The 57,671-nt window shown below is 38.0% G+C and carries 62 protein-coding genes, 1 tRNA gene, 1 pseudogene and 1 riboswitch; of the genes and pseudogenes, 48 read left to right on the top strand and 16 right to left on the bottom strand.

Annotation, left to right across the window (positions count from 1 at the left end; all coding sequences use genetic code 11):
- Nucleotides 1-15: 15 nt before the first annotated feature.
- The 4 genes from arsA (at nucleotide 16) to K0R93_RS13535 (ending at nucleotide 4,052) form a co-directional block, all read left to right on the top strand.
- The gene (gene arsA / locus K0R93_RS13550; protein WP_300302286.1) at nucleotides 16-1,764 is read left to right on the top strand and encodes an arsenical pump-driving ATPase; all 1,749 of its coding nucleotides are present in this window, start codon (nucleotides 16-18) and stop codon (nucleotides 1,762-1,764) included.
- A 27-nt stretch (nucleotides 1,765-1,791) separates the two neighbouring features.
- Nucleotides 1,792-2,130: a hypothetical protein gene (locus K0R93_RS13545; protein WP_300302284.1), complete on the top strand. Its 339-nt coding sequence runs from the start codon at nucleotides 1,792-1,794 to the stop codon at nucleotides 2,128-2,130.
- A gap of 301 nt (nucleotides 2,131-2,431) precedes the next feature.
- A complete protein-coding gene (locus K0R93_RS13540) occupies nucleotides 2,432-2,794 on the top strand; it encodes an ArsR/SmtB family transcription factor (protein WP_300302282.1) in 363 nt (120 codons plus the stop codon).
- Nucleotides 2,795-3,035: 241 nt separating this feature from the next.
- Nucleotides 3,036-4,052, top strand: a complete 1,017-nt coding sequence (locus K0R93_RS13535; RefSeq protein ID WP_300302280.1) for a permease — start codon at nucleotides 3,036-3,038, stop codon at nucleotides 4,050-4,052.
- Nucleotides 4,053-4,113: 61 nt separating this feature from the next.
- Here K0R93_RS13535 and K0R93_RS19310 read toward each other — a convergent pair whose 3' ends face one another.
- The 5 genes from K0R93_RS19310 to K0R93_RS13515 form a co-directional block, all read right to left on the bottom strand.
- Nucleotides 4,114-4,296: a thioredoxin family protein gene (locus K0R93_RS19310; protein WP_442870184.1), complete on the bottom strand. Its 183-nt coding sequence runs from the start codon at nucleotides 4,294-4,296 to the stop codon at nucleotides 4,114-4,116.
- Nucleotides 4,297-4,361: 65 nt separating this feature from the next.
- Complete coding sequence (locus K0R93_RS13530; protein WP_300302277.1) at nucleotides 4,362-4,595, bottom strand: thioredoxin family protein; 234 nt, start codon at nucleotides 4,593-4,595, stop codon at nucleotides 4,362-4,364.
- Between the two features lie 149 nt (nucleotides 4,596-4,744).
- Nucleotides 4,745-5,248 carry an arsinothricin resistance N-acetyltransferase ArsN1 family A gene (locus K0R93_RS13525; RefSeq protein WP_300302274.1) on the bottom strand — a complete coding sequence of 168 codons (504 nt, stop codon included), beginning with the start codon at nucleotides 5,246-5,248 and terminating at the stop codon, nucleotides 4,745-4,747.
- 11 nt (nucleotides 5,249-5,259) lie between these two features.
- Complete coding sequence (arsM, locus tag K0R93_RS13520) at nucleotides 5,260-6,081, bottom strand: arsenite methyltransferase (protein WP_300302271.1); 822 nt, start codon at nucleotides 6,079-6,081, stop codon at nucleotides 5,260-5,262.
- Nucleotides 6,082-6,098: 17 nt separating this feature from the next.
- Nucleotides 6,099-6,542, bottom strand: a complete 444-nt coding sequence (locus K0R93_RS13515; RefSeq protein ID WP_300302269.1) for a MarR family winged helix-turn-helix transcriptional regulator — start codon at nucleotides 6,540-6,542, stop codon at nucleotides 6,099-6,101.
- Nucleotides 6,543-6,763: 221 nt separating this feature from the next.
- Between K0R93_RS13515 and K0R93_RS13510 the strand changes: the two genes are divergently transcribed.
- The 5 genes from K0R93_RS13510 to K0R93_RS13490 all read left to right on the top strand — a co-directional run bounded on the left by K0R93_RS13510 (nucleotide 6,764) and on the right by K0R93_RS13490 (nucleotide 9,600).
- Nucleotides 6,764-7,087 carry an ArsR/SmtB family transcription factor gene (locus K0R93_RS13510; protein ID WP_300302265.1) on the top strand — a complete coding sequence of 108 codons (324 nt, stop codon included), beginning with the start codon at nucleotides 6,764-6,766 and terminating at the stop codon, nucleotides 7,085-7,087.
- 75 nt (nucleotides 7,088-7,162) lie between these two features.
- Nucleotides 7,163-7,318, top strand: a complete 156-nt coding sequence (locus K0R93_RS13505) for a hypothetical protein (protein WP_300302263.1) — start codon at nucleotides 7,163-7,165, stop codon at nucleotides 7,316-7,318.
- Nucleotides 7,319-7,390: 72 nt separating this feature from the next.
- On the top strand, nucleotides 7,391-8,365 hold the full coding sequence (locus tag K0R93_RS13500) for a permease (RefSeq protein WP_300302261.1): 975 nt from the start codon (nucleotides 7,391-7,393) through the stop codon (nucleotides 8,363-8,365).
- Between the two features lie 223 nt (nucleotides 8,366-8,588).
- Complete coding sequence (locus K0R93_RS13495; RefSeq protein ID WP_300302259.1) at nucleotides 8,589-9,068, top strand: permease; 480 nt, start codon at nucleotides 8,589-8,591, stop codon at nucleotides 9,066-9,068.
- A gap of 1 nt (nucleotide 9,069) precedes the next feature.
- On the top strand, nucleotides 9,070-9,600 hold the full coding sequence (locus tag K0R93_RS13490) for a permease (RefSeq protein WP_300302257.1): 531 nt from the start codon (nucleotides 9,070-9,072) through the stop codon (nucleotides 9,598-9,600).
- Between the two features lie 61 nt (nucleotides 9,601-9,661).
- On the opposite strand, the gene larE is transcribed toward K0R93_RS13490, so the two are convergent.
- Nucleotides 9,662-10,501, bottom strand: coding sequence for an ATP-dependent sacrificial sulfur transferase LarE (gene larE / locus K0R93_RS13485; protein ID WP_300302254.1), 840 nt, complete (start codon nucleotides 10,499-10,501; stop codon nucleotides 9,662-9,664).
- 219 nt (nucleotides 10,502-10,720) lie between these two features.
- Here larE and K0R93_RS13480 point away from each other — a divergent pair.
- From K0R93_RS13480 to K0R93_RS13420, 13 genes and pseudogenes are all read left to right on the top strand, one after another.
- A pseudogene (locus K0R93_RS13480) lies at nucleotides 10,721-10,939 on the top strand (hypothetical protein); the annotation flags it as partial.
- A 265-nt stretch (nucleotides 10,940-11,204) separates the two neighbouring features.
- Entirely contained in the window at nucleotides 11,205-11,423 is a 219-nt protein-coding gene (locus K0R93_RS13475; RefSeq protein WP_300302252.1) for a hypothetical protein, read from the top strand.
- A gap of 1 nt (nucleotide 11,424) precedes the next feature.
- Nucleotides 11,425-11,742, top strand: a complete 318-nt coding sequence (locus K0R93_RS13470; RefSeq protein ID WP_300302250.1) for a spore coat protein — start codon at nucleotides 11,425-11,427, stop codon at nucleotides 11,740-11,742.
- A gap of 206 nt (nucleotides 11,743-11,948) precedes the next feature.
- Nucleotides 11,949-13,649: a glycosyl hydrolase family 18 protein gene (locus tag K0R93_RS13465; protein WP_300302248.1), complete on the top strand. Its 1,701-nt coding sequence runs from the start codon at nucleotides 11,949-11,951 to the stop codon at nucleotides 13,647-13,649.
- A 180-nt stretch (nucleotides 13,650-13,829) separates the two neighbouring features.
- A complete protein-coding gene (locus K0R93_RS13460; protein ID WP_300302245.1) occupies nucleotides 13,830-14,684 on the top strand; it encodes a cyanophycinase in 855 nt (284 codons plus the stop codon).
- Complete coding sequence (gene cphA / locus K0R93_RS13455; RefSeq protein ID WP_300302243.1) at nucleotides 14,681-17,317, top strand: cyanophycin synthetase; 2,637 nt, start codon at nucleotides 14,681-14,683, stop codon at nucleotides 17,315-17,317. The genes K0R93_RS13460 and cphA overlap by 4 nt, the downstream gene beginning before the upstream one ends.
- A gap of 142 nt (nucleotides 17,318-17,459) precedes the next feature.
- Complete coding sequence (locus K0R93_RS13450) at nucleotides 17,460-17,903, top strand: metal-dependent transcriptional regulator (protein ID WP_300302241.1); 444 nt, start codon at nucleotides 17,460-17,462, stop codon at nucleotides 17,901-17,903.
- A 172-nt stretch (nucleotides 17,904-18,075) separates the two neighbouring features.
- Nucleotides 18,076-19,800: a phospho-sugar mutase gene (locus K0R93_RS13445; RefSeq protein ID WP_300302240.1), complete on the top strand. Its 1,725-nt coding sequence runs from the start codon at nucleotides 18,076-18,078 to the stop codon at nucleotides 19,798-19,800.
- 38 nt (nucleotides 19,801-19,838) lie between these two features.
- The gene (locus tag K0R93_RS13440) at nucleotides 19,839-20,198 is read left to right on the top strand and encodes a LytR/AlgR family response regulator transcription factor (protein WP_300302238.1); all 360 of its coding nucleotides are present in this window, start codon (nucleotides 19,839-19,841) and stop codon (nucleotides 20,196-20,198) included.
- A gap of 125 nt (nucleotides 20,199-20,323) precedes the next feature.
- Nucleotides 20,324-20,502, top strand: a riboswitch (cobalamin riboswitch).
- Nucleotides 20,503-20,627: 125 nt separating this feature from the next.
- Nucleotides 20,628-21,377, top strand: coding sequence for an energy-coupling factor ABC transporter permease (locus K0R93_RS13435; protein WP_330685165.1), 750 nt, complete (start codon nucleotides 20,628-20,630; stop codon nucleotides 21,375-21,377).
- Complete coding sequence (locus tag K0R93_RS13430; RefSeq protein WP_300302236.1) at nucleotides 21,374-21,655, top strand: energy-coupling factor ABC transporter substrate-binding protein; 282 nt, start codon at nucleotides 21,374-21,376, stop codon at nucleotides 21,653-21,655. The genes K0R93_RS13435 and K0R93_RS13430 overlap by 4 nt, the downstream gene beginning before the upstream one ends.
- Nucleotides 21,656-21,662: 7 nt before the next feature.
- Nucleotides 21,663-22,430, top strand: a complete 768-nt coding sequence (cbiQ, locus tag K0R93_RS13425) for a cobalt ECF transporter T component CbiQ (RefSeq protein ID WP_300302234.1) — start codon at nucleotides 21,663-21,665, stop codon at nucleotides 22,428-22,430.
- Nucleotides 22,431-22,454: 24 nt separating this feature from the next.
- Entirely contained in the window at nucleotides 22,455-23,285 is an 831-nt protein-coding gene (locus tag K0R93_RS13420) for an energy-coupling factor ABC transporter ATP-binding protein (RefSeq protein ID WP_300302231.1), read from the top strand.
- Between the two features lie 55 nt (nucleotides 23,286-23,340).
- Here K0R93_RS13420 and K0R93_RS13415 read toward each other — a convergent pair whose 3' ends face one another.
- Nucleotides 23,341-24,189: a mechanosensitive ion channel family protein gene (locus tag K0R93_RS13415; RefSeq protein WP_300302229.1), complete on the bottom strand. Its 849-nt coding sequence runs from the start codon at nucleotides 24,187-24,189 to the stop codon at nucleotides 23,341-23,343.
- A gap of 365 nt (nucleotides 24,190-24,554) precedes the next feature.
- On the opposite strand from K0R93_RS13415, the gene K0R93_RS13410 reads away from it, so the two are divergent.
- From K0R93_RS13410 to K0R93_RS13400, 3 genes are all read left to right on the top strand, one after another.
- Complete coding sequence (locus tag K0R93_RS13410; RefSeq protein WP_330685164.1) at nucleotides 24,555-25,739, top strand: ABC transporter substrate-binding protein; 1,185 nt, start codon at nucleotides 24,555-24,557, stop codon at nucleotides 25,737-25,739.
- A gap of 284 nt (nucleotides 25,740-26,023) precedes the next feature.
- Nucleotides 26,024-26,890 (top strand): hypothetical protein, encoded by an 867-nt coding sequence (locus K0R93_RS13405; protein ID WP_300302227.1) that lies wholly within the window; start codon nucleotides 26,024-26,026, stop codon nucleotides 26,888-26,890.
- A gap of 94 nt (nucleotides 26,891-26,984) precedes the next feature.
- Nucleotides 26,985-27,473 carry a hypothetical protein gene (locus K0R93_RS13400; RefSeq protein ID WP_300302225.1) on the top strand — a complete coding sequence of 163 codons (489 nt, stop codon included), beginning with the start codon at nucleotides 26,985-26,987 and terminating at the stop codon, nucleotides 27,471-27,473.
- A gap of 58 nt (nucleotides 27,474-27,531) precedes the next feature.
- Here the strand turns inward: K0R93_RS13400 and K0R93_RS13395 are convergent, their stop codons facing one another.
- Together K0R93_RS13395 and ytvI are read right to left on the bottom strand one after the other, a co-directional pair.
- On the bottom strand, nucleotides 27,532-29,469 hold the full coding sequence (locus K0R93_RS13395) for a glutamine synthetase (RefSeq protein ID WP_300302222.1): 1,938 nt from the start codon (nucleotides 29,467-29,469) through the stop codon (nucleotides 27,532-27,534).
- 255 nt (nucleotides 29,470-29,724) lie between these two features.
- Nucleotides 29,725-30,795, bottom strand: coding sequence for a sporulation integral membrane protein YtvI (ytvI, locus tag K0R93_RS13390; RefSeq protein ID WP_300302220.1), 1,071 nt, complete (start codon nucleotides 30,793-30,795; stop codon nucleotides 29,725-29,727).
- Between the two features lie 222 nt (nucleotides 30,796-31,017).
- On the opposite strand from ytvI, the gene K0R93_RS13385 reads away from it, so the two are divergent.
- The 5 genes from K0R93_RS13385 (at nucleotide 31,018) to K0R93_RS13365 (ending at nucleotide 33,856) form a co-directional block, all read left to right on the top strand.
- On the top strand, nucleotides 31,018-31,443 hold the full coding sequence (locus K0R93_RS13385; protein ID WP_300302217.1) for a universal stress protein: 426 nt from the start codon (nucleotides 31,018-31,020) through the stop codon (nucleotides 31,441-31,443).
- Nucleotides 31,444-31,561: 118 nt separating this feature from the next.
- Nucleotides 31,562-31,987, top strand: a complete 426-nt coding sequence (locus K0R93_RS13380; RefSeq protein WP_300302214.1) for a universal stress protein — start codon at nucleotides 31,562-31,564, stop codon at nucleotides 31,985-31,987.
- Nucleotides 31,988-32,170: 183 nt separating this feature from the next.
- Entirely contained in the window at nucleotides 32,171-33,058 is an 888-nt protein-coding gene (locus K0R93_RS13375) for a YitT family protein (protein WP_300302211.1), read from the top strand.
- A gap of 77 nt (nucleotides 33,059-33,135) precedes the next feature.
- The gene (locus K0R93_RS13370; protein ID WP_300302208.1) at nucleotides 33,136-33,297 is read left to right on the top strand and encodes a hypothetical protein; all 162 of its coding nucleotides are present in this window, start codon (nucleotides 33,136-33,138) and stop codon (nucleotides 33,295-33,297) included.
- A gap of 154 nt (nucleotides 33,298-33,451) precedes the next feature.
- Nucleotides 33,452-33,856 carry a putative ABC transporter permease gene (locus tag K0R93_RS13365; protein ID WP_300302206.1) on the top strand — a complete coding sequence of 135 codons (405 nt, stop codon included), beginning with the start codon at nucleotides 33,452-33,454 and terminating at the stop codon, nucleotides 33,854-33,856.
- 57 nt (nucleotides 33,857-33,913) lie between these two features.
- Here K0R93_RS13365 and murI read toward each other — a convergent pair whose 3' ends face one another.
- The 3 genes from murI to K0R93_RS13350 all read right to left on the bottom strand — a co-directional run bounded on the left by murI (nucleotide 33,914) and on the right by K0R93_RS13350 (nucleotide 36,536).
- Nucleotides 33,914-34,714: a glutamate racemase gene (gene murI / locus K0R93_RS13360; protein WP_300302203.1), complete on the bottom strand. Its 801-nt coding sequence runs from the start codon at nucleotides 34,712-34,714 to the stop codon at nucleotides 33,914-33,916.
- A gap of 167 nt (nucleotides 34,715-34,881) precedes the next feature.
- Nucleotides 34,882-36,183 (bottom strand): [Fe-Fe] hydrogenase large subunit C-terminal domain-containing protein, encoded by a 1,302-nt coding sequence (locus K0R93_RS13355; protein WP_300302200.1) that lies wholly within the window; start codon nucleotides 36,181-36,183, stop codon nucleotides 34,882-34,884.
- 14 nt (nucleotides 36,184-36,197) lie between these two features.
- Nucleotides 36,198-36,536 carry a hypothetical protein gene (locus K0R93_RS13350; protein ID WP_300302197.1) on the bottom strand — a complete coding sequence of 113 codons (339 nt, stop codon included), beginning with the start codon at nucleotides 36,534-36,536 and terminating at the stop codon, nucleotides 36,198-36,200.
- 211 nt (nucleotides 36,537-36,747) lie between these two features.
- On the opposite strand from K0R93_RS13350, the gene pepF reads away from it, so the two are divergent.
- The 6 genes from pepF to fabI all read left to right on the top strand — a co-directional run bounded on the left by pepF (nucleotide 36,748) and on the right by fabI (nucleotide 43,481).
- The gene (pepF, locus tag K0R93_RS13345) at nucleotides 36,748-38,553 is read left to right on the top strand and encodes an oligoendopeptidase F (RefSeq protein ID WP_300302194.1); all 1,806 of its coding nucleotides are present in this window, start codon (nucleotides 36,748-36,750) and stop codon (nucleotides 38,551-38,553) included.
- A 304-nt stretch (nucleotides 38,554-38,857) separates the two neighbouring features.
- Complete coding sequence (locus tag K0R93_RS13340) at nucleotides 38,858-39,442, top strand: DsbA family oxidoreductase (RefSeq protein WP_300302191.1); 585 nt, start codon at nucleotides 38,858-38,860, stop codon at nucleotides 39,440-39,442.
- A gap of 187 nt (nucleotides 39,443-39,629) precedes the next feature.
- Complete coding sequence (locus K0R93_RS13335) at nucleotides 39,630-40,061, top strand: FHA domain-containing protein (protein WP_300302188.1); 432 nt, start codon at nucleotides 39,630-39,632, stop codon at nucleotides 40,059-40,061.
- A gap of 12 nt (nucleotides 40,062-40,073) precedes the next feature.
- On the top strand, nucleotides 40,074-41,315 hold the full coding sequence (locus K0R93_RS13330; protein ID WP_300302184.1) for an FtsW/RodA/SpoVE family cell cycle protein: 1,242 nt from the start codon (nucleotides 40,074-40,076) through the stop codon (nucleotides 41,313-41,315).
- Nucleotides 41,287-42,696 carry a peptidoglycan D,D-transpeptidase FtsI family protein gene (locus K0R93_RS13325; RefSeq protein ID WP_300302181.1) on the top strand — a complete coding sequence of 470 codons (1,410 nt, stop codon included), beginning with the start codon at nucleotides 41,287-41,289 and terminating at the stop codon, nucleotides 42,694-42,696. The genes K0R93_RS13330 and K0R93_RS13325 overlap by 29 nt, the downstream gene beginning before the upstream one ends.
- Before the next feature lie 17 nt (nucleotides 42,697-42,713).
- Nucleotides 42,714-43,481, top strand: coding sequence for an enoyl-ACP reductase FabI (fabI, locus tag K0R93_RS13320; protein WP_330685163.1), 768 nt, complete (start codon nucleotides 42,714-42,716; stop codon nucleotides 43,479-43,481).
- 105 nt (nucleotides 43,482-43,586) lie between these two features.
- Here fabI and K0R93_RS13315 read toward each other — a convergent pair whose 3' ends face one another.
- On the bottom strand, nucleotides 43,587-44,735 hold the full coding sequence (locus K0R93_RS13315; RefSeq protein WP_300302178.1) for an MGDG synthase family glycosyltransferase: 1,149 nt from the start codon (nucleotides 44,733-44,735) through the stop codon (nucleotides 43,587-43,589).
- Between the two features lie 193 nt (nucleotides 44,736-44,928).
- Between K0R93_RS13315 and K0R93_RS13310 the strand changes: the two genes are divergently transcribed.
- Entirely contained in the window at nucleotides 44,929-46,518 is a 1,590-nt protein-coding gene (locus K0R93_RS13310; RefSeq protein ID WP_300302175.1) for an ATP-binding protein, read from the top strand.
- Between the two features lie 15 nt (nucleotides 46,519-46,533).
- Nucleotides 46,534-47,214: a response regulator gene (locus tag K0R93_RS13305; protein ID WP_300302172.1), complete on the top strand. Its 681-nt coding sequence runs from the start codon at nucleotides 46,534-46,536 to the stop codon at nucleotides 47,212-47,214.
- Between the two features lie 49 nt (nucleotides 47,215-47,263).
- Here K0R93_RS13305 and K0R93_RS13300 read toward each other — a convergent pair whose 3' ends face one another.
- Nucleotides 47,264-47,812: a D-glycero-alpha-D-manno-heptose-1,7-bisphosphate 7-phosphatase gene (locus tag K0R93_RS13300; RefSeq protein WP_330685168.1), complete on the bottom strand. Its 549-nt coding sequence runs from the start codon at nucleotides 47,810-47,812 to the stop codon at nucleotides 47,264-47,266.
- Nucleotides 47,813-47,871: 59 nt separating this feature from the next.
- Here K0R93_RS13300 and K0R93_RS13295 point away from each other — a divergent pair, with 59 nt between their 5' ends.
- Together K0R93_RS13295 and K0R93_RS13290 are read left to right on the top strand one after the other, a co-directional pair.
- Nucleotides 47,872-49,083: an O-antigen ligase family protein gene (locus K0R93_RS13295; RefSeq protein ID WP_300302169.1), complete on the top strand. Its 1,212-nt coding sequence runs from the start codon at nucleotides 47,872-47,874 to the stop codon at nucleotides 49,081-49,083.
- Nucleotides 49,073-49,714: a hypothetical protein gene (locus K0R93_RS13290; RefSeq protein WP_300302166.1), complete on the top strand. Its 642-nt coding sequence runs from the start codon at nucleotides 49,073-49,075 to the stop codon at nucleotides 49,712-49,714. Before K0R93_RS13295 ends, K0R93_RS13290 begins: the two co-directional genes overlap by 11 nt.
- A 31-nt stretch (nucleotides 49,715-49,745) precedes the next feature.
- Here the strand turns inward: K0R93_RS13290 and K0R93_RS13285 are convergent, their stop codons facing one another.
- On the bottom strand, nucleotides 49,746-50,036 hold the full coding sequence (locus K0R93_RS13285) for a hypothetical protein (protein WP_300302163.1): 291 nt from the start codon (nucleotides 50,034-50,036) through the stop codon (nucleotides 49,746-49,748).
- A gap of 299 nt (nucleotides 50,037-50,335) precedes the next feature.
- Between K0R93_RS13285 and K0R93_RS13280 the strand changes: the two genes are divergently transcribed.
- The 4 genes from K0R93_RS13280 to K0R93_RS13265 all read left to right on the top strand — a co-directional run bounded on the left by K0R93_RS13280 (nucleotide 50,336) and on the right by K0R93_RS13265 (nucleotide 54,511).
- Complete coding sequence (locus K0R93_RS13280; RefSeq protein ID WP_300302160.1) at nucleotides 50,336-50,896, top strand: hypothetical protein; 561 nt, start codon at nucleotides 50,336-50,338, stop codon at nucleotides 50,894-50,896.
- Between the two features lie 15 nt (nucleotides 50,897-50,911).
- Complete coding sequence (locus K0R93_RS13275) at nucleotides 50,912-52,174, top strand: ATP-binding protein (RefSeq protein ID WP_300302157.1); 1,263 nt, start codon at nucleotides 50,912-50,914, stop codon at nucleotides 52,172-52,174.
- Nucleotides 52,175-52,185: 11 nt separating this feature from the next.
- Nucleotides 52,186-53,094, top strand: a complete 909-nt coding sequence (locus K0R93_RS13270) for a response regulator (protein ID WP_300302154.1) — start codon at nucleotides 52,186-52,188, stop codon at nucleotides 53,092-53,094.
- A 142-nt stretch (nucleotides 53,095-53,236) separates the two neighbouring features.
- Nucleotides 53,237-54,511 (top strand): dicarboxylate/amino acid:cation symporter, encoded by a 1,275-nt coding sequence (locus K0R93_RS13265; protein ID WP_330685162.1) that lies wholly within the window; start codon nucleotides 53,237-53,239, stop codon nucleotides 54,509-54,511.
- Nucleotides 54,512-54,556: 45 nt separating this feature from the next.
- On the opposite strand, the gene K0R93_RS13260 is transcribed toward K0R93_RS13265, so the two are convergent.
- Nucleotides 54,557-55,366 (bottom strand): NAD(+)/NADH kinase, encoded by an 810-nt coding sequence (locus tag K0R93_RS13260; protein ID WP_300302150.1) that lies wholly within the window; start codon nucleotides 55,364-55,366, stop codon nucleotides 54,557-54,559.
- 356 nt (nucleotides 55,367-55,722) lie between these two features.
- Between K0R93_RS13260 and mutT the strand changes: the two genes are divergently transcribed.
- The 4 genes from mutT to K0R93_RS13240 form a co-directional block, all read left to right on the top strand.
- A complete protein-coding gene (mutT, locus tag K0R93_RS13255; RefSeq protein WP_300302148.1) occupies nucleotides 55,723-56,139 on the top strand; it encodes an 8-oxo-dGTP diphosphatase MutT in 417 nt (138 codons plus the stop codon).
- A 52-nt stretch (nucleotides 56,140-56,191) separates the two neighbouring features.
- Nucleotides 56,192-57,094, top strand: a complete 903-nt coding sequence (locus K0R93_RS13250; protein ID WP_300302145.1) for an RluA family pseudouridine synthase — start codon at nucleotides 56,192-56,194, stop codon at nucleotides 57,092-57,094.
- A 54-nt stretch (nucleotides 57,095-57,148) separates the two neighbouring features.
- Nucleotides 57,149-57,224, top strand: a tRNA-Ala gene (locus K0R93_RS13245).
- Between the two features lie 186 nt (nucleotides 57,225-57,410).
- A partial coding sequence (locus tag K0R93_RS13240; protein WP_300295646.1) for a DUF2975 domain-containing protein occupies nucleotides 57,411-57,671 on the top strand: 261 nt, incomplete at its 3' end.

The raw sequence follows: 57,671 nt of genomic DNA, 5'->3' as shown, positions 1-57,671 counted from the left end.
AAAAGAGGGATCTAGATGCTATTTAGGAATTATGATATAACAGAAATGCGCTTAACCAAATACCTATTCTTTACAGGAAAGGGCGGGGTGGGCAAAACTTCAACAGCATGTGCTACAGCGGTAGCCTTGGCCGATGCTGGAAAGAAAATCATGCTTGTTAGCACAGACCCGGCTTCTAATCTCCAAGATGTATTTGAGACAGAGTTAAACAATAAAGGTGTTCCTATAAAAGAAGTGCCTAATTTAGTGGTTGCCAACTTTGATCCAGAAGAAGCAGCTGCGGAGTATCGAGAAAGTGTGGTAGGTCCCTATCGTGGAAAATTACCAGAGGTTGTTTTGAAAAATATGGAAGAACAGCTCTCAGGTTCATGTACTGTTGAAATTGCGGCATTTAATGAATTCTCAACCTTTATAACCGATGAAAAGGCAGCAGCGTTGTATGATCATATCATATTTGATACAGCACCAACTGGGCATACCCTAAGAATGCTTCAGCTGCCTTCTGCATGGACGAATTTCATTAGTGAAAACACTACCGGGGCATCCTGCCTGGGACAGCTTTCAGGCCTTGAAAGTAAAAAAGAGGTATATAAAAATGCGGTAGATAATTTGGCGGATAAACAAAAAACTACCCTTATTCTCGTATCTCGTCCTGAACCCTCACCCCTAAAAGAAGCAGAAAGAGCATCAAAGGAGCTCCGCGACATAGGGGTTAACAATCAAGTGCTAGTGATTAACGGTATTCTTGGGGAGCATGATGACACCCTTTCCAGTGCCATCTATGAAAAACAACAAAAGGCATTAAAGGATATACCTGAAGGGCTTAAACCACTAGAACTCTTTAAAATTCCCCTAAGACCTTATAATGTAACAGGGTTAGAAAATGTGAGGGCATTTCTAAAGGATAACAATATACAATATACCAATGAAACATTGGATATGGATAGGATACAAAGATTAAACGATATCATAGAAGACATAGACAATACGAATAAAAGGGTTATCTTTACCATGGGTAAAGGGGGTGTAGGAAAAACGACCATTGCTGCAGCCATCGCTTTAGGCTTGGCCAATAAGGGAAAGAAAGTCCATTTAACAACCACAGACCCAGCAGCCCATCTAAAGTTTGTATTAGATGAAAGCTATGGCATTACGTTAAGCAATATTGATGAAAAAGAAGAACTAGAAAAATATAAAGAAGAAGTCCTAAGCAAAGCGAGAGAAACAATGGGGGAAGATGATCTTGCCTACATTGAGGAAGACTTAAGATCACCTTGTACCCAAGAAATTGCAGTGTTTAGGGCCTTTGCAGAAATCATTGAGAAGTCAGAAAACGAGGTTGTTGTCATTGATACAGCACCAACAGGTCATACGTTGTTGCTATTAGATTCTACCCAAAGTTACCATAAGGAAATAGAGCGTTCCCATGGTGATATTCCAGAATCTGTAAGGAAACTTTTACCTAAGCTTAGAGATGAAAAAGAAACAGAAGTGATTATTGTAACCCTGGCTGAAACCACGCCTGTTCATGAAGCCATGCGGTTACAAAAGGATTTAAATAGAGCAGGGATTCACAGTAAGTGGTGGGTCATCAATTCAAGCTTCTACGCAGCATATACTACCAATACTATTCTAAAAGTAAAAGCAAGCAATGAGATTCCATGGATTAATAAGGTAAATGAAATAGCTAATGGAAACTTTGCCATCATAGAGTGGATGCCTGAGGAACCAAAAGGTGAAAAGCTTAGAGATTTGATGAATTAATATAAAGTATATTAAAGGGAGGATAAGATGAGCGAGAAAATTAAAATCCAGATGTTTGGAATCAAAGACGAAATGGTTGCAGCGCCATGCTGCTGTGGGCCAAGTGATAACTGTGGTCCTAGCGAAGAAGAAACGACCATGGAAATGTATGAAGCCCTAGATAAGTTTCTTCAAGAAACAGATGTGAAGGAAAAATATGAACTGTCATTTGTGGATATAAAGGAAGCTGATTTAAGTAAGTATGAAAATGAAAAGAAAGTGCTTGATAGGGGGCTTGAGCGCCCAGTCACTTTTATAGCGGGTAGACCTGCTTTTAAAGGTAGGGTGGATCATTTTAGAGCTTATCAGGTTTTGAAAAGATTATAAAATATTCATAAAAAAGATAAGTCATCCACATTGATGGAAGAAATGACTTATCTTTTTCATATAAGGAAAAGAGACTATATTCATAAAAGGGAGGCTTTTATTATTGCGTCATCCATGGCGACTGCCATGACAATGGATTTTAGGTAAGTTGGTGGATGAAATCGGTAGTAATTAAGAATAAGAAGTTGTTAAAAGGCTGAGAAATGAAGAATATTGGGTAAAACTTATATTCGTATAGTAATTTCTCTAGAGATTGGTATATAATTGTATAATAATATTATTATTTTTTGGAGGCATTATGATGAACTATGAGATGATTTTTAAAGCATTGGGTGAATATACACGAATAAAGATTATCAAATTGCTTGCATATAAAGCGATGTATGTGTGTGAATTAGAGTCAGTGCTAAATATGAGCCAGCCGAGAATTTCCCAGCATCTTAAGATATTAAAACATGCAAATCTGGTCAGAGATGAGAAAGAAGGGCAAAGAAGTGTTTATAGTCTAAATAAAGAATTAATACACGATGTTTTCAGTCAGTTTACTGGTTTTTTAGATATGCCCCTTGAAAGTCTTTCGGGTTTTGAGCAGGAATATGAACGAATTCAACGATTGAACAATGACCCAGAGGTAATCTGCTGCAAAAACTCTGGGGATAAATGACAATAGGATGAACATGCTCTTTTCAAATTAGATGCTTGTAAAGATACTATTTTTCATAGACTCAATAATTGAGTTGACAAATACAATGAAAAGGAATACCATGCTTATATAAATGAATAATTATATAAGCATAAATATAGGAAAGTAGATACTCTTAAAATGACAGAACTGGTGGATAGCTGCTGTACATTAAATTAAAGCTGTATTTACTTTTAAAACGAATTCAAGTGGGGGGAGCCGGATGAATATTATTGCACAAACATTTAATTTTCTTAATGACCAATTGTTAAAGATGTCATGGCTTTATAAACTCGTTCAATCCATTGTGGAGAGGGTGTTTGGGCTATCCATTGAGGGAAGGCTAGGAGGGAGTATTCACTTTTTCATCTATGATACCATAAAAATCTTTATACTCTTATCTGTACTAATTTATGGAATTTCTTATATCCAAAGTTATTTTCCCCCTGAAAGAACGAGAAAGATCCTTGGGGGGATCAAAGGAATTAAAGGAAATATTTTAGGGGCGTTACTTGGAACCATTACACCTTTTTGTAGTTGTTCAAGCATACCAATTTTTATAGGCTTTACCTCAGCAGGATTACCCATAGGCATAACTTTTTCATTTTTAATATCTTCACCCCTTGTAGATTTAGCCTCTTTCCTTCTGTTAATGTCTTTCTTTGGGGCCAAAATTGCTACAGCCTATGTAGTTGTGGGGTTGGTATTGGCAGTTATAGGAGGGACTTTGATAGATAAACTGGGCCTTGAAGAACATGTGGAAGGATATGTTCGAGAAATAGAAAGTGTAGATGTTGAAGTTGAAGAAATGACCCATAAACAAAGAATCTCTTATTCGAAAGGGCAGGTTAAGGAAATTATTCATAGGGTATGGCTATACGTTTTAATAGGAGTTGGAATCGGTGCAGCAATTCACAATTGGATTCCCCAATCTGTAATAGAAAGTGTTATTGGGGAAAATAATCCTTTTGCAGTTGTATTGGCTACATTAGTCGGAATACCGATGTATGCAGATATATTTGGTACCCTGCCAATCGCTGAAGCATTATTTGCGAAAGGGGTAGGCGTAGGAACTGTATTATCCTTTATGATGGCTGTAACGGCCCTCTCTTTACCGTCTATGATTATGCTAAGTAAAGTTGTCAAGCCGAAATTGTTAGGCGTGTTTATTGGTATTGTTTCAGTGGGAATTCTCATTATAGGATATCTGTTTAATGCCGTTTCATATTTCTTTATTTAATATTTGAGGGGCCCTGAATTCAGGGCCCCTCAAATATTATGACGTACATATCTCTATGGTGTTAAGCTTGCTGTATAGCATCTATCACTTCTTTTACTGTAGGAACCCTACCAGAAATTTTTACTACACCATTAATCATAAGGGCTGGTGGGTTTAAGATTCCATGTTTTACGATAGAGGGAATATCTCCGATGATCTCAAAATCATCATTGATTCCTAGCTTTGTTAATGCCTCATCGACGATGGGCGCTACCCTGCTGCCTGCTCAGCAAACCTGCTCCAAAATTTTAATCTCCATTTTCCAGCCTCCTATTTGTTTAAGATTTCTTTTATTTCTTCCTTGGAAGGTATCCTGCCAGATACCTTTACGGTACCGTTTACAACCAAACCAGGAGTCTTCATTACCCCCATAGTAACAATTTCTTTAAAATCTGTTACCTTCTCAATTTCTGCTTGAATACCCAACTCAGTGACGACATCACTAACGTATTCATACAGCGTAGTACAGTTTTTACATCCTGGACCTAAAATTTTAATATTCATAAGCATACCTCCTTATTTTTATAGCGTAATCATGTAGGGTGGACTAAGGCAACCTACATATTTTCAACTTCATTTATATTACCATATAATAATATAATCATATACTTATGGATATAAAATTTCAACTGGTTTTGGGATTTTTTCAAAAATTATCTATCTTGAAGAAGTCTCTCCATGATGGTGACATCAATCCATTTGCCATCTAGGATGCCTTGTTGAATATAGGTGCCTACTTTCCTAAATCCTACAGATTTATACAATCGTTGGCCTGCTTCATTAAATTCAAATGTGCTTAAGACCAGTTTGTGAAAACCTTGATTCTTTGCGGTTTGAATAAGGGCCTGTAAAAGTATCTTTCCCAATCCTTTTCCCTGCATGTCTCTTCGAACATAGACTGAAATATCTACAACACCACTGTAGCAGCACCTTGAGTTAAATACGTTTAAGGACGCCCAGCCATGCACGATTTTAGCGTCATCCTGTATGACCAATACTCTATGTTGATCACTTCTATTTATAAGCCATTCTTTCATATCTTCATCCGTCCGCAATCTAGTTTCTAAGGTAGCAACTCGGTCTTCAATTCCTTGGTTATAGATTTCTCGGATAGCAGGAATGTCATTAAGGGTTGCCAACCTAGTCGTGTAGTTCATAAGATAACCCCCTACTTATAAGCCTTGATGTATGCACCTGCAAAAGCACCATCTAGGACTTCAATATCAGCTTGGGCGAGGATATCTGTTAGGTTTGTATCTTTTTGTTTAGCAAGACTTACTATGACACTCTTTGTATAAACATGGACAGGCTCGATTTCTACGTTTGTAAAACCAACCTTTTCTAGAATTCTTTTATATTCATCGACTTTAAGGGTTCCGGCAATACATCCAGCCCAAAGCTCAGCGCTTTTTCTTACATGATCAGGTACATCTTTTAGATTTACGATATCAGCGATGGCTAGGCGCCCGCCAATTTTTAGTACACGATGGGCTTCCGTTAATGCTCTTTCCTTATCATCTGACAGGTTAATCACGCAGTTGGATAGGATACAGTCAACGGCTTCGTTTTTTAGCGGTATTTCTTCGATAAAACCTTTGATAAACTCCACATTGACAGCATCCATTTTTTCCTTATTTTGATTTGCTAGTTCCAGCATCTCATCGGTCATATCAAGACCATAAACTTTCCCGGTGTCTCCAACATATCTTGAGGCCACCAAAACATCTATACCGCCGCCGCTTCCTAGGTCTAAAACAGTTTCACCTTCTCTTAAATCAGCAAACAATACAGGATCGGCACAGCCTAAGGATGCTGCCACAGCTTCTTTAGGCAAGTTCTTTAACTGATCACGGTCATAGATTAGAGAGGTATTACTAACATCTCCGCAGCAAGATGAATTGCAGCCACACCCGCTGGTACTTGTAGATTTCACTTGACTTGCAATGTCCCCGTAGTAGTCCCTTACTTTTTGTTTAACATCAAAATCCATAATATAACCCCTTTCTTTTAGCAGCATTTATTATTATTTATCGCTTTGACTAACAACTGAAGACTTTCAATCACTTGATCTCTCTTATCATTGGCTATGGACTCAAGAACAGTTTCAAAATATTGAGCCATACTATCTTCGATAGAATGAAAAGATTCCTCACCTTCCTTTGTAAGTTTTATTTTCACATACCTCCTATCGCTTGGATCTATTTCCCTTTGGGCGAGGTTTTGATTTACTAGATTATTTACAGTTCTACTCATGGTACTATTGTCTAGATTGAGGACTTCAGCCAAATCATTTAGAGAGATGGTTTTTCTACTGCCAATTTCAACGATCGCATGACATTGACCAAGGGTTATGCCGCAGCAAGAAGCTTCGCTTTTTTCCAGAATACCTAGATTCCTAACAAGGGTTTTAACAAGTTCCCTTAGCTGCTGAATGTTATTTGTATTTGTCATATGTATCACCTCAATATAATTGTAATATAAAATAGTTGCATATTGCAATAGTGTATTATATTATTTTATTATTTATGCAGATAATCCATGAGCGTTAAAAGAATAAAGGAGTAGTCTCCATAAAATAAATCAAAAAAAATTGATTTAATACTTTACATCTGGGAAGATATGGCGTATAATTTGATTAAATCAAAAAAAATTGATTAAAGGTGGTTAGAAGAATGAATACCAACTATGTAGAACAGTCTGTGTATGATACTTTTAGTGCATATGAAATGAAGTTTAAAGCCCTTGGAGATAAGAAAAGATTAGAGATTTTATATCTATTGTGCCAACATGGGAGTGTATGTGTATGTGACTTGTGTGATATGGTTGAAATGCCACAATCAAAATTATCTTATCACTTGAAGATATTGCTAGATGCAAATTTAATTAAAAAAGAAACCAAAGGAACTTGGAGCTACTATGAAATAAACAAAGAAGAGATAAGCAGCCTTTTATCAGAAAAACTGTGTTGTATTCTTAGGCCAGAAGATTGCTGTTAAATTTTTTTTATCAATAAATCAATTTTTCTTGATTAATGTGATTAATAATCCAACAAATAATAAGGAGGCGTAATTATGTGGGAAAGTAACTATCATTTTGAAAAAGTTATTGAATTTAAAAGAAAAGAAATTGAAAAGAGAAGCAGAGAAGCATGGAAATATACGGCAGCAATATCTAAATCACCAAAGTTATTAAGACAAGATAATACCTGCGTGAACTGCTGCTGTTAGCGAATGATAAATATTGTTTTAGAATATATGAATGAATTATGTGGATTATTGAAATATGAAAGGATGGTAAGTATGGAATTTCTCCAAGATATTGCTGGAACGGTCATTGGATATCTGAAAGCTGATTGGCTTATTTTGTTGCTAGGTATTATCATGGCAGTAGGCATTAATGTATATGTGGATGCGGATAATTTAAGGAGATTACTACAGAAGAACTCGAGATTATCCGTACCTGGATCAGTAGCATTTGGCGCATTAACGCCCCTGTGTGCATGTGGAACCATGGCCGTATTGTTATCTATGTTTATTTCTTCATTACCGTGGGGGCCTGTGATGGCTTTCTTGGTATCATCACCATTAACAAGCCCATCGGAATTTATGTTTGAAACAGCTTTTTTAGGTGCTAGATTTGCTACAGCGGTACTCATTTCTTCTATCGTCTTAGGAATTTCGGCAGGGTTCTTGGCCCATTATCTAGAAACAAACACCAGCTTCTTTAAAGGACAGTTTAAGTTAATTGGAACAAAGAAAGAAAGCTGTTGCAGCAAGGATACAGAACAAGAATTAATAGCAACAATATCATGCTGCCCACAAGGAAATGTAGAAATTTATAAGGAAAGTATGATACGGAAATACAGGATTGATCAGTTTGTAAAGGGATTATACGATATTGGTTTAAGGAAAATATTACTTGCATTTGTGGTATTCATTGGGATTGGAAGGATTGTAGAAATGATCCTTCCCCAGGAATGGATTCTGACCTTATTTAGTGGAGATAAAAATTATTCTATACCATTAGGAGCAACAGTAGGCTTGCCATTGTATGTTTCAGGGTCAGCAGCACTACCTTTGATGAAGTCTTTCATGAATGCTGGTGCCAGCGAGGCTGCAGTGTTGGCATTTCTAATTACTGGGAAGGCCACTGGGATTCCTGTTATCGCAGGAATGTCTACAATTCTGAAAAAAAGAGCAATACTGTTTTATGTTGGATTTGTTTACTTAGGAGGTATCATAGCGGGATATTTGTATCAACTTATGGGAATATAGAGATTACTGCATAGTCATTTACGAAAACTATATACTGAAGAAAATAGGGAATAATGTACTCATTGTCAAAGTATTGAAGTACATTATTCCCTATTTGTTATAAAAATACATAAAATATAAATTATAGAAAAAACTTTACACCCCATGGGTAAGGGGGTATAATTGTGTTATAAATATATAATGATAAATTAGTAGTGTCGTATTTAGAGAAAGGTGTGAATTTATGAGCAACGTTTGGATGTATGTATTGACCATTGTTTTATTAATCATTTCTGCTGTTAAAGATAAGAAAAAAACAAAACAAGCTCTTATGAAAGCTTGGAAGACCTTTGAGAACATTTTGCCTGAGCTTTTAGGTATTATTATGCTGGTGGGATTAATGCTTGCCATTGTAAATCCAGAAGTGGTTTCGAAAATTATCGGGTCCGAGTCAGGGTGGTTGGGTGTTATCCTATCTGCAGTAATAGGCGCGATCACACTAATTCCTGGTTTCGTAGCCTTTCCTACAGCGGCTCTGTTGCTTCAAAATGGCGCAGGGTATATGCAAATAGCAGCCTTTGTTTCTACATTGATGATGGTAGGGGTCATTACTGCCCCCGTAGAGATGAAATACTTTGGCAAAAAGCTTACGATATTAAGAAATACAACGGCATTTATTTTCTCATTCATCGTTGCCTATATCATCGGAAGGGTGGTTGGATAAATTGAAAATCATAAAAAAATATAGATTCTTTATGTTTACGATTTTGGTATTGGCAGCGGTAATTCTATTGAATAGACAGCTGGGAATGAAGGCCCTAGACATTGTAGGCTTTAGCTTTAAGGAAATGATGATGGTTATTCCACCTATTTTTATCCTGTTAGGACTTCTAGATATCTGGGTGCCAAAAGAAACAATGGTAAGATATATGGGAGAAAGCTCTGGATGGCTAGGCGTTGTATTGGCGATATTATTGGGGTCTGCAGCGGCAGGGCCTTTATATGGTGCATTTCCCATCGCTGCAGTCTTTATGAAGAAGGGGGTTCGTTTTACCAACGTGTTAATCTTTATTGGTGCATGGTCGACCACCAAAATTCCAATGTTCTTATTTGAAATGGCTTCGCTAGGCACTTCCTTCGCCCTAACAAGATTGGCCATTGATATCCCAGGCATCATACTCATTGCTCATATCCTTAATTTTTTCGCATCAAAGGAAGAACTTGATGAAATCTATAAGAAAGCAGAATCTCTATAGGAAAGATTATTGAGTCATATAAATAAAAATCAGCAGGGCATCATGACCTGCTGATTTTTATTTATTTTATAATGGCTTTATTGATTTTAATATCATCACTGAGCACTTCATTCATGCTGCCTGTGCGATAGCCTAAAATATCTAAGGTCACATATGTAAATCCAATTTCTTTAAACTTAGCACCGATTTGATCCATTATGTTAATATCGAAAAATTTCTCTCTCTCACTGGATGCCACTTCGATTCTGGCAATCTGGTCATGATGTCGTACACGAATTTGGCGGAAGCCAAGGTCTAGTAGATACTGCTCCGCAAGATCCACCATTTTGAGCTTTTCTGGGGTAATCTCTTGACCGTAAGGGAATCTGGAAGAAAGACATGCAAAGGCAGGCTTGTTCCATGTCGGTAAGTCCATATCCTTAGATAAAACCCGTATATCATCCTTTGTAAGACCTATTTCTCTTAAAGGACTGATTACATGTAGTTCTTTGGCTGCATGCATGCCTGGACGAAAATCACCTAAATCATCATAGTTGGAGCCATCTAGGACGTGAAGCATGTGGTGTTCGTTGGCTACGTCTCGAACCTTTGTAAAGAGTTCGTGCTTACAGTAGTAGCATCTGTTGGTAGGATTCTTGGCAAAACCTTCAATCTCTAATTCTTCAGAAACGATGATAATGTGCTTTGCACCCATTGTCTCAGCATATTTTTTCGCTTCGATAAATTCTCTCTCAGGATAGGTGGATGATCTCGCAGTGACAGCAATAACCTGATCACCTAAAACTTCGTGGGCAACCTTCAACAAGAAAGTACTGTCTACACCGCCGGAAAAAGCAATTGCTGCACTTTTTAGGTTTCCTAAAAATTCTTTTAATTTGATTAGTTTCTCCTGTGGGTTCATTTTTGACCTCCTAAGATATATTTAAAAGACAAGCTTTCATCATACTACATACTCAAGCAAATTTTATACTAGGTTGCTATAGATGTCAATAAATACTATACTTATGATTATAGGGCAATCTATATTATTAAGGGATAAAATCGTCCAAAATCGAAGCAAAGGAGAGTCTGTATGAAAAAGATCATAGTTTATGGCAGTCATATGTGACCAGAGTGTCCAGAGGTGAAAGAGTTTCTTTCAGGAGAAGGGGTTAAATTTGGATATTTTGATATTAGTTTGGACTTTGGTGCACTCAAAAGGTTTCTAAAGATAAGAGATACCCATCCCGCTTATGACCAAGTGAAAGCAGGAGGAAGGGTAGGCGTACCTACCATCATCATAGATGATGAGGTTATCTTAAATGTGGATTATGAAGAGCTAAAAAAGAAGATAAAGTAAGATCATTCAATTAGAACACAGGGCATACCTAGACCCTGTGTTTTTTGATAACAAAAAATGATATTCCTAAAAATATGCAAAATGATTAGGATGTTCCCTAATTTGATTTATATAGAAGACGGAGGTTACTGTGCTTCATAAATCCTAAAAAAATTATTGGTAATCATTTTCTGAATTATCTTCTAAAGATTGACAACTATATAAAATGTTTTTTTGAACAAAATATTAATGTATGACCATACTTCAATTATTGGAGGTAAAGAAGATGAGACAATTGGCACCCAGTGAAATGTTATCCATACGAGAGCTTTTACAAATGGAGTCAAATGCCTTAACAAAGGCTAGGGCAACAAGGGCAATTGTACAGGATAGAGATTTACAGAAACAAGTGGATGCAGCAATTCTCGCTGCAGAAGGAAGAGTAAAAGGTATACAACAGTTTATCACTGAAAACAATGTAGTAGATGTTACGGGGGTGCATTAATATGGCATCATTGCTAAACACTTTAATGGGAAACAATGGAAATCAATTGGATGACCAGACCATCGCAAATGATATGCTGATGGGTTCTAAGGCTGCTGCCAGCGCCTATCTTACTGCAACACTAGAATGTGCAACACCGGAATTGAGAGCCATGTATGGAAGCAGCTTAAACCAGATTGTTGGCGGCCATGGCGCTTTGACAGAATTAGCAGTAAATCGGGGATGGTATAAACCCTATGATATGCCAGATCAACAGCTTACGGAGACAGTATATCAGTCTCAAACCGTACTTGATCAAGGGGAAGGAATATCTCAATAATATAAAGTAAGATCAAAGAAATAGCCTGTGGAATTCCACGGGCTATTTTATTGATACTATAGATACTAATGGTAATTATTAAAACTTGAAAATTGTCGATAAGACCTGTAAAATGAAAGTATATTCAATACATGTCCATAGCCTCACTCCTAACGGGTGGGGCTATTTATGTTTATGGATCCTTGGAAGATGAAAGGTGGGAGAAGATGAAAAGGAAAATAGCGTACATCTGTTTATTGGTCATTGGAATTGTATTGGGAAGCATCTATTTTGTGCAAAATTTCTACTTTGTGTCAAAGTCTGCATCTACTGTACCCACCATACCGAAGGTGATTATATATCACGATCAAAGTGTTAAAACTTCTGAAGACTATGGTGATGGGGTAAGAATACGGGGCGAAGCGCATAATCTTTATGTTGCCCTTGACCTGCTGCAGGAAGAATTGGATGTCTATGGAGAATATGACACAATGACAAAGGTAGGAACCATCACTACGAAAGATAAGGTAATTCGTTTCTATGGAGAAGATGGGCAAGTAAAAGTAAATAATAGGACGGACATAGATGCATTACCTGTAATCATTGAAGATGATAGGGTGTATGTACCCATACAAGACATCGAAGAATACATTGGCATAAAAAGTAGATGGATTGAAGAACGAAATTCTGTCGTGCTGATAAATCAAAAAGAAGATCTATCCATGGGAGAAGTGATAAAAGATCAAGTAAGAGTGCGAGAAGACAGCAAGCTTTTATCTTCAGTACTTGAGATTTTAGAACAAGGGGATCAGATTCAATTCGTAGAAGGCCATGACCAATGGGTACAGGTGATGACAGAGAATGGACAGGTTGGATATGTGGACAGTAATGCCATCGGAAATAAGGAGATGGTTGAAGCTATGGAGATAGGCAGTAATGAACCAATTTGGAAACCTGAGAAAGGGAAAATTTTCTTGACTTGGGATCATATTCATAATAAAAATCCCGATACAGAAAAGATAGGACCTATGGAAGGGGTAAATGTGATTTCACCCACATGGATTAGCATTGTGGATGGAAAGGGAACGATTAAACACAACATTGATAGAAGTTATATAGATTGGGCCAAGGCACGGGGGTACAAAGTTTGGGCATTGGCCAATAATTCCTTTGATCCAGATATGACCAATACGATCCTAAACAATTCACTTATACGAGAAAAGATTATCAACGAACTAGTAAAACTGGCAGTGGATTACGATTTAGATGGAATCAATATAGATTTTGAAAATGTCTATATGAAGGACCGAGATAAACTTACGCAATTTGTCAGGGAAGTAACGCCCATGCTCCATGAAAAAGACAGGGTTGTTTCCATCGATGTGACAATAAAGAGTATGACCGAAAACTGGTCTCTATGTTATGACCGAAAGGCCTTGGGTGAGATCGTGGACTACATGGCCGTCATGACCTACGATGAGCATTGGTCATCCAGTCCGGTGAGTGGCTCAGTTGCGTCCATTGGATGGGTTGAGAAAGGTATGGCTGAGATCACGGAAGAGGTGCCTGCTGAAAAGCTATTGTTAGGTGTTCCATTCTATACAAGGATTTGGACGGAATCACCATCGACTGATGATCCGAGTAAAACTATGGTGAAGTCTAAGGCGGTTGGTATGGAAACCATCAATGAAATATTGAAGATTCCAACAATTCAAAAAGAATGGCTGGCGGAAGTAGGCCAGTATTATGTAAGCTATGAGAAAGACGGAAAGCTTCAAAAAATATGGATTGAGGATAGTCGGTCGCTTCAACTAAAAGCAGGGCTGGTGGAAAAACATAATTTTGCAGGTGTTGCAGCCTGGAGACGAGGTTTTGAGACTCCAGAGATTTGGAGCGCCATTGATCAGATCATAAATTTTAATGAATAAGTATAAGGAATAAAAGGAGTCTAAGGTAACTTGGGCTCTTTTTTGTCGTTCATGAAGTATACTTGAAGAAAAAATGAAAATAATAAATAAATGTATGGAGAAAGTATAAAAATGGAAAAAATATTGTATAAATCCAAAATGTAGCAGTGACTTTTGAACAGATATAGGAGGAAGGGCCAAATGATCTATCATCAAGATACCTATCTTGTTGTAATAGGCGGCGCAGAGGATAAGACGGCTGATAAGGTAATTCTAAAAAAGCTTGTTTCTCTGACCAAGAAAAAAGACCCAAAGTTTGTTGTGATGACAACCGCAACAGAGAAGCCAAAGGAAGCAGGACAGCAATACATTAAAGTCTTCAAAACCCTAGGGGTTGAAAGGACGACAGTTTTAAATATAGAGAGCAGAGAGGATGCCAATAAAGATGAGATTTTAAAAGAAATGATGGATGGCGATTGCATCTTTTTCACTGGCGGTGATCAACTAAGAATATCTAGTATTCTGGGAGGAACCAGAGTGCATGACCTTCTCCATAAATGTGTAGGAGAAGGGAAGGTAATTGCAGGAACCAGTGCTGGGGCTTCCATGATGAGCGAAATCATGGTGGTGGAAGGGATGGATGAGAAGGCACCGAGTCGATGCACCATTAAGATGGCGCCAGGCATGGGACTTATGGAAGGCGTCATCATCGACCAACATTTTAATCAAAGAGGAAGAATTGGTAGACTTCTTTCTGCTATTGCCCAGAATCCTCATTCTTTAGGAATTGGAATAGATGAAAATACAGCAATTGTCGTAAGTTATCAGAATCACTTTGATGTGGTAGGATCAGGGGTAGTGACCATCATAGATGGCAGAGATATCGCGTTTACCAATACATGTGAGCAGTATCCAAATGAACCTTTGGCTATTACAAATGTGCGAATGCATGTACTGCCGACCGACTACGGCTTTCATCTCCCATCAAAAACACCAGTCGTCCCAAGCAAGTCCAATAAAAAGGCGCAAGATCAATCACAGGAGGAATCAAAATGAAGGTTGTAAATCTAAGAGCATTAAGAGGTAGGAATGTATACAGTCATAATCCAGTCATTAAACTCACTGTAGACTTGGAAGATCTCTATGATACACCAACATCAGAAATTCCTATGTTTAATGAAAACTTAGTCGCAATGATTCCAGGACTAAAGGAGCATAAGTGCTCGGAAGGTTATCGGGGTGGATTTGTAGCAAGATTAAAAAGAGGTACATATCTGGCCCATGTAATGGAACACACAGCTTTGGAAATACAAAATATGTTGGGATATAATATCCGTTATGGAAAAGCGAGATGGGACAGCGGACTGTCCATTTATAATGTTATTTATGGATATACAAATGAAGTTGCAGCTGTAGAGGCAGGATTGATGGCGTTTGATGTTTTAAATCATTTAATCCGGGGAGAGACCATCGATATTGATGAACGATTGGATATGATTCGAAAGAAGGCAGCAGAGTTAGAATTGGGGCCAAGTACAAAGGCTATTGAGGTAGAAGCAAAAAAAGCTGGGATACCAGTTATTCGTATTGGTAAAGATAGTATTCTACAATTAGGGTATGGCGCAAATCAACGGAGGATTCAGGCAACCTTGACAGATCAAGCAAGCTGTATTGCCGTAGATATTTCCTGTGACAAATGGATGACCAATGAATTGTTAAAGCAAAATGGCATACCTGTACCAGCGGGTAGAATTGCCAGGAATAAGTATGAAGCTGTGGAAATGGCAAATGATATTGGCTACCCAGCAGTGGTGAAACCATTTAATGGCAACCAAGGCAAAGGGGTATCATTAAATTTAAGTTGTGATGAAGAGGTAATTTCTGCCTATGAGGCAGTTGAAAGATATACCACCGATGCCCTAGTAGAAAGCTATATTGAGGGCAAACATTACCGTGTGCTGGTGGTGAAAGATCGCGTGATTGCAGCTTCGGAAAGAATTCCAGCCCATGTGGTGGGGAATGGAAAAAACACGATTAAAGAATTAATTGAGTTAGAAAACAAAAATCCTCTGCGGGGCGAAGGTCATGAGAAGCCATTGACAAAGATAAAAATTGATGAAGTTATGATGCTCCTTTTGAGGAAGAACCATCATGTTCTTGAAGACATACCAGATGAGGGGCAAGTGGTTTATCTAAGAGAAAATGATAATTTAAGCACAGGTGGAATCGCCATCGATGTGACAGATCAGGTCCATGAAGATATCAAGAAAATGTGCATTAAGGCGGCTTCTGTTATTGGTTTAGATGTGGCAGGAATTGATGTGACAACAACGGATATTAGTTCTCCATTGGGTGCTACTGGAGGAGCGATTATTGAGGTGAATGCAGCACCGGGAATTCGAATGCATCATTACCCCTCTTCGGGAACACCGAGAAATGTGGCAAAGGAGATTTTATCCTCCCTATTCCCAAAAGGAAAAGCCCACTCTATTCCCGTTGTGGCAGTAACAGGAACCAACGGAAAGACAACCACTACAAGACTTGTAAGCAAGATACTAAAGGAAGCAGGTCACTATGTGGGCATGACTACAACCAGTGGGATATATTTGGGAGATGAATGCATTATTAAAGGAGATACTACGGGGCCAAATAGTGCAAAGACCATATTGATGAATAAGGATGTTACGGCTGCAGTGCTGGAAACAGCTAGAGGAGGCATTGTTAACAGAGGTCTTGGGTATGACCTGGCAGATGTAGGGATCATTACAAATATCACGGATGATCACTTGGGGTTAGATGGTATCGAAACCCTTGAGGATTTAGCCCATGCGAAGTCATTAGTGGTTGAAGCTGTAAAGGATACTGGATATGCAGTGATCAATGCAGACGATGAATATTGTTTATCCGTGAGAGATCGGGCCTTTGGGAATATCATATTGTTCACTAAAGATCATAAGAACAATTATGTGGTAAAACATATCAAAGACGGGGGCAGAGTCGTCTATATCAAGGATCAGATTATCTATTTGGCCACGGATAAGGAACAGATCCCTGTGGTAAATATTGAAAACATTCCAGCAACCCTTGGTGGGGCTCTCGTCCATAATGTGGAGAATAGCTTGGCTGCGGTGGCTGTCGCTTGGGGGTTAGGAATTGACAAGGATGCAATCAATCGCGCCTTGGTAAGCTTCAAATCTGATGAAAAAGAGAATCCTGGAAGGTTTAATATGTATGATGTGTCAGATTTCAGAGTGATCGTGGATTATGGACATAATTTCGATGGGTACAAAAAAGTCATCGAAGGTCTTCAAAAAATTAAGATAAATCGAATCATTGGTGTCATCGGTGTACCAGGAGATCGATTGGATACAAGTATCCATGAGGTAGGTATACTATCAGGTCAAAGCTTTGATCATGTATTTATTAAGGAAGATAGGGATCTACGGGGCAGAGATGAAGGAGAAGTTGCTAAACGATTGATGGAAGGCTGCTTAAAGGGAGGCCTTGATCCAAATAGAATGGAAATTGAGCTGATAGAAGAAGTGGCTTTAAGAAAAGCCATGGAAATGGCAATGGCTGGAGACATAGTTATCGTATTCTATGAAGACCGGGAAAGAATAATGGAGGTAATCCATGAATTTAGCCATCAGAACCAAAGGGAACGCCACCAACAAAAAGTAATGTTATAAAAATGTAAGCCAATCATAAGCTGTTTCTGCTTAAAAAGCTGTTATTCTATACAGGTATAAAAACTGTAAAGATTGGCAGCTTTCTTCATATAATTGTAATAGGGTGTTTCTAGGGAAGAATCTGAATAAAGGGGGGAATTGGATGTTATCACCGAGTCTTGAGGACTATTTAGAGGAAGTATACCAACTATCCCAACAAAAGAAAGAAATTCGAGTAAGAGATATTGCTGAAAAGTTGAATGTATCGTCGCCTTCTGTGGTGAAGGCATTGAGAAAACTTAACAAAGAAAACTATGTTCAGTATAAGCGATATGAAGGTATCCATATGACAGAAGAGGGAAAGAAGCTTGGAAAGCTTCTTGTAAAAAGAAACAGCATTCTACAGGAGTTTCTATTTGTAATCAACAGCAATTGTGATACGGCAGTGGAGGCAGAAGCTATGGAGCATTACCTAAGCCCTCCAACCATTGCAGCTATTGAAAATTTGGTGGATTTTATGCGCAGTGACAAAGAAGTGATGGAGCGATTTGCAAATTTTAGTGATTCTGAAAAAGACCATCACTGGAGTGAGGAGATCCCTACATAAACAGACAGTTCAGCATTTTGCTGAACTGTCTGTTTATGTAGGATGCTTGAATAATCAGCTGGGAATTGGGTATGTTGAAAGGGTGGGAATCTAACCAAATGGTTGGATATAATAATCTAGAGGAATAGTGAATGATTGCAACAAAAATATAATACACAGGGAGTGCACAAACATGGATTATAAAGATCAATATGAATCATGGGTAACTAATGGGTATTTCGATGAAGAAACACGAGAAGCGTTAATTGCTATAAAAAACGATGAAGAAGAAATAAAAGATCGATTCTATAGAAACTTAGAGTTTGGCACAGCGGGACTTAGGGGAAAAGTTGGCGCTGGAACCAATAGAATGAACAAATATATTATTCGTCAAGCAACCCAAGGGTTAGCAGATTTTATCGTTGAAAAAGGTCAGGACTATATGAATAGGGGCGTTGCCATTGCTTATGATGTGAGACACTACTCCAAGGAATTTGCGAAGGAAGCGGCCTTGGTACTGGCCGGGAATGGCATAAAAGCCTATTTGTTTGAGGATATCCGGCCTACACCTGAGCTGTCCTACGCGGTACGACGTTTAAAGACTGCGGGAGGCATCGTGGTGACCGCCAGCCATAATCCACGGGAATACAATGGATATAAGGTTTATTGGGAGGAAGGTGCCCAAATTCTTTCTGAAATTGCTGCGGTTGTAGAGAAGAACATAGAAAGCATAAAGGATTTTACCAAAATAAAGATATTAGACGAGCAGATGGCATTGGATCAAGGTTTATTAAAGATTTTAGGCAGGGAAATTGATGATGAGTATGTGGAAAAAGTAAAAGGGTTATCTTTAAGGGATGACATCAATAAAGGAATTAAGCTGGTGTATACCCCCTTGAATGGCACTGGCAATATCCCTGTGCGGAGAGTCCTTCATGAAAGAGGATTTCAAAATGTATGGGTAGTGCCAGAGCAGGAAATGCCTGATCCTGACTTTACTACGGTGGGGTATCCAAATCCTGAAGATACAAAGGCTTTTGCCTACGCAGAGAAATTAGGGAAGTCTCTAGGGGCAGAAATGATCTTTGCCACAGATCCAGATTGTGACAGGGTAGCATGCATGATCCAGGGAAAAGAGGGAGAGTACACAGCGCTAAATGGGAACCAAACAGGTGCGGTGTTGATTGAATACATCCTGTCTTCTCTTAAGGAACAAGGGCGGCTCACTGGAAATGACTACATTGTAAAATCCATTGTAACGGGAGATCTTGGAAAAGCTATCGCAGCATCCTATGGCGTTAAGACATTTGAAACGTTAACTGGTTTTAAAAATATATGCGGGAAAGTCAATGAAATGGAAAAAAGGAGTGATCAATCATTTATTTTTGGTTATGAAGAAAGTATAGGATATGTTGCAGGTACTTTTGTGAGAGATAAAGATGGCGTGATTGCGTCTATGCTGCTCTGTGAAGCGGCTGCCTACTATTCATCCTTGGGAAAAAGCCTCTTAGATGTGCTGGAAGGACTTTATGAGAAGCATGGATTTTACATGGAAAAATTGATTTCATTGACCCTTGAGGGAATAGAGGGACAAAAGCGAATTGGGCGTATGATGAAAGAATATAGAAAGAGTTTTCCAAAGAAGATTGGAGATATGGGACTAATACAGTATATCGATTATGCAGAAGGAATCAGTGTGGATGTGATAAATCAGAAGGAGACCACTGGGAATATACCGGTGTCTGATGTGCTGCGGTATTTCTTCAAAGATGGATCATGGTATGCAGTACGCCCATCAGGAACAGAACCTAAAATCAAGATTTATATCTATACCAAAGGAGCAACCAAGCGAGAGGCCCAAGAAAAAATAGTGATCTTTGAAAAGACAATTATGGATTTATTACATGGTGTAGTATAATAAATAGTATATTATAAGGCTATAGGGGTTGAGGGGTATTGGAAGAAAATAAATCTAAAATTTTGATCCATGGAAAAATATGTGTAAAACATGGGCATGAGAGGATATTCATTCCGAAGAAAAGCATCATTATGTTTGTGAAAAATGGTAGAAAAACAGATCTGCATACCATGGATGGTATTTATAGTATTCATGACAGCTTGAATAATGTAGAAAAGAAGCTGGATAATCGTCACTTTTTCCGGTCACATCAATCCTTCATTATCAATCTAATGATGATCAGAAAGATTGTGACCACTGACTTAGAAACCTATGTGAATATGGAGCACACCGAAGAAAAAGCTCAGATTACCAAGCAAAACGAGAAAAAGCTGTATGAATTAATAGAGGTGTTTTAAGCTGATATGCAAAAAAAAATCATAAATATCATGCGAAATAATAGCAATTCACCTTGTAAATGATGAAATATGCAAGTCTATAGCATAATCATGATTCATTTGATATAATTATTAATGTAAAATTGAATCCAAATCAAGATATGGGTGCCTTGTAAGAGGATAATAGGGAAATTCGGTGGAAAACCGATGCAGCCCCCGCTACTGTAAGCGAATACGAAACCTCATGGTGTCACTTGGAAACGGGGAAGACGAGGGAGTAGGAAAAAACGCGAGCCAGGAAACCTGCCTATGTTGACGTCATTGCCTTCGGAGGGAAGGAGTATCGATGTGTCTGTTCTATAAATTGATTTGACATGTGGAGACCTAGCCTTAAGGCTAGGTCGTTTATTTTTGGATGAGAACTACATTAGACGAATAGGAGGAAATGTTGTGAAAAAGAAGTTGTATGTTCTACTTAGTGCGCTATTCTCGTTTCTCATCGTATTGCTTGCACCAAGGGAAGCATATGCCATGCATATTATGGAGGGTTTTTTACCACCCATGTGGGCAGCTATTTGGTTTGTTGTATCAATCCCTGTTTTATTGCATGGGGTTAAATCCATAAAGAAATTAACCGATGAAAATCCAAATATAAAAATGCTGTTGGCCTTATGCGGTGCCTTTGCCTTTGTACTATCAGCTATGAAGCTGCCATCAGTGACTGGCAGTTCCTCTCACCCCACAGGCGTTGGGTTGGGTGCAATCCTTTTTGGACCAAGTGCCACAAGTATTTTAGGATTGATTGTGTTGCTCTTCCAGGCAATTTTATTGGCCCATGGCGGGATCTCAACCCTGGGTGCCAATGTGTTTTCCATGGGGATCGCTGGACCTATTGTGTCTTACCTAGCTTTTAGAACCTTGAATAAATCCGGCGCATCAAAGGGTGTAAGCGTATTTATTGCTGCTGCTTTAGGAAATTTGATTACGTATATCGTTACCTCCATACAACTGGGATTGGCTTTCCCTGGAGAAGTAGGAATCATGGCATCAATTGTAAAGTTTCTAGGTATCTTTGCAGTTACACAGGTACCTTTGGCTATAAGTGAAGGTTTATTGACAGTCGTAATATACAATCTATTAACAAAATACAATGAAAACGAGTTAAATGAATTGTCTCTCATTCGGGAGGTGAAATCATGACAATGACCAAAAAGAATTTGATTTTGATTTTAATGGTTATTATCATTACCATCATTCCTTTAATTGTAGTTAAAAACTCAGAATTTGGTGGTGCAGATGGTGCTGCAGAAGAAATGATTACAGAGATTCAACCTAACTATGAGCCTTGGTTCAACAGCATTTGGGAACCTCCAGGCGGAGAAACCGAAAGTTTATTGTTCGCATTACAAGCTGCCATAGGTACAGGTATCATAGCATATTATTTTGGATATCAAAAAGGAAAGAAGCAAACAAGGTGAAAAACAAATGATTTCTATTGACCAACATGCCTATGTGAATAGGTTAAGAAAAGTACATCCTTTAGAAAAATTCTTACTAGCGGTTATCACGTTAGTCATATGTCTGTTCAGTACATCTTGGTTATTACATGTATGTGTAATAGCCTTTATGTCGTTTTTGGTGGTTGGTGCTGGAAAAATTCCCTGGAGGAGCTATATTGGATACCTCAGCCTGCCATTGTTCTTTTTAATCGTGGGTATCCTTGGGGTCATTTTTACGATTACAAAGGAACCATTGGATTTTATATATCATATAAAGCTAGGATCATGGACGATCGGTATGACAAAATTAGGTTTAAATCAAGGACAACTACTCTTTCTTCGCTCCTATGCGTCGGTGATTTGTTTGTATTTTCTTGCTTTGACTACACCCATGACAGATATCATATGGGTATTTAAAAGATTAAGGGTGCCTGTTATTATAACAGAACTGATGATCATGATTTATAGATTTATTTTTGTCTTACTTGAAACTGGGTCAATGATCTTTATCTCTCAGGAATGCAGGCTAGGATATGGAACACTTAGAAACAGTTACAATTCGTTAGGTCAGTTAGCTGCGAACCTTTTTATCAAAGCTTTCCATCGATCCCAGGAAATCTTTAGGGCTTTAGCAGCAAGGGGGTATACTGGAGATATTAATGTCCTAGAGGAAGAATATCATGGATCAAAAAGAAATATTTTAGCCATTGTAGGGATTGAAATGGTGTTTATTGCCCTGAGCATCGTTGGATAGATATAAAATAAAGGAGATGTTCCTGTGGAGTATATTATAGAGACAAAGGATTTGGAGTTTAGCTACCCCGATGGTACCCAAGCCCTAAAGAAGCTATCGGTAGCTTTGACAAAAGGAAAGAAGATTGCCATCATTGGTCCGAATGGTGCTGGAAAAACCACCTTGTTTTTATGTTTAAACGGTGTCTATATACCTAAAAAAGGGCAAGTCGCCTATGGCGGAAAAATGATGAACTATACGAAAAAAGAAATCCGTGAGATGCGAAAAAATATTGGTATTGTTTTTCAAGATGCTAATGTACAATTATTCTCAGCCAACGTATTTCAGGAGGTTTCTTTTGGGCCTATGAATATGGGATTATCAAAGGATGAAGTAAGAAAGAAGGTAGAGGAAGCACTGGAAAAAACGGATTTATCTCATCTACGAGATAAGCCGATTCATTTCCTGAGCGGCGGTCAGAAAAAAAGGGTATCCATTGCGGATATATTAGCCATGGACCCAGAAGTGATTTTCTTAGATGAACCTACTGCCTTTATTGATCCTAAAACCAGTAGTGAGCTAATGGCCTTTTTTGATCAATTGAATCAGGAAGGTAAAACCATTGTTCTTTCCACCCATGATATGGATAAAGTCTATCCTTGGGCTGACTATATTTTTGTGATGGTGGACGGCATGATCATTGGAGAAGGCGTTCCTCAAGAGCTTTTTAGAGATGAGAAGATTTTAGCAAGAGCCGGGTTGGAGAAACCCTGGATCATTGAGGCTTATGAAGCCCTTATTAAAGACAAACCTCATTTAGCAGGGGAAGAAATCCCAAGGACAAAGGAAGGATTTTTTAAACTAATGTTAAAGTAAGAGAATTTCTTAATCTTGATCTCGATCTTAATCTGCGCACCTAGGTGCGTATTTTTTATTTGTCTTGTTGCCAATACACCCTTGGATATGCCAAACGGATATTCTTCTCTTTCAAAACGGTGAGAATATATTCGTAGGCACGATTACGAACTGCCCATTGATAGGCTGGTTTTACGACACCGGTGATAATGTATTTGGCACCGCCATATTTTCCATCGATGGACATGACACCATAAACGCTGAACTCAGAATAATTGACGGTGCCAAGCTTATAGATTTTGTCATCATGCTGTTGATTGATGTGCTGGCAGATTTCCTCTAGGGTCTCCATGACCAATTGATGGTCCTCTTCAAAGGGAATAATGATTTCTAGTATGACCCGTGCCATGTCTTTATAGTAATTTTTTAGGGTCTTGATCTCGCCATTGGGTATGTAGACCTTTTTCAAAGACCATTCCCGGATTGCTGTAGAGCGTAAGCCGATTTCTTCTACTGTACCAAGGAATTGTTCATTTATGCTTACGAAGTCACCCACCTTCATTTGCCGCTCAAATAAAATAAAGAAGCCATTGATGATGTCCTTGATAAAGCTTTGAGCACCAAGACCTGCAATGAGGGTGATAATCCCGGCACCCGTCATCACGGTAGATCGTTTAATGAGACCAAACTGGCTAAGAATACTTAAAATTGCAACAGTCAAAATAAAATAAGCAGCCACGGAATCTATAAGGCTTTTGATTGTTTTTTCCCGTTGTTCATTGAAATTTGTAAGCTGTATTAGTTTTTCTGTAAAAAGCATGATGAGCTTAATTAACACAAAAGCAGCGACAAGAATGATAAGGGAGGCGACAAAGGATTTAATATTTATCTCAAAGACAATGCTTTTAATAAAATCTGAATCCATTGGCAAACCTCCTTACGATCTATCGAATAAATAGTATTTTTTGCAATTCTTCTAAAAGGTATTCAAAAGGAAATATGAAATACGAGAAGAACTAGTATTTATGCGTTGTTGAGATACACTTGTATTCAATGTAAATACAAAAAATGCAGATTATCCTTAGATTTCTAAGGCTATATAAATGAATTTATACATAAAATTATTGATATATAGAGGCTGAGATATTGCAATTCTATAGATTGCTGTGCTACAATATCAAAATAGAATCAATATTTAAAAAATTGTAACAAAATCATTAAGAATAATTAATAAAAGGAGGAGCATGTAAAGTTTTCTTTTTTAGCAATAACATTTAAGGGGGAAAAAGAATGAAAAAAGTGGGTAAAAAGTTTAGCTTTATGATCGCAATGATGCTCATCGCTGCACTTGTATTTACAGGTTGCGCGAAGCCGGCACAACCATCAGGCGGAGATACTCCAGCTGGGGAAGATGTGATTAAGATTGGTGTGTTTGAACCTCTAACAGGAGCTAACGCCGCGGGTGGAGCCATTGAACTAGAAGGCGTAGAACTTGCAAATGAATTATATCCTGAGGTTTTAGGTAAAAAAGTAGTACTAGTAACTGTAGATAACAAATCAGACAAAGTGGAGGCTGCCAATGCAGCATCTAGATTGATCGATAAGGAGAAGGTATCGGCAATCATTGGTAGCTGGGGAAGTTCCTTGTCCATGGCTGCTGGAGATGCAGTGAAGAGCGCTCAGATTCCTGCAGTGGGTGCGTCATGTACCAACCCATTGGTTACTCTAAACAATGATTATTATTTCAGAGTATGTTTTATTGATCCATTCCAAGGAACTGTTATGGCAAACTATGCTATCAATAAGCTTGGCGCAAAGAAGGCAGCCATCATTCAAGAGGTTTCTTCCGATTACTCTGTAGGCTTGGCAAAATTCTTTACAGATGCATTTAAAAGCTTAACCGGTGACGAAAATGCCATCGTGGGCAGTGCCAGCTATAGTACTGGGGATCAGGATTTTTCAGCCCAATTAACAAATATTAAGGCTTTGAACCCTGACGTAATCTTTGCTCCAGGTAACTTTACAGAATCAGCATTGTTGATAAAACAGGCGAGACAGTCAGGCATTACAATACCGATTCTTGGCGGAGATACTTGGGAAACACCAGAATTTATCGATATCGGGTTGGAAAATGTAGAAGGAGCTGTGTTCTCCACGTTCTTTACTTCAGAAGTGCCAATCACTGAGAAATCTGATGAGTTCCTAAAAGCTTACAGAGAAAAGTATAACAAGGAGCCGGCTTCAGTTACTGCTTTAGGATTTGATGCTTACCTCGTAATTCTTGATGCCATCGAGAGAGCAGGTTCTGCAGATTCTGTAGCTATTAGAGATGCTTTAGCTCAGACAAAGGATTATATGGGTGCAGCTGGTATCATTACCCTTGACGAAAACGGTGATGCTGTAAAGAGTGCTGTAATCAAGGTTGTTAAAGACGGTAAATTTACATATCTTGATACCATTGAGCCTGTAAAATAAATAGAATGAAAAGGAGAATTCTTGAAGAAGAATTCTCTTTTTTATTTAATAGGCAAGTTCTACTTGCCTATTAAATAAAAAAGCAGGGGTGCAGGGGAAGTATTCCCATGCCGTAGTCAGAGGGGTGCTCAGGCTGTTTAGCAGCCGTCGAAGGGGAACTAGGTTCCCCTAGCGAAGCATCGTTAGATGCTTTTTTATATTTTGTCGAAATTTATGAACCTGACGATTACCTAAATAATATGATGTACTACGAGAGGGAAGAAAAAAGAGGGTGGAGGAAAGGTATGAAATCAGGCAAAGAAAAATATAGGAAGATAGGACTTGCCATGCTGACAGGGGTTATGGTTTTTCTAATTATTTTTTTGAGTTTAACCCTTCATAAAGGCAGTCTTATATCGCAGTTGGAACAGGAGACACTGGAAAAGCTAACAGAATGTATTCTAAAAAACAATGGAGACTTTGAGGTGTGCAAAGAGACCATGTCTGCCATCACGGCTGACTTTGAAGCGAAAAAACAAGCCATAGATGAGGAAATATGGTTAAATAGCCTTACAGGACTGCTGATTACAATAGGTGTAATCCTGGCAAGTCTAAGTAAGGTAGTAAAAAATATTAAAACGATTGTTATTGAAGTAGTGAGCCTTTTCAAGAATGGAAAAGATAAAACAAAGGAAGAAAATAAACCAGAGAATAAAGAAGATAAGGAGCCATGTCAACCTAAAATTATTATTCCATCTAATCTAAAAGGAAAAAACTATATGGGAATCGATGAAATTATTGAGTTAATCAATCAGTTTAACAATATGGAAAAGGATGCTATATCTGGTGAGAGACAGGTACAAATTGAAAGAATTATGAATCTTCTGATGGAAAGATTGGTGAAGCTCCTGAGTCAAGCTGACCATTTCACAACGGAAATCGATCATGATCGAGAACAATTGACCCTTGGCATTACAGAAATCAAAAGAGGAATTGAGCATATATCTCAAACCATTTTGGAAAATGGAAAGAATAGTGATGATGACTATGGACAAGAGATCATGCATTCCATAGAAGAAATGCACATGGGTATTGAGGAAATAGGGATATTGTTACTTCAGATGGAAAAGAAATTAAAGAAGATTACTGTAAAGAAAGAACCTGAAAAGTAATAAGAATAAGAATAAACTATTTACGTGAGCGAGGTATAAGTTCTCTTCTTCCATCAGAAAATATAAATAAATAGGTAAGGAAGGGGAGAAAGATTTGAAATTTGACAGCTATAATGACCAGGAGATGAATCATAAAATTATAGAAGCTTGCATTCAGGATGATGAGTATGCAAAGGATAGACTCATTGAGGTCAGCAAGGAAGATGCCAGGATACCTGCTGTAGTCTTTGAAAACCTCTATGAGCTAGTTGATTATGATTTGAATTTCATTATTGACATTCTGCAAAATTCTTCTGAAAGAGAAAGAAATACAGTTCTTCGAAATGCCCAAGACCCCGAAGGAATTCGATGCTTGTTCGCTGAATATGATCGAGAAGAACTACGACAGCTTTCTATTGAAGATATTGTTGAAGGAAGGGATTTAGACATTATCTGGGAAGTTAAAGAAGGTCCAAGAGAAGGCGATCTAAGCAGAAGTTATCTAACCCGCTGTTTGATGACGGTTGCCTATCATTTAGGATTCGAAAAAGAGATGCAAAGTTTCTATGATAGCGAGAAAAGCAAGTATCTCGTGATGCACTAATATCTTAGAAATTATAAAAGGCGCCAAGGGCGCCTTTTATGTTATGGATATTTATACATTAAGCAAGTTCGATTAGGTTTCTTCTATAAACCGCATATAGATTTTTAAGATTACCAATCGTTTGGCTCATTTCTAACTGGAGTCCAGATGCAGTATCATAATCTCCAGATTCTACGGCCTCACGAATTTGCGTGAATAGTGATTTCTTACTTAAACTATCCTTCATTAAACTGTTTCGAAGCTGGTTAATCTTTTCCCAGTTAACCACATCTAGATCGGATACATTTTCGCTGCCATGAAGCTTTTTACAGCTTCTTACAAAATCCATGTTATCTGGAATGAGTCTTTGGGTTAACTCTGTTGCCCATTGACTAAGGGAGGCTACTCTATAAGAATTAATAATCTTTTCTGTGAATACATCCCCTTGAAGTAAAACTGATTTTTTGTCAGGATAGTTGTGGAATCCAACCATATTTTCCCATACAGTTGCAGGGGGCTTACCGAAGAATGTATTACGCTCTTCCTCTGTGTAGTGTTCGAAAACATCATCTTCGCTGCGGTAAGCTCTGTCTTTTTCTAGATAAAACTTCTCTTCTCCTACACCTTTAGAAAAATCTGCTTCCAGCTCTTTGGCATTCTTGCCAGCTTTGATTACAGCAGAAATACCATCAAGCATGGATTGATAGATGGCTGCGATAACTAGATAAGTGTTGCAGGTTGGATTTGGAGATCTTACCTCAAAACGTGTTGCCAATGGATTTGCCATATCGCGGACAAGGCCCGTTAAGATTGTTCTATTTCTAGATGGCGTATCTACTGTATGACCAATAGAAGCAACGATACAAACTGGTGCTTCAAATCCAGGCTTCAGACGATTTAATGAATCATTTGTGGAGCTTACGAAAGGATTAACAACCTCGTAGTTCTTTAATAGACCCATTAATGCACCCCAACCAATGGCACTCATATAATCCGATTTCAGGTCAGCTGGAGAGAACAGATTCTTTATTTTTCCATTTTTTAATTTTGCTGCAACACCTACGTGTGTATGCTCGCCGCTTCCGGCAACACCTTCAATAGGTTTTGCATTAAAAGTAACCTCTAAACCATAAGCGGTAAAGGTTTCTTGAACCAATTGACGAGCCAATAGCTCATTGTCAGCCGCTTGAAGTGAAGTGCTATATTTCCAGTCGATTTCTAATTGTTCCATAATGTGATTGTAGTGCCCATTGCCTGCTACTTTTGCTTGAACGCCTCCAACTTCCTTATGACCCATTTCTACACCTAAACCATACTCATCCATTATAGATAGTGTGTTCTCTAAGGCTGTACGAACAGGTCCTACCGTACGCTTCCAATATTGTTCCTTTAAGCCTTGGGAAGTAGAAAGTTTTTCAACGTCTGCAATTTCTTCCGGTGTTTTTACCCAAAATTCTAGCTCGGTAGCAGAAGTTAAGACAATGTCTTCAATATCATCGGCTGAAGAAATGCCGACACTTTCAAGGACATAAGGATTTTCATTAACCAGGGCAAGAACTTGAGATTTGAAGTGATCTACTGCAGCAGCCAATACAGAGCGGGAGTCCACCCTTGTAATACCATTGTGAATAAGGAAAGATGGTATTCTTAAGGTTCCGATTGGTCTGCCTGTTGCTTCATCTATGTTATCAAAATTGTAGTCTACAAACCAATTCACAGTGCTGTCAGGGATAATGTCAACCCTTGCATCATTTAAGCTGGCAATATCAGGGAGAACAACGCTGGAACCATCGGTTTGTACACCATAGGTTAGAAAGCTGTCAATATCTTCTAAGAATAGTTCTACTGGGATTTTCTCATCTGTATCATTACCACCAAGGTCAACGCCTACCAAAGATACAAACTTGATTTCCGGATGCTGCTTAAGAATGGAGGAAATCTCTTCTGGCGTATGCTGTGAAGTGGGAATTAAAAAAATAAGCTTATCATTTTCTGAACGTAAAATCTCACTGGACATGGTATCACCTCATCATTTTTTTATATTTATATTGAATAATTATAGCAGATATTACGATTTTGTAAACATCAAAAACGAGGGTAAAACGTTTTCAGAACAATAAAATTTATTAAAATATTTCATGAAAGAAAACTTGAAAAACGCAATAAATATTAAACGATATGAATAAAAATTCATAAATAAATTACGAACTAAAATAGAAAAAGCATCCAAAAAGTTTGAATGCTTGACTATTTCTATTGGTCTCACATATCTTTAATATTCTTTCCATTTTGGAAGAATATCAACCTTTTGCAGTGTCATTAATACGATCATAGAGATAGGTCCAATGATTAGGCCAATGACACCGAAAAGCTTTAAGCCGATATACATGGCCATTAGCGTTACCAGTGGATAAAGGCCAATTTGAGTGCCCAATACCTTGGGTTCTAACAATTGTCTTACAAATATAAGTATACCATAGAGTACAGCCAGCGAGACGGCAATTTTATATTTTCCAGTAACTAGATGCCATATGATCATAGGAACAAATACAGAGCCAGTACCAAGGATTGGGAATGCGTCTATAATACTGGCTACCAAAGCGACCAAGACAGAATAATCGATACCTATGATGGTCAAGCCGATGGCACATTCAATAAAGGTGATTGACATGAGGATCAATTGGGCCTTGATGTAGCCAAGTAATGCGAAGAGCAAATCATGCTTGAGAATTTTGCCCTTGCTAATCATACCAGAAGGAATCTGTGCTCTGATAAAGCGCGTAATCATTTGTTTATCTCTAGCAATAAAGAAGGTGGAGATAATTGTAACCAAGATAAATACCAAAACACTGGGTATGCCAGATAAAAAGCCCAACAAAGAGGATAAAAAGAGTGTTAATAAATTGCTTAGACTCTGGACAAGGGTATATAATCCATTCATGATTTGCTGCGCAATGTCAGGGGGCAGCGTAAAATATACATTCTGTGCCTGCTCAAAGATGGCCAAGCCCTGAATATAAATCTTTTTTGAGTACTCTGGAAGGTCTATGGAAAGCTTTGTGAGCTCTACAATAATGATGCCGCCAACCAGAGAGATTAATAGACCTGTAAAAAGAACAAAGAATAGTGTAGAAATAAATGCCGAAAGGCTGCGAGGCATTTTGAATCGGTTGGTCATCAAATCCACCGTAGGCTCAATGGCAGAAGCCACAAGCCAACCCAAAAGGAAAGGTAGTATGTAAAATATAAGGGTGGTCGAAACGAAATAGATTCCTACAATCGTAAGGCCAGCAATCAGCAATCGAACCAGCAACGGCAAATATTTTTTAAAGTCTATGTCCATAGCAACACTCCTAAATAATTGATATCTAATTATATGATATATTTTCCATGAATACAACCGCAGAAAGCCTTATAGAATACTGGTTTCATGGGATTTAAAAAGACTATAAAGATATTTCATTTATTCTTATATGCTTACAATAATGTTTGGAATTTGAATGAAGGGTATAAATATTATAAGAAGTATTTGACTATACAAAAGCCCATGGGGGGAGTGAGTTATATGAGAAAAGTACTTGTTACTACCGATGGTTCCAAATATGCTGAAAAAGGATTAGAACATGGCAGAAAAATAGCTGAGAAATTTTGTAGCGAGGTAATTGTCCTAAATGTAATAGATGACTTCAGCAATGCTTATTTAGATGATAGTGTATACCTATTCCAGCTATCAAAGGATGTATTAGAGAAAAATGCAAAAATAATTTTGCAGGAGGTTGAGCATGTATTTGAGGGATTTTGTGGATCAATCACCACTTTGGTCAAGAACGGTGATCCTGCTAAGGTGATCATTGAAACCATTGAAGAAGAGGAACCAGATCTAGTTGTCATGGGAAGTAAAGGATTAACAGGAATAAAGAAAGTTGCCATAGGGAGTGTATCGAATAAAGTGCTAAACCATACCAAGGTTCCAGTTTTAATCATAAGATAGAACAAAATTCCTTTTGATGACGCAGCCTTAAAAAATGTTTAACGCATATTTATAGGGTATCTATGTAATAACAAAAAATTCCTTGCCAAGAAATCATATTAAAAGGGGTGAAAGACGTATGAAAAAAATATTAATTACAACGGACGGTTCTGAGCATGCGCAAAAAGGTGTAATTTATGGCAGAAGGATTGCAGAGGTGTTTTGTAGTGAAGTGACGGTTTTGAATGTCATTAATGATTTTAAAAGTACCCATCACCACGAAAGCGTTTATATTTATGATCAATCGAAAGAAATATTCCAGGCCCAAGCAAAATCTATTATGGAAAAAGTAGAAGAAGACTTTAAAGGATTTTGTGGATCGCTTTCTACAATGATCAAGCTTGGAGATCCAGCCCAAGTAATTATCGAAACCATCGAAGAGGACAAGCCAGACTTGGTTATAATTGGAAGTAAAGGGTTAACGGGTATAAAAAAAGTTGTCGTAGGCAGCGTATCCAATAAGGTTCTAAATCATACGGACGTTCCAGTTTTAGTTGTAAGATAAATTAAATCCATGAGAGCACATTGTGAGTTTTGCACAACGTGCTCTTTTTATTTTTTGATAGAAAATACTCTTATTTATATATTACAATATTGAAATAGAAAGTTAACAAAATACAGTACTATTTCCTCATATAATATTCTATAATCAATTTGTAGTGTTAATAAAAGAGAAGGAGTATAATGTATGAAAAGAGTAAAAGATCTTCAACAATTGGCATTTGATTTTCTTTACCTTGGTTTAGGATGTGCACTGTTGGCATTTGCCATCACATCAATTTTGCAGCCCAATGGACTTATCACAGGTGGAATTACGGGTATTTCTATCATTACAGGCAAGTTAGCAGGCGTTAAATATACTTATTTGTATTATGTCTTATCCCTTGTAGTCTTAATCAGCGCATGGGGGTTAATGGGGAAGAGAGAAGCGGGTAAGATTATTTTACTTTCTACATGTTTCCCAATGATGCTTATACTCTTTGATACCATGAAATTTGATTTTATTGAAAATGACATGTTTCTTGCTTCTATCTATTATGGAATAATCAGTGGTGCCGGTTGTGGACTGATTTTAAAAAGGGGTTACTCCATGGGAGGTACAGATACCATCGCAAAGATTCTTCATCATAGATTGTTTCCATTTATCAGTATCAGCCAGCTCTTACTGGGAATCGATGTGGTAATCATTATAGTATCTGCCTTTGTGTATGATCGTAGAGTGGCCCTATATGCAATTTTGACCCAACTTGTCATGATGAAAGCCATTGACTTGGTACTTTTTGGATTTGGTTCCAAGAATGTAAAAATCGAAATTATTAGCAATTGTAATGATGCAGTAGCTGATTATATTATGAATACCATTGGCAGGGGCATTAGTACCTATGAAATTACAGGCGGCTATACAAACAATACGAGGCAGAAAATTATTTCCATTTGCTCACCACGGGAAGTCATGTTGATTAAGATGCATATTGCAAAAATTGATCCAGACGCTTTTGTAAACGTATTGCCAGTCATATCAGTATGGGGAAAAGGAATTGGATTTGAAAGCTTATTAGAAGAAACAAATAGATAATTCAGGCGCCCAGATTGGGCGTTTTTTTATTGTGAAGGGATGATTATTGAGGTTAATAGAGAAAGAATGGGACATTAATGTCGCAGGTCGAGATCAATAAAATTGTAGGGGCGATTCACGAATCGCCCAATGTTAGCGGCATGTTCATTATGAATAGTACCACAGTTGCTGTCATGCAGAGCACAGCGAAGCATCTCAAAGACCCACAATCAGATCCTTCACGTTATTCAAGCGGGTAGGTATCTATGGTCCAAGGGCGATTCGTGAATCGCCCCTACCAAGCTCAACATCAATCTTTGTCGCTTTATCCTACAATATCGATTTTAATCAGATTCCTATATGAAACAAAAAAACATCTGTATATATTTACCAGAACCAAGAAAGACTATCTATATGTTGATACGATTTTTTATCTATGGCTTGTTGGGATGGTGTATTGAGATTTTCTGGACAGGAATGGGGGCATTGCTATCTGGAGATAGAAGGTTTAGAGGGTATACCTATCTTTGGATGTTTCCTATTTATGGTGCTGCGGTTTTCTTAGAAGGACTGCATGATTTAATATTTCATTGGCCTGTTTTGATCAGAGGAGGTGTGTGGGTAGCAGTAATCTACTTTATTGAATTTACTTCAGGCAAAATGATTAGATCAGTGATTGGCATCTGTCCGTGGGATTATGGTAACGTAAAGTATGCAGTTCAGGGCGTTATTCGCCTGGATTATGCACCTGCATGGTTTGTGGCAGGTTTGTTGTTTGAAAGAATACATTTGATATTAGACAGAGTACTTTTATCGTGATGGCATAGGAAACCCCATGGTGCAAAAACACCATGGGGTGATTAATTTGAATAGCAACTAAAAGCTTTTAAAGTCAACCTTTACGTCATCTTTGCCGAAGATGGAGGTAATCATATTCATAAAGTTTTCCGAAAGGTCGCTGGCATAGAAAATATTTTCGAATTTTGGTTCGTGGGATAACATGTTGTGTTTGATCAATGTGGACTGTACGCTATTAATAATCTCAAATGATGGATCAATGATTCGAAGATAGGGATACAGCTTTTCAATGGTTTTCCTGATCCATGGATAATGGGTACACCCTAAAACAAGGGTATCAAGATCATTATCTTTCACAAAAGAATCTAAGTAATAGCGCACCGATAACTCCATAATCCCATTGTCAATGATACCCTCCTCAATAAGAGGAACGAAAATGGGACAAGGCATATCGAAAAGGGTTAAATTAGGATTGTAGTGAAGAATCGAGGTAATATAGGTTTTTTGATTGATTGTCACTTTGGTTCCAATAATTCCAATACGGTTTTGGGCTGTACATGATGCTGCAACCTTTTGGGCTGTAGGTTCGATAATTCCAATAATAGGAAGATCCTTATAGCACTGTTTCAATTCATCTAAGCAGGTAGCTGTAATTGTATTACAAGCAATAATAATCATCTTCACATTCTCATGAACCAAAAAGTCCACAATCTGTTTTGTAAAATTGGTAATTGTCGTTTTTGCTTTTGAGCCATAAGGTGTTCTTGCGGTATCCCCAAAGAAGATTAATCTTTCGTTGGGAAGTTCCTTTATAATATGGGGAACAGCGGTAAGGCCGCCAACACCCGAATCAAGTATACCAATAGGTCTGTTATCCATATATAAAATCCTCCTACCAAGTAGCATAAGTATTCAAAAAATAAAGATCCATAACATAATTATACTACACCATTATATTTGATGAAGCAATGGTTTATGCAATATCTACATAAAATTACATAACTGGAAAAAGGGTGTATACACACCCTTTTAATACGTATGGAATGCTATTCACTTTGATAAAGGGTAGGGTTGGATTCAGTCTCGACCCTATAAGGTACACCCTGCTTCGTATGTTTATATTTTTCTTTGAAAATCACCATACAATCATCTAAATCAGAGTATCCTAAAACAATATCTTCAGCCAGAGCTCTGCAGGATGGGGAACCGCAAGCACCACAGTCTAGGCCTGCGAGAATTTTTGCAATACAATCAATCTGATTCATTTTTTTCATGGCGACTAAAATATTATCATCGAGCTTGTGAACATTTTTTGGAAGGATTTCTTCAGTCAATAAAAAGCTTTCAATGGATTTTTCCAGATGAATTTTTTTCGTCTGCATATACTTTTCAGAAATCCTGCGAATACGATTTCTTGCAATAAACGGATTCTCCACAGCCAGGGAGCCTCCTACACATCCATTGACGCAGGCAAGACATTCGACAAACTCAATACCTGTTAAATGCCCATTTTCAATCTCATCAAGGATCTTGATAACGTTTTCAATACCATCAACACACAGGTAGTTTTCGATACCGAGGGAATAGGTTTCTCCTCCGGCCCTAGCCCAACCGATGGCTTTGCCAGAATTGTAGAAATCCATGTCTTCTTCTGCCTTTTTTAAGTTTTTCTGAATGAATGGAAATACCGTCTTTATAGAAATGACACCATCAACATTAGATTTTTTAATGCCAATAGGATTTTTTACGCTGGTAATTTTGGCTGGACAAGGTGTAATGAAAAAAATACCGATCTCTTCAGAGGAAAGACCTGTTTTCTCCATGGATTTTTGCCGTGCAAGCATGGCTGCTAATTCCATGGGTGCTTCCATAGGCATGATCAAATCAATTAGATTTGGAAAGCGGATCTGTATAAGGCGGACAATAACAGGACAAGAAGATGAAATCAATGGAAGCCTTTTTGCGTTTTGGATAAGCTCTCGGGTAAAGCTGGACACAATATCTGCACCCCTAGAAACTTCATATACATCATCGAAGCCCGATATTTTAAGGGCAGCTAATATATTATTTGGTTGCACATCTACTTCAAACTGACCCAGTAAAGTGGGTGCAGGGATAGCAACTTTGTATTTGTAATTTTGAATGGATTCTAATGGATCACCCGTACTATGTTTTGCATGATGGGGGCAAATACGAATACACTCACCACAATCTATACAACGCTCTTCAATAATACTAGCCTTTCCATTCTTTACACGGATAGCTTCTGTAGGGCAGCGTTTTATACAATTGGTGCAGCCTAAACACTTATCTTCCTTCAACGTCACTGAATGAAAATATTCACCCATGGTATATCCCTCCCCTAATCTAAAAGCCCATGACCAAATAAAAGACCGCAGGATCTATATAGCATGTACTCGGTACTAAGCAGAGCAATATTGCTTTCATTGGCAAGCTCGATCATTTCAGGCAAAGGTTCTTTGTCACGAACCAGCACAATGGCCCGAATATCCATAAGCTCAGCGGTGCGGATAACCTGAACATTGACAAGACCAGTAAGCAGAACTGAATTTTCCATGGGATTACGAAGCACATCACTGAGTAGATCTGATGCCCGGCCATATTCTATGTTCATATCTAAATCAACAGGATGGGTATAAACTTTTGCAGATAAAAGCTCAACAATTTCAGAAAGTTTCAAAATAACACCTCCAAACTAGGATGGATAACGAAATATAATCTTATTATACTATAGAAAGGAAATGAATAAAATATTTTGAAGTATTATATTATAATGAAATTACTGACAGCATGATACCGGATGGTGTATTCCATGGTAAATGGGTATAATAAGGAAAGAAAATTTAAGTAATACAATTTTGAAGGGAGGATGTGGGAGACCACGACACGCTATGAATGAGAATAAAAAATCGGTACCTAGAAGAGCAGATGTTCCTGCGTCATTAAAATGGAAGCTGGAACAAATGTATGAGAATGATGAGAGCTGGGAGCAAGAGCTTTCAGATGTAAGGGCTCTTATGGAAGAAACGAAAAAATACGCAGGAACCTTAGGGAACTCATCAGAAAATTTATTTGAAGGACTTAAGAAGAGCGACGAAGTATCAAGAAAGATGGAACATCTATTTGTCTATGCAAAGATGAGAAAAGATGAAGACAATAGGGTGAGCAAATATCAGGCCATGACGGACCGAGCCCAAAGCGTAAGTGTAGAGGTACAGAGCAGCCTTGCTTATATGATACCAGAGATATTAAGTATTCCAGAGGATAAAATTCAGGAATTCTTAAAGGAAAACCAAGATCTGTCGTTATATGCTTTTTATTTGGAAGAAATCCTTCGGCAAAAATCCCATGTATTGTCTAAGGAAGAAGAGCTGATATTGGCACAAGCAGGTGAATTGGCTGGAGCACCTAAGAATATATTTGGAATGATTAACAATGCAGATATCAAGTTTCCGGCCATAGAGGATGAAAATGGAGAGTCCATTGAGGTAACCAAGGGAAGATACGTAAAATTTCTTGAGAGCGGAGATCGAAGGGTAAGAAAGGATGCATTCCAAGCTTTGTATAGCAGCTATGGAAAGCAAAAGAATACCATTGGATCAACATTGAACTATAGTATGAAAAAAGATGCTTTCTATGCGAAAGTAAGAAAATACCCATCGGCGTTGGAGGCTTCCTTAGACAGTGACAATATTCCTGTATCCGTTTACGATAACCTGATAAAAACTGTCCATGAACACTTAAACAGCATGTATCGCTATGTGGACCTGAGGAAAAAGGCTCTTGGGGTGGATGAACTTCATATGTATGATTTATATACACCTATCGTAAAGGATGCGAAGATGGATATCCCCTATCAGGAAGCCAAACAAAAAATCAAGGCAGGTCTTGCCCCATTAGGAGAGGAATATGTCAGTCTACTGGACAAAGGTTTTAACGAAGGTTGGATTGATGTCCATGAGAATGAGGGTAAAACCAGCGGCGCTTATTCATGGGGATCCTATGATAGCCCGCCATATGTATTACTGAATTACCAAGATTCAATTAATGATCTTTTTACCCTTGCCCATGAGATGGGTCATTCATTACATACATACTATGCGAATCATCATCAGCCGTATCCTTATGCTGGATATAAGATATTCGTAGCAGAAGTGGCTTCCACAGTAAATGAAGCGTTACTCATGGAGCATTTGCTAGGGCATTTGAAGGAGCACAATACCAGAATGTACCTATTAAATCATTACTTGGAGCAGTTTAGGGGAACCTTATTCAGACAAACCATGTTTGCGGAGTTTGAGAAAATTACCCATGGGAAGGTGGAAAGCGGAGAAGCTTTGACACCAGAACTTCTCAATGAGATTTACTTGGAATTAAACCGAAAGTACTATGGACCAAATATTGTCATTGATGAAGAAATTCAATTGGAATGGGCAAGAATTCCACATTTCTATAATGCTTTTTATGTTTATAAGTATGCCACTGGGTTTTCAGCTGCCATATCCTTATCACAGAAAATATTAAAGGAAGGTACACCGGCAGTTCAGCGATATATCGACTTTTTAAAGAAGGGCGGTTCAGATTATCCCATTGAGCTATTGAAGGGTGCAGGGGTAGATATGACTACAACGCAACCTATTCATCAAGCGTTACAAGTGTTCGACAAACTATTGGATGAACTGGAAAAAGGATTATAATTCGGTATATAATAATGGATATTTGGTAACAATAAAGGAAATATAAGGAACTAAAGCTTACAATATTGATGTCCGATACTTTATATAGTAGTATATACATATTTATTATCTGTTAATTTCTCCTTTTTATAGAACGCCTAGGATATGAATGCATCCCAGGCGTTTTTTTATTCGATAAAAAACTGTTTTATGCGATAAAAAAACAATAAAAAATAAAAAAATATTAAAAAAATGGTTTGTCCAATGAGTGAGACTGATACCAAAGGGTAAGTATATAGTAGCATCATTGAAAGGAGCGAGAGCCTTGAGAAATCTAAGCTTTATTTTCGACTACATTTGCCCTTACTGCTACCTTATGATACCTGAGATAAGAAGGTTAGAAGAAGAACAAGGCTTCGACGTTGAATGGATTCCTATGGAGATCCATGCAGATACACCGATAGAAGGTGTTTCTCTGTTAGAGTATCTAGGACCTAGAAAGGTGATAAAGGCTGGAAAGCTATTGGATGAACTGGCTGCGGCAAAGGAAATACCTTTCTATTTGCCAGAAAAATTATATAATACACAATTGGTAAACCGATTAACGGCTTATGGACGTTCTAGGGTGAATCAAGGAGAATTGATAGATGAGGTTTTTCGTAGAGTTTTCGTTTATAATGAAAACATCAGTAATGATGAGATCGTGTATAAAATCTCTTTAAACCTTGGGTTATCCTATGATGACTTTGTAGAATATATTAAAAAACAATCTTTCACAGGAACAGCAAGCCGCTGGGAGTCAATTGTTCAAAAGCAAAGGATTAATGTGGTTCCAACTTTGTTAGAAGGGAGCAGTATAATATGTCAAGGGGTATGCTCCTACGATGAATTGGTTAAAATGTTGAAATAAGTGGTAAGGAAGAAATGACTTTTAATATGCCGTAAAGGCTAGATTTAAAAGTCATTTCTTTGTAGCGAGAAAGGGAGCTGCATTTAGTTTGGTGTATGAAATTCTTTTGTTGTGTTAGATTCGTCAAAAGAATGATATACTATATTCAAGTATATAACAGAATATGAGAATTATGGCAGGTGGTCAAATGTTCAACATCCTTTCCCTAGTATTTCGTTATTTGTTTATTCTTTTGATTTATTTATTTATGTTTGGGATTATTCGATTGATTTATATGGACATTAAGAATATCCATGGTGTTGATAAAGAAAATAGTACATATTTGAAGCTAATCAATCGGAAGGATACCCTTCCTTTTAAGGTGAAGGAGGTCTATAGTCTCGAGGATTCAGTTACCGTGGGTAGAGGGAATAACAATGATATCGTAATCAAGGACCCCTATATCTCCAACATTCACATAAAAATTGCCTTGGATGAAAATGAATTTTTTCTTGAGGATTTAGATAGTGCCAATGGCACTTGTTTGAATGGAGATCGGGTACTGGATGTTGTAAAACTGAAAAACGGTGATCGAATCAAATTTGGACAACTGGAGTTCTTGTTTGTTAGTAATGATTAAAGAGGTGTACATATGCTCAAAAAATTTATCAGCTATAAGGCACCGCAAAATCTAATTGTATTGATCAATAGTTTGGCATTATTATTACTCTTTTCATTTCGGGAAAATTTTGATCGAAACATGCTGATTTCAGGGTTGCTTTTTATTTGCATTATTTATATATCCAATTGGGTATTGCTCAAATGGTCTACAGGGGATCATTATTTGTTTCTGATTATGTCAATGCTGATAAGTATTGGTGTAATTATGATCTATCGGATTAATCCTATGTACGGCGCTAAACAGGTTATTTGGTTTGGTATAGGAATTATCATCTTTTTCCTAACTTACTTTGTGACGAAGAAGGTACAAGGATGGGAAAAATGGACGATTGCCTATGCATCTGGAGCCTTAATATTGTTCCTGTCTACCCTGCTCTTCGGTATTAAAGTAAAAGGGGCCACCAACTGGATTCGAGTTGCAGGCTACAGCTTTCAGCCGGCAGAGCTAATCAAACTGCTGTTTGTCTTCTTCTTAGCATCCTATTATACCAATGAAAAAAAACTGAAGAATCCTTATGTATTTTTTGGTATTGTCTATGCCCATATCGGGTTCCTGTTTATTCAACGAGACTTGGGAACGGCTATGCTGTTTTTCTTGATTTTCATGACGATTCTATACATCTATGAAGAGCATAGAAAGTTTATCTTATACAATTTAGGTGCTGCATCAGTGCCTGGGATCATGAGTTATTTCTTTATTAACCATGTCCGTGTAAGGGTGGAGACTTGGATCGATCCTTGGAGATTTATCGACAGTAAGGGATATCAAATTACCCAATCTTTATTTGCCATTGCTTCGGGAGGCTTTTTTGGCACAGGCATTGGTCTAGGTCATCCTGAATTTATCCCTGAGGTGCACAACGATTTTATTTTTTCTGCCATTTGTGAGGAAATGGGGATATTTGGCGGCATGGCTGTCATTATGCTGTTTCTGATTTTGGTATATAGAGGGTTTAAAATTGCCCTTAATCAGCACCATAGATTTTTTCGAATCGTGGCCATTGGTATTACAGCCATGTTGGGTTTTCAAGCCTTTATTATTTTAGGCGGCGTAACCAAGCTAATTCCTTTAACGGGTATCACATTACCCTTTGTCAGCTATGGAGGCAGCTCCTTAGTATCAAGCTTTGCAGCGTTGGGTATTCTACAGGTAGCATCTGAGGAACTGGAACAGGAGGAAAACCATGAACCAAGAATCCAAGAGGATTGTTAAAGTGCTTTGGGTGATGGGCGCTTTGTTCATTATCCTAGTGGTTTATTTGAGTTACTTTGAAATATTTAGGGCATCTAAAATTGTAACCAACAATTATAATAAAAGACAATGGCTGAATGAAGAATATGTATTAAGGGGGCAAATCGTAGATAGAAACGGTAAAACCCTGGCATATAGTGAGAAAATAGAAAACAATAAACAGGTACGAAAATACAATCATGGAAGACTCTATAGCCATGTTATTGGTTATAGTGATAAGGAGTATGGAAAGTCTGGACTAGAGTCATCTTATAATAATGAATTATTGAATATCAATGCATTAAATCCAATCTTGGAGATAACCGAAAAGATTACAGGACCCAAGGAAAAGGGCAATAACCTGATTCTCTCTCTAGATCATGAACTGCAAAAATATGCGCAGCAGAAGTTGGGAAATAACAAAGGTGCCATTATTGCCATGAATCCTAAAAGCGGTGAGATATATGCCATGGTAAGTAAACCTGATTTCAATGCATCAACCTTTAAGGAGAACTGGGAAGAACTGGTAGAGGATAAGGAGAGCCCTTTGTTAAATCGGGCAACCTCAGGGGTATATACCCCTGGTTCGGTCTTTAAGATTATTACGGCAGCAGCAGCGCTGCAAAATAAAGAAATAGATACGGAATATGCGTGTGAAGGTTCTGTAAACATAGAAGGTTATGTCCTGAGAGATTACCAAGAGACTGCCCATGGAGAAGTGGACCTGTTAGAGGCCATGGCAAAATCCTGCAATATTGCCTTTAGTCAAATGGGTCTTCAGCTGGGAGAACAAAAACTACAGGATACGGCTGAAAAGTTTATGTTTAATCGGATTATTCCCTTTGATTTAAAAACAAAATCCTCCATATTTCCAAGCAAGGGTATTATGACAAAGCCAGAGTTAGGTGCATCAGCCATAGGTCAAGGAAAGGTGCTGGTTACGCCTTTGAATATGGCGTTGGCCACGTCTGCCATTGCCAATGATGGCGTGATGATGAGGCCTATTTTGGTGAAGGAGATACTATCTTCCGAGGGTAAGACCCTAAAGGTGAATTATCCCCAGGCATTGACCAGGGCAAGCAGTAGTTTGATTGCACGAGAAATTCGTGATATGATGGTTGAGGTTGTTACCGATGGAACGGGAACGAATGCAAGAATCAAAAATATAAAGGTTGCTGGAAAAACAGGGACGGCTGAAAACGATACTGGGAAAACCCATGCTTGGTTTACAGGTTTTGCACCAGCTGAAGATCCAAAGGTTGTTGTAGTGGTTGTGTTGGAGAGCCATGGGACTACCGGCGGAAAGAGTGCTGCGCCCCTTGCCAGGGACATGATGATCCAAACAATGAATCGTGTAAAATAATGAGAGGAGTGATACCAATGGATATGGGACTAAAAGGAAAAAACATCGTGGTAATGGGTGTCGCCAATAAATGGAGTATCGCATGGGGAATTGCCCAAGTTCTACATCAAGCAGGTGGAAACTTAATTTTTACATATCAAGGGGAGCGAAGTGAAGAACATATCCGAAAGCTTACAGAGGAGATGGGGACATTCCCATTGATTCACTGTGATGTGACCAAGGATGAAGATATAGCGAAAGCTTTCGAAGAGATTGAAGAAAAGGTTGGCATGATTCATGGGGTAGTCCATAGTATTGCCCATGCAAAAAAAGAAGAACTGGAAGGACTCTATATGAATACTTCTAGAGAAGGCTATGCCATGGCTCAAGATATTAGTGCATACTCTTTGGTGGCTGTGACCAGAGGTGCTGTACCCCTGATGAAAGAGGGTGGAAGCATCATTACCTTATCTTACCTCGGTGGAGAACGAGTGGTGAAAAATTACAATGTGATGGGGGTAGCCAAGGCTGCCTTAGAAGCCAGTGTAAAATACCTGGCAGCGGATCTCGGCAGGGAAAACATTCGAGTAAATGCCATATCTGCAGGACCTATAAAGACCTTAGCGGCCAAAGGGGTCAAAGATTTTACTACCATGCTGAAGGAGTTTGAAGAAAAGGTACCCATGGGAAGGCTGGTTCTAACCGAGGAAGTTGCCAATACGGCATTGTTTTTATGCAGCCCTATGAGCAGCGGTATTACAGGTGAAGTAATTCACGTGGACTGTGGATATAATATATTAGCATGATAAAAAAGATCAACCGAAAGCGGTTGATCTTTGTATTAAGATATTATAAAAGAATGCATCATAATCGGGCAGGATCATCCTGCCCATTTGTGTATGATTCAACGCCTACCGAACCGTGAACACGGACCTTTCGGTAGACGATGGATTGGCACTGGGCATATTTAAAATAAAATTTGCAATATCCTCTGATGCATGGGGTTTTCGGAGCCTAGTCATATTTCTGCAGATGGTTTGGTACCGATCTGGATCATCCTTAAGAAGATTGATACAAGAAATGAGGGAGTTGGGGCTGGCGGCTACCATCCCGATACCGTTGTTCAGTATAAACTCCATGTTTCGCTCTTCTTGGCCAGGTAGATTCCAAGTTACAATAATCGGTAATTCTTTCGCCAATGCCTCTGTGACGGTAATGCCACCAGGCTTTGTAATAATGATATCAGAGGCACTCATAAACTCATCAATGTTGGAAACATAGCCAAATACCTTAAGATTCTTTCGATTGATTAAAGATAGATACCGATAGAGCTCTTGATTTTTTCCTGCAATGGCAATTATCTGAATATCGATATTGTAAGTAAAAAGATAATCCAGGGTTTCTGTTATGTTTCCCAGCCCTAAACCACCACCCATAATGAGGGCTGTAAAGGTATTGGACAGATTTAGCCTTTCGCATACTTCTTGTCGGTTATAAGATTTAGCAAATTTATCATCGATAGGAATACCAAAAAATTTTGCCCGCTCCAAGGGAATCTGCCAATACTGGAATTCGTGGACAAAGTTTTCTGAGGGCATCATATAATAATCGATTTCATTGTTGATCCAGCTTGGGTGAATCGTATAATCCGTAAGTACTGTAACCAAAGGAATATCAATTTTACCCTTTCTTTTCATTGCGGATAGTGCTTCAGCGGGAAAGGGATGGGTACAGACGATAACATCAGGCTGAAAATCACCCAAAAGCCGTGTCAACTTCCTTGACAAAACTACCTTATTTAAAAATTCACTCACATCTACGATGGAATTATCTGTTACTTCAGAACGTTTATAGATATAACCATATAAGGTGGGAATATATTTAATGGATTTTATATATGCCTCAAATACAATCTTATGTAGACTGGGATGGACATAATTAAAAGCATCAATAACTTCTACTTTATGCTTTGGATCTATTCGCTTAATCTTATCCGCGATGGTTTTGGCGACTTGATTATGGCCTTCCCCTGCGGATACAGTAAAAAATAGTATATTCACACAATCACCTCCTAGATAACTATTATACCATTTTTATAAAAAAAGTCTGCTATGAAGATGTAAAAATCCAATGCCCAGTAGAAGATACATATTATTTTTTGGGGTAAATGCAAAGTGTATTACAGATGATAGGAGGAATAAGCCCATATCAAAGAGAATGTATTCTATATGTCTATAAACCGATGGAGTGGGAGTGAGACCTATAGAAAAGTATATGAAAGCTTCCTTGAAGGTTAAGATGATTGTCTTTACGACGGTAATGGTTGCAGTGCTCATCTCCATTATTGGCGGCTTTAGTCTATGGTATATCAATAATAGTATTGAGAATACACTAGCAAAAAATTCCATGGAAGTAGCTCAAAAAATAGTGTTACAAAGGGATATCCAGGTTAATATTGGCAAACCCAGGGGTGAATATAGGACCCAGCTGATTGTTGAGGACATCCGGAGGGCATCCAATGCAGCGGCTATAGCCGTGATGGACATTAATGGCATTCAATATGCATATTCAGCGTTTAATAAAATTGGTGGAAGGGATATTAAGGGCAATAGCAGCATGGCCTATGATGGAAAAACCTATATTTCAAAAAGTACCAAGGGGCAGGAGCGGTATGTTCAAGCACATATGCCAATCTATAGGGATGGAAAGCAAGTGGGTATTGTCTTAGTTAGTATGGCAATGCCCAATATAACTAAATTTTTTACGGAAGTTGAGAGTGGTTTTTACTTCATTCTAACTTTTTCCATCCTCCTCACCATTATGGGGGCAACGATGCTGGCTCAAAACATCAAAAGACAAATATCTGGGTTGGAGCCTTTGGAGATTTCACGGCTCCTAAAGGAAAGATATGTTATCCTGCAGACGGTGAAGGAAGGAATTTTGGCAGTCGATAGTGAATATAAAATTACTCTGATAAATGGGGAAGGCAAAAGAATTTTAGGACTGAAAGAGGATGTAATCGGCAGAGATATTCGAGAAATTATAAAAAACAGCCATATGCCGGAAATTATTGAAAAGGGCATCCCAGAATATGATCGAGAGCATATCCTGAACAACAGAGCTATCGTAGCGAATACGCTTCCCATTAATATCGGTGGTGAGGCCATTGGTGCTGTATCAAGTTTTAGAGATTTGACGGAAGTAAAAAATCTTGCGGAACAGATGACGGGTGTAAGACGGTTTATCGATGCCCTTAGGGCACAAAATCATGAATTTTTAAATAAAATGCATACCATTTCTGGCCTGCTTCAATTGAAATGCTACGATGAGGCCATGAAGTATATAGATGATATCAGTATCCTCCATGAAGAAACCTTAGGCTTTCTAACAAAGCATATAAAAAACCCTTCTTTGTCAGGTCTGCTTCTGGCAAAATATAATAAAATGGAAGAGATGAAAATCAAATTTTCTATAGATCCCTGTAGTAGAGTGGCCCAGGGGGATGAAATTGATACAGAGGTCCTTTTGACGGTTATAGGGAATCTCATCGAAAATGCCATAGATGCCGTAAGTGGTCTTGACCGAGAGCGTAAAAACGTATACTTAACAATTAATGATGGAAGTGAAGAACTGGAAATCATTGTTACAGACACAGGAGAAGGAATTCCAGAGGAAAATCTAGAAAAAATATTTGAATTTGGTTTTTCTACAAAAGAAGGAGCAAACAAAGGGGTAGGATTGGCCTTGATTCGGCAGATTCTTGAAGGTGTAGGCGGTACCATTCATGTAGAGAGTCAAATGGATGTTGGTACAGAAATGATTGTGATTATTCCTAAAAAATGATAGCGTGGTGGAAAAATGAGAGAGATACATGTTTTGATCGTTGAGGATGACCCTATGGTTCAAGAAATCAACCGAAGATTTATTTCAAAAGTTAAAGATTTTCGTGTTGTTGGTATCGCAAATAATGGTTCTGAAGCTTTGAAAATGGTACGAGAGCTTAAACCACAATTGGTTTTACTGGATGTTTTTATGGCCAAAATGGACGGTCTGACTGTATTAAAGGAAATAAGAAGTATCGGTGCCAACGTGGATGTGATTTTGATAACTGCGGACAAAACTGTTGATACAATCCATGATGCCATAAGATATGGTGTGATTGACTATATTATCAAGCCTTTTAAATTTGAGAGATTTAAGGAAGCCTTGCTTCACTATCAGAAAATGAGAGAAACCCTAGAAAATAAAGATAATTTTCAGCAGCAGGACCTGGATCGAATTCTTCATCTGAAAGATGATAGGATAGAAGAATTGCCAAAGGGATTGAATCAGACTACCTTGGATCTTGTGGTGGATTATTTAAAGAATAATAAACAGTTCCATACGTCTATGGAGCTATCTCAAGATGTTGGTATCGCCAGGGTTACTGCTAGAAGATATTTAGAATACCTGACAGATAAAAAAGTTGTCCAGGTGGAGTTAGAGTATGGCAGTGTAGGGCGCCCTGTCCATCGTTATAAGTTTATAGAATCGGTTTGATATATTGGTTTGAAATAATAAAAATAAATACCAGCGTAGGTGCTGGTATTTATTTGCTTGTTGAAACAATTAACTTTGCTGCCTCTAGAAGGTTTGAGACAGTATAATCAGCATTTCTATAAGGTGCCCCTAGTTTTATGGTCTTGCAGCCGGCTCGCCGGCCTGCCTCAATATCGAAATCTCGATCTCCTACCATATAAGAGGTTTCAAGGTCGATATGATGCTCCTTGGCCAAGCGAAGGAGCATCCCTGGTGCTGGTTTTCTACATTCACATTTTGATTTAAAATGGGGGCAATAGGCTACACCATGGATCATAATATCATTGATCTTAAAATCTGCCAGCATGCTATCATGGATATCCTTAAGATTTTCATGGGTAAAATACCCCATTTCAATACCGCCCTGATTTGTTACGACAAATACTTGGAAACCAGCGTCATTGAGCATTCTAACTGCTTCAAAGGTCCATGGAAAAAAAACAAAATCTTGAGGCTTATTTACAGGCATACGATTGTCATTGATTACGCCATCTCGATCGAGAAATACAGCTTTTTGCATAAAAACCTCCTTTTTGGATATTTCATAGTTTTTCCTTATAGTATGTGCTACAATATGATTTAAGCGGCTGGAAATTTATAGCATAAGGAGAACGAACAATGGGGAATCGTCGTATAGAACAACGTATCGTCATGGCATCCTTGATCGCTGCCAGTATTTCTATATATATAGGATACCTCGGTCTATTATCCCTATTGATATATAAAATCTTTAAGATGAAAACCTGTGAAAAGGATTTTCTTGGTAAGAACAATGGTACGCTTTGGGTTATTATTATTTATTTACTTTTTCAGTTACTACAGACTCGATATACATTTTATGGACTTCAAGCATTTACCCTTATTATACTACAAATAGCAGCATATATTGCAATCCGCGATAACTTCAGCACCGAAAAGGAGTACAGCACCCTCATAAATATATTGGTTTGGGGAAGTATAATCATATCTGGCATTGGTATTATCCAGTACTTTTATCTTGATCCCTCAGATCTTCCTAAATCTTGGGTAGATAAGAATATATATGATATTCAAATTCGTGTATATTCAACACTATATAATCCGAATGTATTGGGGGCGTATTTGGTTTCTATGATTTGTATGACCATTGCTTCTTTGGAAGAGATACGAAAACGGCCAGTTCATGTTATTTCTCTATTTCTCTGTTCTATATGCTTAATATTTACATATTCTAGGGCAGCTTTACTGACACTGGCCATAGCTACCATGGTGTTGACTGCCTTAAAAAAGAATAAAAGATATATTATATACGGCATTATCATTTTGATTGCAGCCCTTATGATTGATGGCAGCAACTATACCCAAAGAATGAATCCTGAGTTTGCTGCAAAAGATAGCAGCATTGAATATAGGATAGAGATATATAGGACAGTGATAGATATCATTGAAGACCATATGGTTTTTGGTACAGGGTTAAATACTATGCGGGTATATATCGATCAATATTCGTCAGAGATCAAGGCGCCTGTGTTCCACGGGCACAATCTTTTTCTTCATACGATGGCAGAAACAGGCGTAATTGGGTTATTGCTATTATTGATTATGCTGGGAAAATCTATAAAAAATTCAATAGAAATGGTGAATGAGAGCCAGAATAGGGGTATAAAAACCATAGGAATAAGTATGAGCTTATTTTACATGACCTTGCTGATTCAAGGAATCGTCGATGCAGTGGTATTTGCGCCCCAATATTCTATTTTTGTATGGACGATGATGGCCATATCAGACGGGATTTGGATAAATAGCAGAAAAGAGTATAGACAACATAGGTGGTGGAAATATGAAGGATAAGATATTGTCAACCCTTACCCAAGAAGAAACCTTGGAAAAGATTCTTGATATGGATAGGTTGGAAGATCATGAATGGGTTTGGATCAACAGGGATATTTTTTTGAATATATGCTACAATATTGGTTTGGATGTAGAAATGACAGAGACTGAGATTGAGGACGCCCTTAGGCAGACTGAAGATTATGAAATCATTGAAATACTGACGGAGGCTTTTCGCAAGCGAGAATATATTCCTATAGATCAGTTTCAATTTTCACGGCTGGAGACGGGCTATAAGCCGACAACCGATATTGAAACTGCTATATTTGTGAAGGAAAACTACTATAGGAAACTGTTTATACGTCTATCCAAGGCGTTTGACTGGATGCTCAAGGCTATGGCTTTAGATACCTATTTTAGAATGGGATTAGATTATAAATCCTTAAAAGAAGTTTATGAGGATCTATATGAGGGAAATATAAGAATCCTTGAAGATGTTTTTCGAAAAGGCGAACATACCTATCTAGCAGGCACATGGAAGCATGAAAGAAAAACGGATGAATTATATTTTTATAAGTCAGGTGAATTTTTTTGCAGTTGGGCTGAAGGTGCAGTAAACTCAAAATTTGAAGAACATATCCATAGAGAATAGATAAACAACACCCAGTCAGGGTGTTGTTTATCTATATGAAGAAATCATTGGATACAGGCCCGTTTGAATGAATAGCTTTTTTTAAGATAATCATATCCATATCATGGGCACGTTCTACGATATGATCGTAGATTTTATTGCAATGGTTACATTGAACATATTGTTTGAAATCTTTTTGTTCGCGATCCAGAAATAGATAAGATGTATAACCTTCTTGATCCTGCCACTTTACTTTTCCATCATCGGCTAGATCATAAAGGTAAACATATGTGACTTCATCCTTGAGCAAAAGACTTCCTTTATCACAGTGAGGACATTTCATATTAAACCTCCGTTCGTATATAACGTAGGGTGGACGACCCTGTCCACCCGTCATGGGTTTGATTACGCCAACGGACGGACAGGGTCGTCCGTCCTACAAAAATCGGCCAAGACCTTAACAAAGCCGGTTTCTATGTTAAGTATTTGTAATTACAAGTCTTACTATGCCTAAGGAGGGTATAAAAAACATGATAAATATGTAGGCTATTAGAATCATTTGCGATGATTTTTCTAGCAGACTATTTGCAATTAATGCTATAATAGGAATAGTATAAGTGTGTATATCGGAAGGGGATCTAGATGCAGCATAAAGTACATGAGATAAAGAGGATTACTTATGAAATTGAGAAGAGTGTTCATACGGGTAACAAGGTTATTCTTGAAAAACTCATCGATGATATGATAAAAACCTGTGAAGGAATTCGTGGTGATATTCAAGCGAAAAAAAGTGCTTTGAGTAATATTAAGTTAGATATTATTAATGAAATTAAGTTTCTATATAAACCTGTCCTTAAGAAGAATTATTATGAGGGTACTTACCTTGAGGAGTTTTCTAAAAAGCGTACAGAAGACTTAAAAGAGGCAAAAGCACTGGATATTCATAATCGATTTTGGCAGACCTATGAGGTGATGAGGGGAAATGTTTTCGGTTCAGTTCCTCTGGAATTGATTCACAAGGATGCAACTCGAAGACTTATGGGCTACGGGTGGGATGAGGTGACGGTGAAGGTCATAGAAGTATGTGAAAGACAATGCAGTATCAAAGAGTTGGTAGAGTTTTGTGAGTTAAACTTCGATCATTTCCTGATCGTAAAGGAGAAAGCATCTGAATCTGAAATCATTTTGCACTATCAAGTGTAAGGAGAAGGTATTTCATTGATTGCGAATAGAAAGAATTTAGAAAAGATATTCATTCTCTGTGTTTTAACAGCTTTTACGGGTCAAATTTATCTAAATCCCTTTGCTTCAGGATTTAGATTTTCTTTTAGCGTTTCAGCTTTGTCCCTCATGTTGATATTTTTTAAGGATATTTCTGTCATGGCGGCTACCAATGCTGTAGGCGTATCTATCTTTCTTTTTAGAAGCTTTGTATATCTGCTTGGACACCCTGAGGCAGATATAGCAAGCGCTGTGATATTGTATGCGCCTGGGGCCATCTTTTATGTCCTATATGGGATATTGTTTGAACTGCTAAGTGTTCGAGACAAATTGAGAAAAGGAGAACATATTATCCTTTCCCTATGGTTATGTGATAGTATTTCAAATATCATTGAGGTGGCTGTTCGAAAAAGCCGAATTGATCATCCTTTTGAGATCGTTGTTTTGGTGCTTATTTTGATGGGATTGATGCGTTCTATTATTACGACCATTGCTTATGAAGTGATCAATTATTATATGCATCGTTATGAAAGGGAACAAAAAGATAGGAAGTACCGAGAACTGATTCTTTTTATGGCTAGCCTAGAATCAGAACTGTTTTTCCTGAGAAAATCTAGTGTGGATATTGAGGAAGCCATGAAAAGGAGCTATCGTCTTTATGAGCAATTACAGGACAAGTATCTAAAGGATGAGGCATTAATGGTTGCCAAGGACATCCATGAGATCAAAAAAGACTATATACGCGTGGTATCTGGCATAGAAAAAACCCTCTCAGAGGAAGACAAGAGCTTATACATGAACCTGAAGGAAATATATCAGATTATCAAAGCAAATACTGAGAAACTGATCGTAATGAATCAAAAACAGATTATTTTAAGATTTAAATTTCAGCAAAATTTCATTACAAGGGATTACTATCAGCTGATCTCCATATTGAATAATTTGATTATCAATGCCATTGATGCCATTGAGGAAACAGGGATTATCAGTATTTCCCAAGAAACATCAGGATCATATTGTTTCTTTAAGGTGTTGGATAATGGAGAAGGCATAGATGAATCGGATATAGATTTGGTATTTGAGCCAGGATTCTCGACAAAGTATAATGCAATAACGGGAGAAATGTCCACGGGGATTGGACTTACCCATGTAAAACACATTGTAGAACGGCATTTTGACGGGCGATTGGAAGTAAGCTCTAGCGAGGACGGGGGAACGACCTTTACCATCCAAATTCCATTTTCAAAGATTGCTGTATAAGAGGTGATAATATGAACCCGAGCTTTTATATTGTTGATGATGACAAGGGTATTCGTAAGGTATTAAAAAATATTATTGACCAATATAATTTGGGAGATGTGATCGGGGAAGCTGAGGAGGGCATCAGTGCAATAGATGATATCAAAAGTTTAAGGCCGAAAATTGTGTTGGTCGATTTATTGCTTCCCGGAATGGATGGGATTGCCATTGTATCTACCCTTAAGGACATGGACTTAAATCTAGACACAAACTATATCATGATTTCCCAGGTGAATTCAAAGGAAATGGTTTCGAAGGCCTATACCCAAGGGGTAGAGTTTTACATCAATAAGCCTATCAATGTGGTAGAGGTTGTTTCTATCATCAATAAAGTCAAGGAAAAGTTGAAGATGCAAGAAGTCATACATTCCTTTGAGAAGGCTATCCATAGCATGAGTATGTTGAAGGAATATACTGGGGGAAAGGAAGTAAATATCCTTTCGGAGAAGGATCGGATCAAGAAGATTCTTTCCCATTTAGGAATACTCGGAGAATCTGGGAGCAATGAAATTGTAGAAATAATCCTCATACTTTTGGAACAAAAGCAGGATTTTCGAGGCAAACTATTGAATCAAAAAATATCAGAATTATTTGGGATGCTTGTCCAGAGGTATTGGGATAATTATGAGATATCTATCAATGTGGCTACCATTGAGCAAAGAATTCGAAGGGCCATTAACAAAGCTTTAAAGAACTTAGCCAATCTAGGTATTGAAGACTATAGCAATGATACCTTCATTAAATACGGAAATACTATTTTTGATTTTGAGGAAGTACGGAAGCAAATGGATTACATTCGGGGAAAATCCAACTATGGCGGGAAAATTAGCGTCAGAAAGTTTATAGAAGGCATCATGATGGAAATGAAAAATGAATCATGATAACTTGCAGAAAAGAGAATACTTGCAATTATTAAACTAAAACTGTATGTTTTGGTTTTTTTTTGTACTTTTCTGTAGGGTGATGAGTATGCTATCATAGTAAAGACACTTTGTTACAAAAAATTAAAAAAGGAGGATGTCTATGAACAAGAAAATGAGTTTAACCACAAAAATCTTTATTGGTCTTATTGTCGGTCTTATTATCGGTCTTATTCTTAATCAAATGGGTCCATCTGATTTCAGAGACAAGTTTCTAGTAAATGGGTTGTTTACTCTTGTAGGAAATGTGTTTCTAAACTCTATTAACATGGTTGTAGTACCATTAGTATTTGTTTCAATTGCAAATGGTGCTGCATCAATCACTGACATTAGAAAATTAGGTAGAGTGGGATCAAAAACAATATTATTTTACCTAGTTACTACAGCAGTGGCAATTACGATTGCAATGGTACTTTCTATCGTAGTTAAACCAGGATTAGGCTTAGATATGTCATCACTGGTGAAAACAGAACCAACCATTGCTGCAGCGAAGCCTTTGGTTGAAGTAATTACAGATATGATACCTAAAAACCCAGTTGCAGCTATGGCAAATGGGGTAATGCTTCAAATTATCGTATTTGCTTTACTCATCGGGGTAGGCTTAGCTACATTAGGAGAGAAAGTAAAATCTATCGTTAATATTTTTGAGCAATTGAATGAATTGATGATGAAAATGGTTGGTATGGTCATGATCCTTGCACCTTATGGGGTACTATGTCTGATTGCCAAGACATTTACAGGATTAGGCTTCGATGCTATGGTGCCATTACTGAAATATATGATCTGCGTATTGGTTGCTCTAGCATTACATGCAGGTATTACGTACTCAGGATTATTAGTAATTTTTACAAAATTAAATCCAATCACATTCTTCAAGAAGTTTGCACCAGCCATGGGGGTTGCATTCTCAACAGCCAGCTCTAATGCAACGTTACCTGTGACCCTTGAAACTGTTGAAGAAAATCTAGGTGTTAATAAGAGTATTGCTTCCTTTACAATTCCGTTGGGTGCAACAATTAACATGGATGGGACAGCAATCATGCAAGGAGCAGCAACAATCTTTATTTCTCAATTATACGGTATTGAGTTAGGGATGGGTGCTCTGTTAACAGTAATCTTAACAGCTACTTTGGCATCTATCGGTACAGCGGGTGTACCAGGGGTTGGATTAATCATGTTATCCATGGTATTACAAGCTGTTGGTTTACCAGTGGAAGGTATTGCATTGATCATCGGTATTGATAGAATTCTTGACATGTCAAGAACAGCGATCAACATCACAGGTGATGCGATCTGTACGATCATCGTTGCAAAATCTGAAGGTGAATTTGACGAAAAAGTATATAACTCTGCAGTAGTAGAAAAATCAATCGCATAATGCATGAAGGGGATGGTGAAAACCATCCCCTTTTTAATGGGTATTTTACAAAAACTTTTCTTTGACTTTATTCCAGAAGTCATAATTTTTTAATCGTAGAAGCTTTACCTTGATATCAGACATCTTCAGATTTATTTCCACAATCTCATTGTGTTTGTGCTCCATCCCATCGGTAACGACCAAAATAGAGTTCTCAAAGGGATACTCAGGGTGAATCTTAATCATAGATCCCCGGGGGACAATCAAGCTTGAGGTAAAAGAACGGTAGGCAATAGTGTTGATAGGTGCGATCGGCGTGATTTGAAGAAGATCCAATCGTGGGTCTACAATGCTGCCCCCTAAGGAATAGTTATAGGCTGTACTACCTGTGGGTGTAGATATTAGTACCCCATCACCGCTAAATTTTTCAAGGAAGCTATCATCCAAGGAAATATTTAGATGAATCGTCCTGGATTTATCTCCTTTTATGGTGATTTCATTGATCCCCATGATTTCGATGCAGCTGTTACGGGTACAGATATTGGCTTCCACAGGGTGAAGTTCTTGGATTATATAGTCACCTTTTTCATAACGAAAAATAAACTCATCCAGCTGATAGGGAGAAAGCTCTTGAAAAAAGCCAAGATGACCTGTATTTATGCCTACAATGGGAATATCGGGAAATTTATACTCGTGCAATGCCCTAAGAAAAGCACCGTCACCACCGATACAGACAGTCAAATCAGCCTTAGGATCAAAAACATCGGCGATAAAAAAGCCATTTTTCTCGAGCTTACGCTTTAATATCCTGCTGGTTTCATTGGAAATTGGCCGCTCATTTGTAACGATATTGATAACACGGGTTTGATTGGACATAACATCTTCTCCACTAAGACTCAGTTCAGATGGAGTTTGCACCCGCGGGCACAGGTAACTCCACCTGAACGCCAAGTCGTGTTATCCAGGGGCTGTACAACTCTTGTCTCCCCCTTGTATAAGCAGGGATCATAAATCTTTGATTTATTGATCATCGCTTACACAGCGTGCAAGCGGGAGTCTTAGAGTTGTTAGCCATCGGATAAAAGCAATTTTTAGTATATTTTAACATAATTAGTATCGTTCTAAAAGTATAGGTTCATTCCTTCTATCCTGAGAATTTATTGGAATACCCCTTGTAAACATGTCATAAGATGGATATATTAGTGATAATGTGAAAAAAAGGAGAGAGTGCAATGGAACAGCCGCTAATCGTCACAGCAGCAGTCATTCGAAAGGAAGATACAATACTTATAGCCCAGCGATATGTGAAGACGGATCATTCTCTAAAGTGGGAGTTTCCTGGGGGAAAGCTGGAATGTGGGGAAACACCAGAACAATGTCTTGCCCGGGAAATAAAAGAGGAATTAAATCTGAAAGTTGAAGTGGCGGATATTTTTAAGGTCGTTTATCATGAGTACCCGGGAAAGAAAATTTTACTATTGTGTTATTTGTGCAATGACCTCGGCGGGCATCCGAAAGCTTTAGATTGTCAAGATTTTAAATGGATCAATATCGATACACTGGATCAATTCGATTTCGTAGAAGCTGATTTGCCCATCGTAGAAAAGATTAAAAGGATGGGACACAGTATATTTGAGATTGACCGATAGGGCAGCTATAAATATAATTATAGATGTATATATAGAAGAGTAGGTGTATAAGGTGAAGAAAACAAATGGAAACATACTAGAATTTGTAGTAGATGAACAACATGAGGGCAAAGAGTTAAAAGAAATCCTTTATGATGAGATGAAGCTATCCAGCAGATTGGTTAGAAGGATGAAGCGAAGCAAAAGCATCTTGGTAAATGGAAACTTTATCACCTTCCATGCTAGATTAAGACGGGGAGATAAAGTAGAAGCCATCATGGCTGATGAAGTGAATCAGTTCGAGCCGGAGAATATTCCTATGGAGGTTGTGTATGAGGATGTTGATCTGGTTATCGTAAATAAACAACCAGGCTTGGTGGTACATCCCACAAAAGGACACCCTACAGGCACAATGGCCAATGCACTGGTATATCGTATGAAGGAGCGAGAAGAGAGCTACAAAATTCGCTTTGTAAATCGATTAGACCGAGATACCTCGGGTTTGATTATCATTGCGAAAAATCCATATGCCCAGCAGGAGCTTTCGAAGCAAATGCAAAGGGATGAAGTGGAGAAAATATACTTAGCAGTGGTCAAAGGTATCATAGAAGAAGAGAAGGGTACCGTCGATGCACCTATCGGACGACCAGACCCAGAAGATATTCTCCGGAAGGTCTATGAAGGCGGACAAGCCTCTGTTACCCACTATGAAGTGATTGAGCGGATAAAAGATGCAACGGTGATCCGAGTAAAATTGGAAACAGGAAGAACCCATCAGATAAGGGTACATATGGCCCATATAGGTTACCCGTTGATAGGGGATGAACTCTATGGCTATGTAGATGAAGAACTGATTCAGCGGCAGGCCCTTCATGCAGAAACACTGATTTTTCAACAACCTAGAACTGGAGAGAAAGTAAAGGTCAGCGCGCCAGTACCTGATGATATAAAGGGTCTCATCCAAAAACTGTCTTGAAGAATTCCCCTTGACAAGTGAAGGACGAGGGGGTAAAATAATATATGTGACTAAGGGGCATTAGCGCAGCTGGGAGCGCACCACACTGGCAGTGTGGGGGTCAGGGGTTCGAATCCCCTATGCTCCACCATTTATTTAAAACTGAACGTTAGAGACGGATTGGGAACGAAGTTAAACTTCTGACTCAATCCGTTTTTTTATTAAAAAACCTCAATGCATATCGATATAAATATATCGAATAGAAAGAAAAATATATTGATAAACGATAAAAAACATGTTAAAATCAAATTAAAAATAAATAAGAGAGGTGCTTTTAATGAAACAAGTTTCAACACTCTTTTTAAAGGTAGTAGTTTTTCTTATTGCAATTCCGGTTCTTGCTTTGTGCATATTTTGGGTGCCTGGATTTGTAAACTACTTACCTTACCCCATTTTAATCGGTGTGTATGCAACGGCGATATCGTATTTCTTTGCTCTATATCAAACTTTAAAACTTTTAAGCTATATTGATAAGAACAAAGCTTTCTCGGAATTATCTGTAAAGGCTTTAAAGAATATAAAATACTGTGCAATCACA

Origin of the sequence: Anaerosolibacter sp., from assembly GCF_029240175.1 — a bacterium.
GTDB lineage: Bacteria > Bacillota > Clostridia > Peptostreptococcales > Thermotaleaceae > Anaerosolibacter.
The sequence above is the reverse complement of the archived record's forward strand: the minus strand, read 5'-3'. Positions and strand labels throughout refer to the sequence as shown.

Bases quoted from the DNA above. Each gene is read 5' to 3' on its own strand.
- K0R93_RS13505 (WP_300302263.1), top strand. From the start codon at position 7,163: ATGTGGGAAAGTAACTATCATTTTGAAAAAGTTATTGAATTTAAAAGA.
- K0R93_RS13395 (WP_300302222.1), bottom strand. From the start codon at position 29,469: ATGTCCAGTGAGATTTTACGTTCAGAAAATGATAAGCTTATTTTTTTA.
- K0R93_RS13460 (WP_300302245.1), top strand. From the start codon at position 13,830: ATGATCTATCATCAAGATACCTATCTTGTTGTAATAGGCGGCGCAGAG.
- arsA (WP_300302286.1), top strand. From the start codon at position 16: ATGCTATTTAGGAATTATGATATAACAGAAATGCGCTTAACCAAATAC.
- K0R93_RS13280 (WP_300302160.1), top strand. From the start codon at position 50,336: ATGCAGCATAAAGTACATGAGATAAAGAGGATTACTTATGAAATTGAG.
- K0R93_RS13380 (WP_300302214.1), top strand. From the start codon at position 31,562: ATGAAAAAAATATTAATTACAACGGACGGTTCTGAGCATGCGCAAAAA.
- K0R93_RS13270 (WP_300302154.1), top strand. From the start codon at position 52,186: ATGAACCCGAGCTTTTATATTGTTGATGATGACAAGGGTATTCGTAAG.
- K0R93_RS13335 (WP_300302188.1), top strand. From the start codon at position 39,630: ATGTTCAACATCCTTTCCCTAGTATTTCGTTATTTGTTTATTCTTTTG.
- K0R93_RS13500 (WP_300302261.1), top strand. From the start codon at position 7,391: ATGGAATTTCTCCAAGATATTGCTGGAACGGTCATTGGATATCTGAAA.
- K0R93_RS13445 (WP_300302240.1), top strand. From the start codon at position 18,076: ATGGATTATAAAGATCAATATGAATCATGGGTAACTAATGGGTATTTC.
- K0R93_RS13405 (WP_300302227.1), top strand. From the start codon at position 26,024: ATGAAATCAGGCAAAGAAAAATATAGGAAGATAGGACTTGCCATGCTG.
- K0R93_RS13515 (WP_300302269.1), bottom strand. From the start codon at position 6,542: ATGACAAATACAAATAACATTCAGCAGCTAAGGGAACTTGTTAAAACC.
- larE (WP_300302254.1), bottom strand. From the start codon at position 10,501: ATGAACCCACAGGAGAAACTAATCAAATTAAAAGAATTTTTAGGAAAC.
- pepF (WP_300302194.1), top strand. From the start codon at position 36,748: ATGAATGAGAATAAAAAATCGGTACCTAGAAGAGCAGATGTTCCTGCG.
- K0R93_RS13510 (WP_300302265.1), top strand. From the start codon at position 6,764: ATGAATACCAACTATGTAGAACAGTCTGTGTATGATACTTTTAGTGCA.
- K0R93_RS13330 (WP_300302184.1), top strand. From the start codon at position 40,074: ATGCTCAAAAAATTTATCAGCTATAAGGCACCGCAAAATCTAATTGTA.
- K0R93_RS13450 (WP_300302241.1), top strand. From the start codon at position 17,460: ATGTTATCACCGAGTCTTGAGGACTATTTAGAGGAAGTATACCAACTA.
- K0R93_RS13545 (WP_300302284.1), top strand. From the start codon at position 1,792: ATGAGCGAGAAAATTAAAATCCAGATGTTTGGAATCAAAGACGAAATG.
- K0R93_RS13475 (WP_300302252.1), top strand. From the start codon at position 11,205: ATGAGACAATTGGCACCCAGTGAAATGTTATCCATACGAGAGCTTTTA.
- K0R93_RS13465 (WP_300302248.1), top strand. From the start codon at position 11,949: ATGAAAAGGAAAATAGCGTACATCTGTTTATTGGTCATTGGAATTGTA.
- K0R93_RS13355 (WP_300302200.1), bottom strand. From the start codon at position 36,183: ATGGGTGAATATTTTCATTCAGTGACGTTGAAGGAAGATAAGTGTTTA.
- K0R93_RS13290 (WP_300302166.1), top strand. From the start codon at position 49,073: ATGAAGGATAAGATATTGTCAACCCTTACCCAAGAAGAAACCTTGGAA.
- ytvI (WP_300302220.1), bottom strand. From the start codon at position 30,795: ATGGACATAGACTTTAAAAAATATTTGCCGTTGCTGGTTCGATTGCTG.
- K0R93_RS13370 (WP_300302208.1), top strand. From the start codon at position 33,136: ATGTCGCAGGTCGAGATCAATAAAATTGTAGGGGCGATTCACGAATCG.
- K0R93_RS13305 (WP_300302172.1), top strand. From the start codon at position 46,534: ATGAGAGAGATACATGTTTTGATCGTTGAGGATGACCCTATGGTTCAA.
- cphA (WP_300302243.1), top strand. From the start codon at position 14,681: ATGAAGGTTGTAAATCTAAGAGCATTAAGAGGTAGGAATGTATACAGT.
- K0R93_RS13525 (WP_300302274.1), bottom strand. From the start codon at position 5,248: ATGAACTACACGACTAGGTTGGCAACCCTTAATGACATTCCTGCTATC.
- K0R93_RS13375 (WP_300302211.1), top strand. From the start codon at position 32,171: ATGAAAAGAGTAAAAGATCTTCAACAATTGGCATTTGATTTTCTTTAC.
- K0R93_RS13385 (WP_300302217.1), top strand. From the start codon at position 31,018: ATGAGAAAAGTACTTGTTACTACCGATGGTTCCAAATATGCTGAAAAA.
- K0R93_RS13365 (WP_300302206.1), top strand. From the start codon at position 33,452: ATGTTGATACGATTTTTTATCTATGGCTTGTTGGGATGGTGTATTGAG.
- K0R93_RS13540 (WP_300302282.1), top strand. From the start codon at position 2,432: ATGAACTATGAGATGATTTTTAAAGCATTGGGTGAATATACACGAATA.
- K0R93_RS13260 (WP_300302150.1), bottom strand. From the start codon at position 55,366: ATGTCCAATCAAACCCGTGTTATCAATATCGTTACAAATGAGCGGCCA.
- K0R93_RS13410 (WP_330685164.1), top strand. From the start codon at position 24,555: ATGAAAAAAGTGGGTAAAAAGTTTAGCTTTATGATCGCAATGATGCTC.
- K0R93_RS13415 (WP_300302229.1), bottom strand. From the start codon at position 24,189: ATGGATTCAGATTTTATTAAAAGCATTGTCTTTGAGATAAATATTAAA.
- K0R93_RS13325 (WP_300302181.1), top strand. From the start codon at position 41,287: ATGAACCAAGAATCCAAGAGGATTGTTAAAGTGCTTTGGGTGATGGGC.
- K0R93_RS13535 (WP_300302280.1), top strand. From the start codon at position 3,036: ATGAATATTATTGCACAAACATTTAATTTTCTTAATGACCAATTGTTA.
- K0R93_RS13285 (WP_300302163.1), bottom strand. From the start codon at position 50,036: ATGAAATGTCCTCACTGTGATAAAGGAAGTCTTTTGCTCAAGGATGAA.
- K0R93_RS13495 (WP_300302259.1), top strand. From the start codon at position 8,589: ATGAGCAACGTTTGGATGTATGTATTGACCATTGTTTTATTAATCATT.
- K0R93_RS13295 (WP_300302169.1), top strand. From the start codon at position 47,872: ATGGGGAATCGTCGTATAGAACAACGTATCGTCATGGCATCCTTGATC.
- arsM (WP_300302271.1), bottom strand. From the start codon at position 6,081: ATGGATTTTGATGTTAAACAAAAAGTAAGGGACTACTACGGGGACATT.
- K0R93_RS13265 (WP_330685162.1), top strand. From the start codon at position 53,237: ATGAACAAGAAAATGAGTTTAACCACAAAAATCTTTATTGGTCTTATT.
- fabI (WP_330685163.1), top strand. From the start codon at position 42,714: ATGGATATGGGACTAAAAGGAAAAAACATCGTGGTAATGGGTGTCGCC.
- K0R93_RS13470 (WP_300302250.1), top strand. From the start codon at position 11,425: ATGGCATCATTGCTAAACACTTTAATGGGAAACAATGGAAATCAATTG.
- murI (WP_300302203.1), bottom strand. From the start codon at position 34,714: ATGGATAACAGACCTATTGGTATACTTGATTCGGGTGTTGGCGGCCTT.
- K0R93_RS13430 (WP_300302236.1), top strand. From the start codon at position 21,374: ATGACAATGACCAAAAAGAATTTGATTTTGATTTTAATGGTTATTATC.
- mutT (WP_300302148.1), top strand. From the start codon at position 55,723: ATGGAACAGCCGCTAATCGTCACAGCAGCAGTCATTCGAAAGGAAGAT.
- K0R93_RS13530 (WP_300302277.1), bottom strand. From the start codon at position 4,595: ATGAATATTAAAATTTTAGGTCCAGGATGTAAAAACTGTACTACGCTG.
- cbiQ (WP_300302234.1), top strand. From the start codon at position 21,663: ATGATTTCTATTGACCAACATGCCTATGTGAATAGGTTAAGAAAAGTA.